Origin of the sequence: Mesorhizobium sp. M0830 (genome assembly GCF_040319965.1) — a bacterium.
GTDB lineage: Bacteria > Pseudomonadota > Alphaproteobacteria > Rhizobiales > Rhizobiaceae > Mesorhizobium.
The window spans coordinates 1-52,310 of the sequence record NZ_JAMYOR010000047.1 but is presented as its reverse complement, the minus strand read 5'-3'; the positions used below and the strand labels follow the sequence as shown (position 1 = coordinate 52,310).

Sequence of the window (52,310 nt, the reverse complement as noted above, 5' to 3'; positions counted from 1 at the left end):
CGCGTGTCGCGCCTTCGGCACCGGACCAGACCGAGACCGAAAGCAGCATGATGTTACCCGCCGCGAAGCCCGCAACAGCGACGGCCCGGATGAGCTCCGAGAGCGTCTTGTCCTTTGCATCGATCTCGGCTTCGAACAGGTGAGCCTGATAACCTAGCCGCTCCAGCACGGTGACGAAGGGTGGAACCTCGTCCCCGCGCCATCGGATCGATACGCGCTTCGTTGACAGGTTGATGCGAGCGGCCTCGACGTGATCGAGTTTCCCCAGCGCCGTCTCTATGGTCTGGATGCAGGCGCCGCAGTGAACAGTCGGTACGGAAAGGTCGGTCTGACGAAGATCATCGCCAAGAGATCGGCTCGCCAGCTTGATTTCCTGGCCGGATGGCAGGACCGAGCTGGCGCCGACCAGATCCAGCGCCATTTCGGCGCCCGGCGCACAGCAGCTCATTTCAACGCTCCATGGGAAATCATGATCCTGCGCACGTCGCGATAAGGTTCCTTCAGGCCGGCATCGGCGTCGACTTCGACGATCCAGACACCATCCTTCGGCGTGTGCAGGGCGGCGAATTCCTGACCCGAGGCGAGGGCGAGCTTGATGGCCTCATCCTCCTTCTCGTAAGCGGGATGGCGAAACAGCACCCTGACGCGATGCAAGGGAACCGGCTTGCCGGCGGCGTCGGTGAGGCTGTAGCGGACTTCGCCCCATGCGATGGTCAGCTTGCCGGTCCAGCCGAGGGCTGCCTGCGCGCGTCCTTCCTCGGCCTTCCTGTTGAATTCCTGGCTGGCCACATAGGTGTTTTCGACGACCAGGCCGGTCCAGCTCGTGTTGGCAAGGGTCGCCATCGTCAGATTGACCGCGATGACCACCCCAAAAAAGGCAAGGATAGTCGCCAACATGTGCCTGCCGGTGAATTCGCGGGATTTTGGCGTGGTGGCGTTCATCTGGCGATCTCCGGCGCGTTGAAGGTGGCGGTGTATCCGTTCGACTCGAAACTCGCTTTGTCCTCGACCTGAAGAGTAAAGGTCTGCGCTTCGCCATGGATCTGCTCAGCAGGCAAGCGGACAAAGACCTTTAACATCTTGAGCCGGTCGGGTTCGACCTGGACCGCAAAAGAGCGACCGGCGGGGAGGTCGACACCGACGATGCTCATCTCTGCGCCTGGCAAGCCTGCTATGGTGACGATGACCGTTCTTGGTTCTGGGATCATGTTCAGCAGCTTGACGGTGTAGCCATTGCGGATGGAGCCGTCGGAGAGAGTCACGAATTGCGGATTGCGATCGTGCAGGACATTGATCTCGAGCCGGTCGCGCGTCAGCAGCGAATAGAGCAGGCCCAGGCCAATCAACGACCACATGGCCATGTACACGTAGGTGCGCGGGCGAAAGATCTTGCGGATATGGAAATGAGCCACCCTGTCTGAAAACAGGCCGTCATCCGTTCTGACCAGCGACGGATTGACTGAACCGGAGCCGCCCGCAGTCGCCAACATCATGTTGGCGTTGTAGTCGGAGAGGGTTGCGTAGGAGATCAACCCGCGCTCCTTGCCGAGCTTGTCCATGACGCCGTCGCAGGCGTCGATGCAGAGCGCGCAGGTGATGCATTCGAGCTGCTGGCCATCGCGAATGTCGATCCCCATCGGGCAGACAGCGACGCAGGCATTGCAGTCGACGCAATCGCGACGCCAGCCATGACCAGAAGGCCTGCCACATAGTAGAACTCCTGCGGCCATATCTCGATGAAGAAGAAGTAGAAACGCCTGTTGGCGACATCGAGCAGCACTGCCTGGTCAGGGGCAAACGGGCCACGGTGCCATCGCAGCCACGGCGTTAGATAATAGATGCCAAGCGTGACCGCCATCACCAGCCATTTGAACTGGCGAAAATTCCCGGTGGCCCGCTTCGGAAATATCTTCTTGCGTGCTGCATACATCGGCTGTCGCACTTTGGCGGAGTTGACCGGCGTGGGTTCGATACTTTCTATTTGCGTGTTATCAAGCACGAGAAGCTCCAGTCACCAGCGACGATTTCGCCGGAAGCCGACTCATCGGTTCTGGATGATGCCGAGGCCCGGCTTGCGCCGGGCCTCGTCGCTTGGCGGGAGGGGGAGGACGAGAATAGGCTTCTGCTCCTATTCTCCGCCGCCAAGCGAATGGATGTAGACCGCCAGTTCCTTGACCTTGGTCTCGCCGAGGCGCGCGCCCCAGGCCGGCATCACGCCCTGTTTCGGCGCGGTGACCTGGGCGGCGATGGCCGCTTCGCCTGACCCGTAGAGCCAGATGGCGTCGGTCAGATCTGGAGCGCCGAGTTCCTTGTTGCCTTTTGCATTGTCGCCGTGACAGGCCACGCAATTTTCGGCGAAGACCTTGGCGCCGGGCGCGACCAACGATTGATCGCCGACAGTGCCGGACAGGCTGGCAACGTAGGTGCTGACCTGTTTGATCTGATCGGCGGTGATGATGTCGCCAAAGGCCGGCATTTCCGACAGGCGCGTAGCCGGGTCGGAGGCGAAGCGGATGCCATGCGTGATTGTCTGCTGGATTTGGTCCACCTCGCCGCCCCACAGCCAGTCGTCATCGTTGAGGTTGGGGAAGCCCTTGGACCCCTGGGCGCCGGAACCGTGGCACTGCACGCAATTGACCTTGAACGCGGCGGCGCCGGCAGCGACGGCGAATTCGCGCAGCGTGTCATCCGCAGCAATCTCCGAAACACTTTTCGACTCTATTGCGGCGACATATTTGCCCTTTGCCGCTTCGGCCGCGGACAACTCGTTCTTGACTTCGTTGCGGCTGGAATAGCCAAGTACGCCCTTTGTCGCAGAGTGCAACAGCGGCCATGCCGGGTAGGCAATTGTGTAACCGATCGCCCAGACAATGGTGATGTAGAAGGTGATGACCCACCAGCGCGGGAGCGGATTGTTCAGCTCGCGAATGCCGTCCCACTCATGACCGGTCGTCGAGATGCCGGAAACCTCGTCAATGTGATCGCTGCTCATGATCAGTCCTCCTTCAGAGGAATTTGAGCTGCTTCGCCGGCTTGCCTGCGGCTGCCGGGGCGAAGTGCAAAGGCAACGGATCCGATGAAGAAAAGAGCCATGGCAAGCAGGCCCCAGCTGTCGGCAAACTCCCGCATGAAATTGTACGTCATCGCCATTGTCCTCAGCGGTAGCCGGCGGTCTCATCGTAGTTCTTGAAATCGACAAGCGTGCCGAGCATCTGGAGATAAGAAACCAGGGCGTCCATTTCGGTGACTTGCTGCGGATCACCGTCGAAATCGCCGATCCTGGCCTTGGGGTAGCGGGCCTCGAGGCCGGACGTGTCGGCATTGGGATCGGCCTGCGCCATCAAATCGGCATTGGCGTTAGCGACCATGTCGTCGGAGTAGGGGACGCCGACGCGCCTGTTGGCAACCAGATGCGTCGAGAAATCCTTCACCGCGATCGGCGTATCCTTCAGAAAGCCATAGCTCGGCATGATGGATTCCGGCACCACGGAACGAGGGTCCGTGAGGTGCTCGACATGCCAAAGATTTGAGTAGCGATCGCCAACCCGAGCGAGGTCCGGTCCGGTGCGCTTCGATCCCCACTGGAAGGGATGATCATACATCGACTCGGCCGCCAGGCTGTAATGCCCATAGCGCTCGACCTCGTCACGGAACGGGCGGATCATCTGGCTATGGCAGAGATAGCATCCCTCGCGCACATAGATGTTGCGCCCCACGAGTTCGAGCGGCGAGTAGGGCCGCATGCCTTCGACCTTCTCGATCGTGTTGTCGAGGTAGAAGAGCGGCGCGATCTCGACGATGCCGCCGATTGTCACGACCAGCAGCGACCCGAGGAGAAGAAGTGTAGCGTTCTTCTCGATGACCGCGTGTCTGTTCATCAACCTCATTTTCTGTCTCATCATCGCGCAAGCTGGAGGGCGGGAACGGAGCCGGGCATCGGATCCTCCTCGCGCTGGTATCCAAGGATGGTCATGGCGATATTCCAGGCCATGATCAGGGCGCCGGAGAGGTACATGGCTCCACCGATTGCGCGCATCACATAGTAGGGGTGCATGGCGGCGACCGTTTCGGCGAAGGAGTAGACCAGGAAGCCCTGCTCGTCGTATTCGCGCCACATCAGGCCCTGCATGATGCCCGACACCCACATGACCGAGGCGTAGACGACGATCCCGAGTGTCGCCAGCCAGAAGTGCCAGGTGACCAGCCGCAGCGAATAGAGACGGTTACGGTTCCAGAGCTTCGGCACCATGTAATAGAGCGCGCCGAACGAGATCATGCCGACCCAGCCGAGTGCGCCCGAATGGACGTGTCCGATTGTCCAGTCGGTATAATGCGACAGCGAGTTGACCGCCTTGATCGACATCATCGGACCTTCGAAGGTCGACATTCCGTAGAAGGCAATGGCCATCACCATCATGCGGATGATCGGATCGGTGCGGAGCTTGTCCCAGGCGCCCGACAGCGTCATCAGGCCATTGATCATGCCGCCCCATGACGGCATCCACAGCATGATCGAGAACACCATGCCGAGCGTCTGCGCCCAATCGGGCAAGGCGGTGTAGTGCAAATGATGGGGTCCAGCCCAGATGTAGAGGAAGATGATTGCCCAGAAATGGACGATCGACAGCCGGTAGGAATAGACCGGCCGGTTCGCCTGCTTGGGTACGAAATAATACATCATGCCGAGAAAGCCGGCGGTCAGAAAGAAGCCCACGGCGTTGTGGCCATACCACCATTGCGTCAGAGCGTCCTGGACCCCGGAGAAAGCCGAATAGCTCTTCGAGCCCAGGAAGGAGGCGGGCATGGAGAGGTTGTTGACCACATGCAGCATCGCGATGGTGACGATGAAGGACAGGTAGAACCAGTTGGCGACGTAGATGTGGGGTTCCTTGCGCTTCAGGATCGTGCCGAGGAACAGGATGAGATAGGCGACCCAGACAATGGTCAGCCAGATGTCCACATACCATTCCGGTTCCGCGTATTCGCGGCTCTCGGTGATGCCGAGCAGGTAGCCGGTCGCTGCCATGACGATGAACAGCTGATAGCCCCAGAACACGAACCAGCCGAGATCGCCGCCGAACAGCCGGGCGCGGCAGGTGCGTTGGACGACATAGAGAGACGTGCAAAGCAGCGCGTTGCCGCCGAAGGCGAAGACGACTCCCGACGTATGCAGTGGCCGCAAACGGCCAAAGTTGAACCAGGGCTGGATGTTGAGATCGGGATAGGCAAGCTGCAGCGCGATGACCACGCCGACAAGCATGCCGATGACACCCCAGAACATGGTGGCGATGGCGCCATAGCGGATTGGCCCGTCCATGTAAGCGGACGGGTCGATCGGCGCGGCAGGCTTGAACTCAGTGTTGCGCAACAGGATCGCAGTGAAGCCAGCCAAGGCGAAGAACAAGACCCACATATGCTGGCGAAAGGGTTCATCCACCCCAGCGCCAGCGGCCACCAAAGCCGCGAATGCGAACAGGCTTAGAAGCACGATTTCTTTGCCGAATTTCATCGCAAGCCCCGATTTCCAATTCCGGCGGATGCCAAACCGCGGTGCCTTATTGCGCAGCCGTCGCCTGCTCGCCCTGATCCATGTCAGAGCCGCACCATTTTGCTTCGAGCAGCATCGAGTTCGGTGCGATCAGACTGTGTCGAATATGGAAGTGCAGCACCGGCCGCCGGTTTATGGACAGGCCGGGCGTCCCCAGTTGGGGCCCGGGTATGGAGGCGATCGCGGGCGTGTGGGGAACGCGCACCTTCTGTGACGCTGGTAAGCAGGCCGATGCCTTACCGAACGTCGATTGTTTCAATGCCTTGGAACAGCCAGCGCCAGCGTTGCGCTGCCTTCGTTACATTTATGGTTTGGACGGCGATTTTCGCCTGCGTATGAGGCATATTGACTTCGGCCAAGTGTGGATGCTTCGCCGACGAGCCGAAACGCAACTGGCGTATACGATCGGATAAAGAACGGGCTGTCGCTACGCGATGTCTTCTGAGCCCAACGCGAGCATGCCCTGCCCCGAATGAAGTATGTGGCGTGGGCCATGCAGCTTCGTGTCATTCAAACGGCTATTGCGCCTCGGCCGCCGCAGCGCCGTTCCAGCCGGCTCATGCTGTCCACGGTGACGCGGCGGTTGTTCTCGATCCGAATCACGCCGTCCATTCTCAGGCTGGTCAGCTGACGGCTCACGGTCTCGTTTGTGATTCCAAGGAAATCAGAGATGTCGGCACGCGTCATCGGCAGCTCGAAGCACGCCGACCTAGCCGCCGGGTCAACATTGGAGTCGATGTTCCGGGCAATCATGAGGAGAAAGCTCGCCACCTTCTCTGGTGCGGTCTTGCGCCCCAGAGTCACCATCCATTCGCGGGCCTCGTCAAGTTCGTTCAGCGCCTGCTTGAGCAGGCGATGCACAAATTCGGGTGACTGCTTCATCATCCGTTCGATGGCCGCTCTCGGAAACGAGCATAGCGAGACAGCTGTTGCCGCTTCCGCATTGATCGCACTTTTCATCTTGAAGGGCCGTCCCAGAAAATCCGGCGCGAACTGGAGACCGACGATCTGCTGGCGGCCGTCCGAAAGGCTCTTCGTGAGCTTCACCACGCCTGAAAGCACGTTTGAATAACAGTCGACCGCCTCGGCGTCGCCGATCAGTTCGACCCCCGGCTCGATATTGTGCCGCGACGACGTCTTGGCGAGCTGAGCCAAATCGTCTGGCTCGAGCGCGCCACAGAAACCGCGGCGCCGTGCCTCGCAAGGCAGGCAAAGAACGGGAATGCCGGAACTGTGAATATCCTGCCGTAATGTCATTCGATCGCTCTACCGGTCCAGTGCGGGCAGGATAGCAATCCACGGTAGAAAAATCCTTGCGGCAGTTTGTCCGTGCTGAAGGTTGATCGAAATCAGGGCTTAGGCTCATCCAAGCATCCACAGTTCGGGCGACGCAAACACGGTGGACCACGACATGCGACAAAACCTAGCTGCCAGACTTGGCGAGAACGTCCCGCGCTATACCAGTTATCCGACTGCGCCCCATTTCCATGCGGGCGTCGATGCCGTCGTTTACCGAGGCTGGTTGGAGGCGCTCGAAGGTGGTGACGAGATATCGCTTTACCTGCATATTCCCTATTGCGACAGGCTCTGCTGGTTCTGCGCGTGCCATACCAAACAGACGCGCCACTACGAGCCGGTGGCCGCTTATCTGCGCTCGCTGTATGCGGAGATCGCCACGGTGGGCGGCCTTGTTACCGGCAAGGGCCGAGTTCGCGCGGTTCATTTCGGCGGCGGTTCCCCGACGATGCTGGAACCTGAGGATATAGTGGCGCTGGGAAGCGTCCTGCGCAACAGCTTCGAATTTCTTCCCGACGCCAAAATCAGCGTGGAAATCGAACCCAACGATATGGACGATGCCCGCCTCGACGCGCTTGCCGAAATCGGCATGACCCGCGCGAGCCTCGGCGTCCAGGATTTCGATCCGAAGGTGCAGAAGGCAATCAACCGCGAGCAGAGCTTTTTGCAGACCAAAGCGGTAGTCGACGGTGTTCGTTCGCGCGGCGTCGAATCGGTCAATCTAGACCTGCTCTACGGCTTGCCGCACCAGACGAGGGAGAGCGTCTCCTCCACCGTCGCGCAGGCGCTGACCTTGGAACCCGACAGGATAGCGCTTTTTGGCTACGCCCATGTGCCGTGGTTCAAGAAACATCAGACCATGATTGATGAGGCCTGGTTGCCAGGGCCGGAGGAGCGGTTTGCCCAATCACAACTGGCAGCCCACGCTATTCTTGACCGAGGATACGAAGCAATCGGGCTCGATCATTTCGCCAAACCGGGCGATGCGTTGGCAGTAGCGGCTCGCGCGGGGGCTTTGCATCGCAATTTCCAGGGCTATACAGAGGATCGCTGCGAGACATTGATCGGTCTCGGTCCGTCATCCATCAGTCAGTTTCGGCAGGGCTATGCGCAGAACATGCCTTCGACCAGCGAATATCGACGCATGGTTGATGACGGCGGGCTGGCCGCCGTCCGCGGTATCGCACTTTCCGACGACGACCGCGTTCGCGGCTGGATCATCGAGCGGCTGATGTGCGACTTCGCCTTCTCGGCCATCGATCTGGTGGAACGCTTCGGCGAAGCCGGCCAGAGGCTCCTCCTTCAGTCGAGTTCCATGGCCCTACACGATCCGGTTCGATTGCTTGAACTTGATGGCGACAGATTCGTTGTGCCGGCTGAAAGTCGCCCTTTCGTCCGAAGCATCGCGGCCAGGTTCGACAAATATTTCGAAACTGGAACGGCCAGGCACTCGGCGGCAGTCTGAGCACCGCAGAGGAACGGTCATGGCTCTCACTCGATCGTGAACCGATTGCGATCGTTTTCCACTGTTGACCGGCGACCGTCGGCCGAGACGGTTCGAAGCGGACCAGACGCGTCTTGGCATGGCGACGATATCGCCCGCTCATGCCCTGCCTGTCAGATCATGGTTGTCGGCGACAGCTCCCTTCGACCTTGCAAGGAGAATGCAAGGTGCCGTGCAAGCGGCTGACAACACTTGGGCCGGTGGCAGAAGTCCGCAAGCACCCCGGCAGCGCGGTCAACGTTGAACCACCCGTTCACCCGAATATGCCGGTGCAGTTCAGGTGGAAAGGGCCTGGCCTAGACGGCTCTCTTGTTACCCCAGAGCATAACGTGCAGCTGCGGTAGCACGCGGGCTTCGAACCATTTGTCGCGGGTCACGCTGTCAACCAGCCACTCCATGCGCTTCAATATTCCGTCAAGGTCGACGGGCGCGTCATCATTTGCCGGGTGTGGCGGCGTGTGATTGCCGGGTTGCAGATAGATCGGAAGTTGCGGAAATTGCGCAGCGGCGTCTTTCGCGTAGGCGTAGTCCCTTTCGTCGAAAACAATGAGCTTGAGCACGATTTGGGGCTTGCCTTGTGCCGCCTGGAGGCACGCCTCGACAGCGGCCCAATCTGTCGTCATTTGGCTTGACGGCGGCTTTGGGCTGAGGATCAGCACGTCAAGGTGCGCAAACCAGTCCCTGGCAAGCGAACCTTGGGTTTCCAGCGCAAAACGGTAACCGTCACCATGGCCTCGGTCGATGAGCGCGCCGAGCGGCTGGATGGCCGGATTGCCGCCTGACAGCGACACCATAAGCGGGCGGCCACCGGAAAGCGCAAGCACATTTTTCCACACCGCGCCGACGGACATCATCTCCCATTCATGGCGGAATTGATTGTCCACAGCATGCAGGCTGTCGCACCAGGAACAGCGAAAGTCACACCCGCCGGTTCTGACGAAGATCGTCGGCAAACCTATGAGCACGCCCTCGCCCTGGATCGTCGGCCCGAAAATCTCGCTAACGCGGATTGCGGGATGAGTATTGGTCATGGCCGGTATTCCGCCCAGGTTTTCGGCGTTTCGCTCACCCGCACGGCCGCGGTTTCGCTCAGGCGTGCCTTGCACCAGTCGTAGAAATGTCTGGCCAGATATTCCGCCGTGACTTGCTCGTGTCCCAGCACGTCGTTGAGATGTCGGTGGTCGAAGCTCTCGTCGATGTAGCGTTTGAATGGCGCCAAATCGTGGTAGTCGCGCACGAAGCCGTGATCGTCCAGTCCATCCGCTGAAAGCTCCACTTCGACGATGTAGTTATGTCCGTGCAGGCGCGCGCATTGGTGATCGGGTGGCAATGAGGTGAGCTGATGCGAGGCTGAGAAGTGGAATTCCTTGGTGATGCGGAACATTACGCGGTGGTCCTTCGCAGCGCTCCGAGCCAGAAGTCGGAGTCCTCGTACTCGGTTGGGTCCGGGTGCCCAGCGATGTGAAACGCCTCACGCCGCTCGACGCAGGTCCCGCACCTCCCGCAATGACGCTCGGCGCCCCTGTAACAGGACCAGGTCTGCGCAAACGGCGTGCCGTATGTGGCTCCATCCCTAACAATGTCCGCCTTCGTCAGGTTCACATAGGGTGCATAAAGGCGAATCTGCGCGTAGCCGTCGAGCGCGTGGTCCTGCATCATCTGGAAAGCATCGATGAAGGCCGGACGGCAATCGGGATAGACAATATGATCCCCACCATGCACGGCCGTCGCCACCGCGTCAGCGTCTTGTGCTGCGGCGAGGCCGAAGGCAATGGCCAACATGATGGCGTTCCGGTTGGGCACCACCGTTACCTTCATCGTATCTTCGGCATAGTGCCCGTCGGGCACGTCCACATTGTCGGTCAGCGCGGAGCCGGAAAGGCCGCCGCCGATCTCGTGGATATCGATGATTCGCTGCGGGACGCCCAGGCGCTCCGCGCAAAGGGTGGCGAAGCCCAATTCCTTCCTATGCCGTTGGCCGTAATCGAACGATAGCAGGCCGGTAAGCTGGTGCTCCGCTGCCACCTTGTGAGCAAGAGTAACGGAATCCAATCCGCCGGAGCAGACGACGAGAGTCTTCATCGTTGGGTCCTTGTTTTAACCGGGTAGGCTGCGACCGGAGATTTCTCTGCGCTCCAGTACTTCAGGAAAACCATTTTGTGAAGTGAACGGAGACCAGTTTCGTGCGCTTGCGTGCGGTGCGCAAAACGCCCTCGCGGTGAGCTGCAAGGACACGGACTGGTGAGACATCACGCTTCAGCGGAATGCTCAAGCGAACGCTGCTCGCGGACAAAGTTCTCGACGAGCAGAGCCTGGCGGTTCCGAGCGCCGAGGGACGCCACTGCAACGGTTGCAGGGTACAAGGAGCCCGGATGGCTTGCCGCAAAGATGACCGGCAAACCCTGAATAACCGGTGATGAGCCGACATCTGTGAACAAGCGGTGTGGTCGATTGCAATCACCCATGTCTTGCGCACAGGTACCTTATGTCAGTGGATGAACTGAACTTGATGGTTTTACAGATGGCAGTCGAAAGCGTCCGCTCGCTCTCGTTGAGCTTCGCTGAAAAAGCCGCCGAGATAGCCACCAGGAGCCGCGGCATCCTGCTTTTCGACGTGCGGGTCGACGGTGACGCGCAGGTCCAGCGGGTCGCAGCCATCCGATATCACGGCGGCCAATTCGGCGTGCTGGCGTTGGATGTACACGGCCTAGTTACCCACTATTGCATCGTTAACGGTATGTTCTCACATTACATTGCGTCCTTGGAGAGCTGGCACAGGATGCCCTTGTCAATGCAGGCCAAGATGGATGCCAACGGCAATGCCCGTCTCTTCGTAGCCGCGTTGCGGGATGCCGGACATATGCTGGGCACCTAGCATTGGGCGAGAATGCATCTGTGAATTTTGCATGTGCGTCACTGCGATGGCGCCGGCATGATCGTCATGCTCCAAAACGGCTGCGGCCCCCGCGAAGCGGTCGCCGCGATGATGGTGATCAACGGCGTTGCATCGATGCGAGCGTTTAGACAGAGGTCTCCTCCTGGCATCGAGCGCATGCAAGGAGCTACGCAAGCGCAACTGCATCAAGTATTTTGAAGGGACGACCTCATGCATGGAGCTTGCGCTGCATACGGGCGGCGCGAGCCGCGTTGCCATCCAGCAGAGAGGGTGCTTGCGGTACTCTCAATGACCCGAGATCGCAAATGGACGTGGGTAAGCACCAGAACTGGCACCACCCATGGTGGTCCGCTGGACTCGCTGGAGGAAGCACAAGGTGTCGGCGGGCAGAGCGCAGCGAGTGCCTACCTCGATCTTTCTAGAAGCGCGCCGGCAGCCTGGGCGGGGGGGCTTGGGGTTAGACTGCCGGCGCACGCCACTCACGAAGAGCGGCCCCTTTTCGTGGTTCGAACACCCATAGTCAACCCGGAAACGTCAGGATGCCCGCCATGTTATTTTCAGAGCGGCGCGATGCCGGCCATGTTGGCCGATTCAGCCTAGGAGTAGCCACTCTCGTAGGCCGAGTTGATGCTCAAGCGCCAGCATCGCCTCGCCGAACTACCAAGAGTTCGCCGTTACAATCCTTCGTCGCGAGCCGATGCCCTCGTGCACGTTTCGTAGCACTCCGGGCGGCTATATACCTTGTTGTTCGCGAGCCCTTGTGAAGGGTTCGGTCGTGTCCCATCAGGTGGTGTAGCTCGGCGGTTATGAAGCCGCTTGCGAGCGCGCCGTTAGTAGCGCTGTAGCGAGCGAGCGGCTATGCGGTGGTCATCGGCGCTTTCCGGTAGGGTTTGGTTGTTGACGCCAACCCATTTCGGAAGGACTACCGATGACCGACGACATGATGAACCTGCGCGCGCTCGTGGAGAAGACACCCGACGCCGATCTGTTGCGTGAGATGATCGGCTTTGCCGCCGAGCGTCTGATGGAGATGGAGGTGGGCGCCGCGACGGGTGCTGCCTATGGCGAGAAGAGCCCACTTCGGACGGCCCAGCGCAACGGCTACCGCGACCGGGACTGGGAGACTCGCGCCGGCACGGTCGAGCTGCGCATCCCGAAGCTGAGGAAGGGCTCCTACTTCCCGGGCTTCCTCGAACCGAGACGCATGGCCGAGAAGGCGCTGACCGCGGTGATCCAGGAAGCCTATATCCAGGGCATCTCGACACGCTCGGTCGACGACCGGGTCAAGGCGATGGGCATGAGCGGCATCTCCAAGAGCCAGGTCTCTCGGCTGTGCGAGGAGATCGACGGCAAGGTAAAGGCCTTCCTCGACCGGACGATCGAAGGCGACTGGCCATACCTGTGGATCGATGCGACCTACCTGAAGGTGCGCCGTGGCGGCCGCATCGTCTGCGTCGCCGTCATCATCGCCGTCGGCGTCAATGCGGACGGCCGGCGCGAGGTTCTGGGCATGGAGGTCGGCACGTCTGAGGCCGAGCCGATCTGGACGGAGTTCCTGCGCAAGCTGACCCGCCGTGGCCTGCGCGGCGTCAAGCTCGTCGTCTCCGATGCCCATGAAGGCATCAAGGCGGCCGTCACCAAGGTGCTGTGCGCGACATGGCAGAGGTGCCGCGTCCACTTCATGAGGAACGTGCTGGCCCATGCCGGCAAGAGCGGGCGCCGCGTCGTCTCCGCTTTCATCGCCACCGCCTTCGCCCAGGAAACGCCCGGGGCTGCAAGCACGCAATGGCGCGCCGTCGCCGACCAGATCCGGCCGAAGGTGCCGAAGCTGGCGACAATCATGGACGACGCCGAGCCCGATGTGCTTGCCTACATGACTTTCCCCAAGGAGCATCGCGCCAAGCTGCACTCGACCAACCCGATCGAGCGCCTCAACGGCGAGATCAAGCGGCGCACCGAGGTCGTCGGCATCTTCCCGAATGATGACGCCATCGTCCGCCTGGTTGGCGCGATCCTGCTCGAACAGAACGACGAATGGGCCGTGCAGCGCGCCAGATACATGACGCTGGAAACCATCAGCCAAATGAGCGATGATCCTCTGATCAGCCTGCCAGCCGTGGCACGCTGATCAGCCCGGCCCCATGCCGGAGAGCACGGCGACCAATGCCGCCAGCTACACCACGCTACGGGACACGATCAAGGGTTCCTGCATCGGAAAGTTGACGAGATTCTCTTGGCGGTACTGCGCCAGAGGCATCCCAACGGAATCAGCGTCTACAATCAGCCGCAAGCTTCACATCACAAGAGCGGTAGTCCACCCATTGCGGATCATCCGACTGATCAGGCGGCGTCCGAAATGTGCGACTCTGCCTCAAGGATTCCCACAGGTATGGAAAGCGATCTCGCTATCCGATCGCGATATCCCTTGTTGTACCTCAGACCTCGCTCGATGTTTTGAATTTCCTCAGCGGCAAGCCCGCTCGCGACCGTCAGGTCCTCGATCGAATACCCAAGGTGCTCACGATAAGCGCGGACGATGTGGGTCCCCTGCGACATAGCCGTCAAGACTGGTTCGGGAATGCGCGAATCGTTCATAAACATCTCCAAGAACATGGGAGCTCCCTCGGGAGATACCCCCCGGCGGAGCAGACCAAGCAAATCAAAAAATGGACGTCCATTCAGCCGGACCGGCCTCATCCATGGAATGGGCCGCCTGAATTAGGAGCTGGGTCGGAATATGGCGGCTCACCTCCTTCTAATCAAGAAAGCCAACGGCGAGAATTATTCGCGAAGGATCGCAGGTCCGATGCGCTACAGCCGATCAGGCCATCTCAGGAGGGGGCCCTGGAACTCTGAACACCAACTCGAACTCCCGGTACGGACACTGCTTCCTTCGGCCAATCTCCACCGGCGGGGGAGCGAAAGACCCACTCTTGAAAGCCCCCGGCTGCGACGTCGGCTCTAGGAAGCTCGATCGCCCTGTGCCCCGATCGACCGGCCGAAAAAAGGGATTCCAAATTCCAGCAAACACTGGTCATCTGGTTTTCATCCGGATCCAGACAAAGGGTAGCTTTCCATCGAGAGCTTCGCCATCTGTACAGGTTCACAATCATTCGACCGTGACCGATTTTGCGAGATTGCGCGGCTGGTCTACATCTGTCCCCATGAAGAGCGCCGTGTGGTAGGCAAGAAGCTGTATCGGCAGCGAGAAGATCATTGGCGCGATAATCTCGTCGACTACCGGCAGCACGAGCGTGTGCATGGTGTCGAGTTTCGATGCGGCTGCCCCATTTTTATCGGTGATGAGGATAATCCGCCCTCCACGGGCAGCCACTTCCTGCATGTTGGAGACCGTCTTGTCGAAAAAGCGGTCATGGGGCGCGATGACGATCACCGGCATGTTCTTGTCTATCAATGCGATTGGCCCGTGCTTCAATTCACCCGCTGCATAGCCTTCGGCATGGATGTAGGAAATCTCCTTGAGCTTCAGCGCTCCTTCCATCGCTAGCGGGAAACTGGTGCCACGGCCGAGATACAGGACGTCACGACACTTTGACAGTTCGCGCGACAAGAACTCGATCTCCGGCTGGATGCTGTTGAGTACCTGGCCCATGACGCGCGGCAATTCGGCGAGGCTCCTGACGAGTGCCTGCAGCTCGCCTTCGGGGACGGTCCCGCGGGCTCTGGCGGCGCTGATGGCGAGTGCGGCTAGAACGGCAAGCTGGCACGTAAAAGCCTTGGTAGAGGCGACGCCGATCTCCGGTCCGGCAAGGATCGGGAAGACCGTATCGGCCTCCCGAGCGATGGTCGATTCGCAGGCATTGACGATAGCGCCAATTTTCAGCCCACGCTCCTTGCAGTACCTCAACGATGCAAGCGTATCGGCGGTTTCGCCGGACTGCGAAACGAAAAGAGCCGCCGACTGCGGCGGCAAAGGGATCTCGCGGTAACGGAATTCAGACGCAACGTCGATTTCAACCGTCAGGCGCGCATAGCGCTCGAACCAGTATTTTCCGATCAGTCCGGCGAGATAGGCGGTCCCGCAGGCAGAGATCGCCAAGCTCGGAACCTTGGCGAAATCGATGCCAGGAACCATGTCGCGACCCTCTATGATGTTGATGTAATGACGAAGAGCATGGGCGATGACCTCGGGCTGCTCGTATATTTCCTTCTCCATGAAGTGGCGATGGCTGCCCTTGTTGGCCAGATCGGCCGCGGCCGTGGAGATATGGCGCGGACGCTCGACGGGATGGCCGTCGATATCGAAGATATGGGCGCCCGAATTGCCGACAATGGCCCAGTCGCCGTCCATGAGATAGGTAATTTCATTGGTGAAGGGCGCAAGAGCGATCGCGTCGGAGCCCAGGAACATCTCGCCGTCGCCGTGACCGATCGCCAGCGGTGGTCCGTTGCGCGCCGCCGTGATGGTCGACGGTTCATCTTCGAAGAGGATGGCAAGCGCATAGGCGCCCCTAACGCGTTTCAGCATGGCACGCGTGGCCTCTTGCGGCCTCATGCCCTCGCGGCGGTATCTTGCCAAGAGATGCGCAACGACCTCGGTGTCGGTGTCGGTCTGGAACTCGGCGCCATCCGCCGCCAATTCGTCCTTCAGCTTGGTGAAATTCTCGATGATGCCGTTATGGACGACGGCGACACCGTCGGTAAAGTGCGGGTGCGCATTGCGTTCCGTCGAGGCCCCGTGGGTTGCCCAACGCGTGTGGCCGATGCCGACTTTGCCGCTCAGCGGCTCTTCCTTCAGTCGCCTCTCGAGATTGACGAGCTTGCCCTCGGCGCGCCGGCGGTGCAAGGCACCGTCGATGATCGTCGCAACGCCGGCGGAATCATAGCCGCGATATTCCAAACCCTTCAACGCGCCGATCAACCGATCCGACACCGGCTGTTGCCCAACGATGCCAACAATCCCGCACATGTTCGTCTCCGCATTTTTGCGGGCAGCATCAGCCCACGCGAGACGGATACCCATCCGGCCGCTTTAAGTGGCGGCCTTGTAGTAGGATTCCATAATATTGGTACAATTGATTGTAGTGATCACTACCATCCACCCCATGGATAGGTCGGCTGCTGTGGGGACCTAAAGTTCTATTCGCGCCTGACGCTCTTTTGAGAATCGCAGACTCACCCGCGGCAGGATCACGGCCTCAGAAAGGCCAGCAGGCCTTGGACAGTGGACGGACGACCGGCCTGCGAGCCCTAGTCAGGCAGTCCGGCATGTAGAAGCATTGTGCCGCCGACTTCGGGATCGGCGATGGTCTGTCTCGGCGACAGCCTGAGTTCGCCGCGCGGCTCGCCCAGGACCGTCGTCGTCTCGCGCGGCGCCGGTGTCAGTTGACGATGGCATAATGCCCGCCGGGGGCGAGCGCCTCGCGCACGGCACGTGCCAGCCGCGGTCGGTCCGGGACGCCATGGAAAGCGTTGGCCATGAAGACGAGGTCGACGGGGCGTGACACCAGAGTAGCGAGTTCATAGGCGTCGTCGGCGACGAATTCGCAATTGGTCACGCCGGCGCCGGTAGCGGCGCTGCGTGGCCTCCAGCTGGTCGGCGTCGATGTCTATGGCGACGACATGGCGGGCGACCGTGGCGATCGGCACAGCCGTCGCCGCAGCAGAGGTCGACCACCTCCATGCCCGGCTTCAGCCCGGTTGCCGCCAGCGCCATCTTCGCTGCGGTCCGGTTTGTCAGCGCTCTTTCCTGGCCTTGGCAAGAACACGAACTTCGGCTTCGGTCCGGAATGGCAATGTACCCCGATGGCGAAGGGCGACCCGATCTGCGTCAAGCTCATCGCCGGGGAAGAGACGAAGTGATGGGCAACCCCCCTACCGCCTGATCACCACCGGCGGCCGCCGATGTTCCCAGCCTTCGCGTTCCAAGGTGGGCATGTCGTGCTCCTCGTAGGCTAGCCGAGGCAGAAATAACCGATCAGCGTCCACTCGGGCGGCGTGTCGAGAATCTCGGCCATCTCGGTCGCATCGAGGATCGACACCCAGCCCATGCCGATGCCTTCCGCCCGCGCCGCTAGCCACTGTGTGTGCACCGCCATGACGGCCGAATAGTCGATGGTCGCCGGCATGGTTATGCGACCGAGCCCAAGGCCTTGTTCGGTCGTGCGGTCGGCGAAAACCGCGAACTGACAGGGCGCCTCGTTGAGACCGCAAGCTTCAGCCGGGCATAGAGTGCAGCGCGCTCTCCCGAAAAGCACGTGAGCGCCTCGGCATTGCAGCGTTCGAAGCAGTCTCTCACCGGCGGTGCGCCGCTCGAGGCTGTCGACCACTACGAAGCGCTAGGGCTGGCTGAGGCCAACGGAGGGCGCAATGCTGGCGAGCTCGAGCAGCCGTTCCAGCTTGCCCTTCGGCAGAGCCGTCGGCTCGAAGCGCCGCACATCCCTGCGCCAGCGCAGCAGCGTGATCAGCGCGGCGCGAAAATCGTTGGTGAAATCGGGAGGTGACGGCATGGCGGTCTCGTTCGGGGCTAGGGATTGCAGTAGGGAGTACAGTGTGGACTGCCTGCTGCCTATTGCCCAAGCTGGCTTGTTGCGTCCGACAAGCGCGCCATGCGGCCCTAACCGCAAACGATAGAAAAATGTTTCCTGGTGGGCGGCGCTATTACGATGCAATCCAGCAAGCCAGTTTGGATCAGCTCGCACGGCGGTGAATGATGTGCCAGGGCCTTTGCTAAATGCGCCATTGACACTCAGGCGCACCCGTATCGCTCACCAGGCCTCGGAATGCGGAGAACGTCGGCCTGGAACGCGGCGACGGCGACAGGCGTCTCAGCTTGCATATACTCGTTCCTGCCGCACCGCCTGTAACTCATTTTGCTTCCGACCACGTCGGCCTCGACGTCCCCGAAGATTCGCCAGGTCATTCGGCAGATACCATCGTCTGACGTCATAGCGCCGGACCAGCACCAGCTGCCCAATTTCATGGGCATTGCTGAGCTTCCAGTCGCCCGCAGTTTCGCCTTCCACCAGTGTCAGGCATCACCCAAATGGGACTCATCCCTCTCACAGTCAATTCGCGGTTGACTTATTTGTTCTCCGGCGAAGTGCGACAGCTGCTCGTATCCACCAGCGTGAGCGATAGTTGATCAAATGCTGCCAATGAGTTTTGATACTGCAATCTTTAGACAGCCGCCTACCATGAATGTGCCATCGCGTTTCGGCGATCGAAGGAGCGAAGCCGGGTGTCCAGTCGTCACTACATATTCCCGGAGAACAGCGAACCTCTGCGGCTATCGCGGCGGCTTGTAGAGGGAATGATCTTCGGAAAGGACGCTCTCCCGCAATACGCCGGCACACGCCAGCGGGTCGTCTCGGTGATAGTTGAGAACGAAGGCACCGCGCCGAATCGGATTCTAGATGCCCAAGGAGCCTATTGGGTTTTCGATGCTGCGGGCGATATCCGAAAAGGCCTCACACGGTCGACTAGCGACATTATGAGCGCCACCTTCAATGATTCCGACAACAAGGGAACGGTGGTGGCACTTCAGCCAAAGCTCTCCAAGAAGAGGGCTGAGGAGGAGCACCGCTGGGTAGTGGGCAAGGCCGAACTCGACAGGATTGCCGCAGACATCTGGCCGAAGGTGAAGTCGGACAAGATGAGATCCGCGCAGGGGGTTTCGGTGAAGCGACCGCCGCTTACCTATGATGCTCGGCACGCACTCGACGAGGCTACCGCAAATCTGTGGAAGATTTCGCACGCAGTAGCTGAACTTAAGGAGCCTAGCCTGAAGGGCTTTGCCCATGAGGCTCGTTCGAGAGGTGCCGACCGCCCGGAGCACGAACTTCTCTACCAAGCCATCGCCCAGTTGGCAGATCAGCGACTCGAAATTCTGCGACGTCGCAGGACCGGGAAAGGCGTCTGGTATGCCATAGTGGGCGTAATAAAATGGAACGGCGACCACGTAGGCCAGAGCGTAGCCAGGTTCCACGAGAAGTGCGAAGGAAAGCGTTCAGCGGTCGTCGCGGCGAGAAAGCTTCTCGCCGAACATGCCGGTGAATTCGCGGAAAATATGACTGTGGAGGCCGAAGTGCTGACTGACCTTGAATGGCAGGGCAGGCTCCCTGAAGTGGAAGATTGAGGGTCGCGCCATGGCGGGCTACTTGATTTCGGTGTCGCAGATGCGTGGCCAAAGACCGACACATGTTGCCAGGCATATGCATCTGCGGACGGGTTTGACTTTTGATATTGGGATAGGCAGGAAGGAAGGTCGCTTGCTGTACAGACGAGCTTATCGGCGAGGTCGAGAATCCTAGTACCGGTCAATGGTAGTGCATCCACAGCAGTCTGATTTCGACAGCCGTCGTCGAGCCGGAGTGCGCACCGGGGCAAAATCAAATGCTTCGGGCAAAAGCAGATGGACATCATTGGAGTGCAACACGAACGCGGCAAAGATGCGCAGGTGATCATGGGCGGGCGATGGTAGCCTTCAAGGCCGACAAGCGGCAAACGCTCTGGGATCGTGTGCAGGGCAAGGTCGGCGGCCCGGTTCCGAAGTGACGTAAGGAAGACAAGGCCGAGTGGCTGAAGCTCGACTGGTCGGCCGGGTCAAGACCCTTGGGCTAAGCGAAGCTGCGACACGCAGGCTGCTGGATTTCTGGGAGGATAACAAAGAGCGCGGCCAGTCCCGAGCATATTGTAGGATTGTTACCGAAGCGGCGGCCGGGATGGACTCTCATCATTGTGGAACTACGTTTGGGATGATGGCACAGCCCTTTGAATCCGCTCCGGTAGGCGCTTCATATCAGCTGGTCGTGGACCACTATGAGGCAGCGGTTTCACTCCAGGAGCGCATTGTGACTCGCGCTCGACAAGTCGGCTTGTCAACGAAAAGCGATGACGAATTCCTGGAGTATCTGAATGCCGTGTTAGCGCGGGCGCGCCAAACCTTGCTCGCGCCGATCAACGCAGTTAATCAAAAAAATGGGACATCCGGGGTTCGCAGGCATACAGTGTGCCATCGACGGCAACTCTAAGGGCGTCCGTCGGCTGTGAGCGATCAACATGCTTCCGCCCCAATAGGGAGAGGGAGCTATGACAGACTCCAGTTCACAAACTCACACTGCCGCGCAACGCGACACCCGCCAAAATTCCATCTATCGCAATTCGCTGCTGCTTCGAATGTGCTCGGCAGATTTGGCATTGCTGCAACCTCACTTGGAAAGCGTCTCCCTTGGACTGAAGACGCATCTCGAAGTGGCGGGGTCACCAATCAGAACCGTGTACTTCTTCGAGAGCGGTCTCGGGTCAGTGGTGGGCGAACTGCGGCCTGGTATTGAAGCTGAGATCGGAATCATTGGTTGTGAGGGCATGACCGGCTCAGCGCTTATCATGGGCGATGACCGATCAACGCACGATTGTTACGTGCAATTAGAAGCCCGCGCCTTTGTTATCGACGCGGGCCTCTTCACCAAGGCGCTTTTGACAAGCCCAACCCTGCGAACTTTTCTGCTCCGCTACGTTCACTACTTTCACCTCCAGGCAAGCTTCACCGCGCTCAGCAATGCCCGGATGAACATCGTCGATAGGCTCTCAAGATGGCTGGTGATGTGTGATGATCGCGTCGACGGAAACCGCTTGGCGATTACGCACGAGTTCTTATCAGTCATGCTCGGTGTCAGGCGGCCCGGCGTCACCATAGCGCTGCAAATGTTAGAGGGGCAAGGTCTGATACGATCGATGCGAGGAGAGGTCGTTATCCTTGATCGCACGCGTCTGATTGCGCTGGCTGACGGGTCGTATGGCAGGGCTGAAGCCGAATACGCTCGGCTAATCAGCCCACTGCCTTGGCCGCAGGCGCCTGATCGCCAATGAATGTGCTCGAACAGGGAGATGGCCGATCTCCTGCATTGAGGCCATGTCCGGGTAAGCCGCCTAAACAGAGCCTTCACCGCCGACGTTGCCGAGCATCAGATCCAAGACGAAGCTGTCATGCCGGCACCGCTGCATGCGCCGCCCGAGGAAAACCGCCCCTCGCATCCATTCAGGATTCCGAAGCACGATACGGCTGTGCACCACCTTCCGGCCGCTGCAAAGGGGACCCGAGATGACTCGGTCCGTAGAGGAGGTTTTCGAAGAGCATCTGAGGCGATATCGAGGAGGATCTTGGGGCGCACTGCCATCTAACCTCGATTAAGCAGGCATTCATGCGCTGGTTGGAGCAATGGCGAGACTCATTGCACCAGCCCAGTTCAAGGCATGTGCGGACAACCGCTTTGGGCGTCGAACAGATCGATTGGCGGCATAGCCTTATCTTGCCTCACAAGACTTGTGGTCCGGGAAGGCTGTTTCGGGACTTTTCGAAATCAGCGGATCACAGGCTCGCCATGGAAGCGGCGGCGTGATGGAGGAGAAACCCCGAAGCCAACTTCCATCATTAGCCGTGGCCTGTGCGCCGGCACGGTGCCCATATGGAACCCGAACGGATCCTCGACGAAACCGAAACCGGCCTCGCCGGTCAGCGTGACCGGGCTCTGCTTGCCGTAGACGTCCAGAATCTCTTGCGCGGGATTGCCGACGACAAGCGTAAGTTGGTGCTTGAGGGCGCGGCGATTATGGCTGCCGCGGACATAGACATGCGGACCGGTCCTCTCGTCGACAGGCACCAGATAGAAAAAGAACTTCAGCATCCGCCAATCATCCAGGTCGAAGTGGTATTTGCCGAGCGAAGCCAGGTTCTTGTCGGCGTCCGACGCCTGGCCGGTCGGGAAGCTCCACCAGACGCGCGTTGTGATCAGCGTCGCCTGGCCGCCGAGATAGTGCGCCCCGATATCCACGAGCAGCGGATCGTTTTGGATGGCAACGGCCGAGTTACAGCCCAGAATGCGCTCGAAATAATGGCCGCTGAGCAACGGACGGCCAAACCGCGCCTCAGCCTCCGCATGCTCCGCCGGCATGAATTCGAGTCGGCGATCGAAATTGCCGAAACAAGGTGTGCACCTGGCGAATGCGGCTACATCTTCACGAGGCCGGGAAAAAGCCCATCCATCCGCAGCGCGTCGACAACGTCCTGGCAATTGACACCGGCAAACATCGTGTCCTGGGCTGTTTGCGACCTTCGGACCGGCTTTGCACCACGCCAGTGCATTCTCCGTGCCGGCATGGTGCGCGCCAACATGAACATGGGCAGCCACGCCGGGTTCTCGCGAATATCCGACAGGTAGGTCGGAATGCGTACGGCTATGCGACGCAGCATGCTGCCGTTTCGCGCGATCGTTTCAAGGCTTGCCGCGCCGGCTTTGTCCGGGTTCATAACGGTCATCGGGATCCTCAAGGCATGAATGCACTCATCGACGAAGGTTGGGTCCCAGTGCTTCGCCGCGATTCGCCGCGGAAGAACTAGGCGCTTGCCACGTTTTGTGCAACGCACAATTGCAGTCAGAAATGGAGGTTGCGCGTTCGAATAAGACAATCGCAACCACCCCAATTACCTCAGGAACTGTCTGTAGCCGCCGCCCATCAGGTAGCGGCCACGTTGGATGGCGCGACGTACCTGATCGCGAAGATGGCCACCTGGATGACGCCAATCTTCTTCGACGCGGCGTGTCCCGAACAAGGCAATGGCGACCTCCTGATGAGATGCTCCCGCGAGCGAGCCATCCAAAGCCTGGAGTACGATACGCAGACGCGCTCCGCGGTGTTCCGGCGGAAAGCAAGCAGCTGACAGGCGGGCGCAACCATTGACGTGGTTCAAGAACTGAAGGGCAGCGACATGGAACTTGAGGTGCTGCGGCTGAACGATCGCGTCGACATATAGCCGCAACGGGCGGAGGACGGACGCACCGGAAACGGCGATCTGCAGACTCCGGCAGTTCTCCCTCAGCAGCACGTGCTGCACGCCCGCAGCTGTCAGCAGGATGTCCTTGCAGCATGAGAGCGAAGAAAGGTGAAGCGGTTCAAAATCGTGGTCGAGCCCAAGCGGCTCCGCGGCCGCTCGTAGAATACAGGCGCAATCGCGCGGATCCCAAAAGACCCTTGCCGATGTAGCGTCCGAAAGTGGCGCGTCGGCGAAAAAGAAGGCTCCATTGTCTTAGGAGAGCTGATCCTGTCGTCAACTCGATTATCTGCATGTCGCCTTGGGGTCCGACAATGCAGGCGGACGGTGCCATCTTGGCGTGGTCGCGCTGGAATTGTGGATTGCGCCGAAGAAACTCCCAGGCCCAGCCAGTGCGTGGCAATCGTCTGGCATAGTGGTAAGCGTCGTGGCGACGCCAGTCCGGCCAGCATACAAGGCCGACCGTCGCTTCCTTGGACAGACCAGCATCCTTCATGGCTCAGGTGTCCACTATGGCGCTATGCCGACGGGCCTAGAACCGGTTGCCACAGTACCGGTCCAATCAGACGTCCCCTGCTGCGGATGCGCAAAAGGCTCGCGTGGGAAATCTCGAGAAACCCAGCCACCGCCTCCGTTTTGCCGACGCATTTGGGTTCTCCGATGCGCGACAATGGCCACGTAGCCAGGCGGAGGATCCGCTCCATGCGCGTATCCGTCACCGTTACTATCCGGGTCAGATCCTTGGCCAAGCCGAACTCGATCATGCCCGCGAAGAGCTCGTAGGTCGCCTGGGCCAGCCCGCCCGCAGCCTTGGGCGCCGACGGAGGAAGATCGAGCGCGAAACGACTGCTCTCCCATATGTCGGTGGTCGAGGGCACGACGTCAGCACCCAGCAGCACCGGGAAGGTGTCGCGCAACATTGTGGGTCCGGTGCTGGGCAGAAGACGCACGCAACCGCGAATTCGCCAGTCGGATCCTTTGAGGAGCAGATAGACGGGCTTCAGAGCATCAAACGGATCGGATTCCATCTGGTCTTCGGTATCAACTTCCCAATCGAGCCTTTCCTTGAACACCCGAAACCTGAGCCCGTGCATCTCTTTGAGTTCGCCTGCAAACTCGTTGTAAAAGTCTGGTGTTATCAGTTGCATCATGGTCGCCTCCATGTGGGATGTGTTCCCGCCATCGAAGGGCAAAGCTGACAGCGATGCAGCCTGTAGAGGTTTACAGGTATCGTGGCTGAAGAATCAGGATCTCGTCTGGCCGGAGGCAGCCATTCGTGCAACGGCCTGGTTGATCGTTCGGACGCCGAACTTTGCCTTGGCGTTTTCCAAGTGAAAAGTCACGGTGCGCTTTGAGACGCCCAGAAGCTGGCTGATATCCCAAGCCGACTTGCCGCGCGCCGCCCATTTCAGGCACTCGAACTCCCGCGGGGTGAGCGTTACACCATCCACCACGCGATCATCGGCGAGCCTGCGCCGGACATGGATATGAAAGTTGATGGCCACCAGCTGCAATGCTTTTTCGTAACGTGCCAGTGACCGCAACAGAGGCGGACGGGACTCGTCGGAAGCAAAGGTCAGGGCAGCAAACCGGCCGAGATGATCATGCATGGACATCGTCAGGCCGCCGCAGATGCCAAACTCAGCCGCACTCTCCAGAATTTGTTGCTGCGAATTCGGCAGACAGTGTCGAGCGCGGTCCACACCCCAATCGAATGTATCCCAGCCTTGCAGCCCGCGCAGGATGACCGGATCAAGACTGTGGTACCGCTGTTGCAGATAACGTGATGTCCAGGATGAAGGATAGTTTGAAATCAATTGGGGGGCGTCGCCGGAGGCCGACGGGTAAGTGAAATAGGCGAATAGCGGGAAGTCGAAGCCGGCTGCAGCGGAGGCCATTGCCTCACAGAGATCGGCAGCATCAACACTTGCAGACAGTTGCTCGACGAAGTTCTCAAACACGCGATGCATTTGCCCTGTGCGTAACCTCCATTCGCTCAATGCCAGGCAGAGACCTTGTTTTAAACGATCCCGGACGGATACAGCGCGTGCCGAGAACGTGGCTAATCTGTTGAACCAATCCGAAATAGTCTGACGTTGTCTATGAGACGTGTGCCGCCGAGCCAGGCCGCGGCAAGCAACCGTGCCGGTCGATCAAGGCTTGTCACCGGGTGCAGATCTGCCTCTTCGCGAAGTTCCAGGTATTCGACCTCGCGATAGCCTGCAGCCAGAATTGCTGCGCGAGATTCTGCAAGCGTTGGCAGGACGGGTGAGCCGCGCCCAAGCCGCTCAGCCGTCTTGAGCAGGACCGATGATAGCTTGGGAGCAACAGCGCGTTGCGCTGGCGAGAGCCGCACATTGCGCGATGATAGCGCAAGACCGTCGGCTTCACGGACTGTCGGACAGGCAACAATGGTGATTGGAATATCCAGATCCCGGGCCATGCGCCTGACCAGGTGAATTTGCTGAAAGTCCTTTTCGCCAAAGAAGCCGAAGTCAGCGCTAGTCTGCAGGAAGAGCTTGGCGACGACGGTCGCCACGCCATCGAAATGTCCCGGCCGGAAGGCACCGCACAGGCCCTCGCTGACACCGGACACCGAAACGGTGGTGGCGAAGCCCGCCGGATACATCTCCTCTGCATCTGGCGCATAAAGCAGGTGCGCGCCAACCGGTGCCAGCTTGGCGGCATCCTCGTCCTCGGTGCGCGGATACGCGGCAAGATCGGCCTGGCTGTTGAATTGCTTCGGGTTGACGAAGAGCGTCACGATCACACGGTCTGCTTTCTTGAGTGCAGCGCGCACCAGGCTGAGATGGCCCTCATGCAGGACGCCCATGGTTGGCACCACGGCAATCCTCACGCCCTCGCGGCGCCATGCGGCGACGATTTCGCGAAGCTGGTCAACGCTCCTGACGATCGGCACGCTCACGCTGCTTCTCCGCTCTTGGTGGCGTCCGTGTCGGCGGGCTTGGGCGCATCGGCAAACACGTGCTTGGCGGCCGGAAACTGGCGCTCCTTCACCTCGTGCGCATAGGAAGCGATCGCAGCCGCAGCCGCCTCCCCCAGTTCAGCATAGCGCTTGACGAATTTGGGTCGGAAGTCGCCGAAGAGGCCCAGCATGTCGTCGACGACGAGAATCTGGCCGTCACAGGCTGCCGAGGCACCGATGCCAATGGTCGGGGCCGCCACCTCCCCGGTGATCCGGCGGGCGAGCGCTTCAGGAACCTTTTCCAGGACGACCGCAAAGGCGCCCGCTTCGCTCACCGCAATTGCGTCGCGCCTGATGCGCTCGGCATCCCCGCCCCTGCCCTGCACGCGGTAGCCACCGATGGCGTTGATGGCCTGCGGCGTCAAGCCGACATGAGCCATGACGGGCACGCCGCGTGCGGCGAGGAAGCCGATCGTCTCTGCCATCGTTTCGCCGCCTTCGAGCTTGACGGCCGTGCAGCCGGTCTCCGACATGACGCGCGCAGCATTTCGGAAAGCCTGCTCTGGGCTTTCCTCGTAGGAACCGAACGGCAGGTCGACCACCATCAGCGCCTGCTTGATGCCACGGCGCACCGCCTGGCCGTGCGTGATCATCATCTCCAGCGTGACACCGAGCGTCGAGGGCAGGCCGTGGAGAACCATGCCGACGCTGTCGCCGACGAGCACCACATCACAATGGGGATCGACAAGCCGGGCGACTGGGGTGGTGTAGGCGGTAAGGCAGACGAGCGGCGTCCCACCTTTGCGCGAACGAATATCCGGCGGTGTGATCGCCTTGGTGTCACCAAACGCGCTCAATGGATCCTCCTTCCCCTACGTTACCAACCGCGGGTGTCGCCTTTGGCACATTTTTGTGCAGGTGCGAAGAGCTAAAAATGCCCGTGCAGCTGTGGGGTGTTGACGTGCCGACAGGCGCGCTTACACTAAATCGATTAAGGTCCCCCGAGCTGGCCAAGTAATTCGCGAACATGGACGATCAGGCAATACGACTCAGGAAAGACAGAGCCGCCTTCAAGGCCGACGACGTCAAAGTGGACCTGATCGCCCTTGTCGTCGCCGTAAACGACAGTGAACCCTGTGTCCTCACCATCGGCCAGGCAGACACCTTGCCCTCCGGTCCCTTTGCGCTTGAGCACCGATCGCTGCAATCCGGCTTGAGGGGGTGGGTCGAGCAGCAGACCGGCCATCGGCTGGGGTACATTGAGCAACTTTACACGTTCGCTGATCGGGATCGCATCGGCGCCGAGCGCCAGCAGCGCGTCATCTCCATCAGCTATCTTGCATTGACCCGCAAGGAACAGGCAGCGGGCTCGCCCAAGTGCGGATGGCAGAGTTGGTATGAATATTTTCCATGGGAGGACCACCGCTCCGGCACGCCTCCGGTCGTGCTGGACGTTCTGCGACCACGCTTGATTGAATGGGCAAACGGCGTCCGCGATGCGGCCACGCGACGTGAACGCTGGCAGCGGGCGACGATAGCCTTCGGCTTCGACGACCGCCTTTGGAACGAGGAACTCACGCTTCAACGCTATGAGTTAGTCTACGAAGCAGGCCTGGTCCAAGAGGCCGTAAGAGGGCGGGACGCGGCGCCCCCTCCGCTGGTGCCCAGCAAGTCCATGGTCGCCGATCATCGCCGCATCGTGGCGACCGGCATTGCGCGGCTGCGCTCCAAGATCAAATACCGGCCGGTCGTCTTTGAGCTGATGCCGCCGGTCTTCACGCTTTTGCAGCTGCAGCGAACCGTCGAGGCGCTCGCCGGCAGGCTCATCCACAAGCCGAACTTTCGCCGACTGATCGAACAGCAGGAGCTGGTCGAGGAAACCGGAGAGGCCACCGCTGAGACCGGCGGCCGGCCAGCGAAGCTTTTCCGTTTCCGCCACGCCGTTCTCGACGATAGGCTCATCTCCGGGACAAAATTGCCGCTGGCGCGGGGTTGACATCCCTTATACTCACAGCAAGTATATGCTGGTTATTTTCAATTAGAGTATAAGCGGGAGGGGGTCGATGAGCGCCATGCTGCCTACGGCCGCGTTGCTCTACGAGCGCGTCCGACGAGTGATCCCGCCGATCGAATGGCCGGCTTTCGCCGAGGATATCGAGGCGATCCTTGCACTGAAGCGCGAGCGCAACGCCATCATCCTGGCGCACAACTATCAGACGCCCGAGATCTTCCATTGCGTGGCCGACATCGTCGGCGACAGCTTGGCATTAGCCCGCACGGCTGCGACGATCGAGGCGCAAGTCATCGTGCTGGCCGGCGTCCATTTCATGGCCGAAACGGCCAAGCTCCTTAATCCGGACAAGACCGTACTCATTCCGGATCTCAGCGCCGGTTGCTCGTTGGCGGAATCAATCACGGCAGAAGACGTGCGCTTGATGCGCCAGCGTTATCCCGGCGTTCCGATCATCACTTATGTAAACACGTCGGCCGAAGTGAAAGCCGAGTCGGATATCTGCTGTACATCCGGCAACGCCAAGGCGGTCGTCGAATCCCTTGGGGTTCTCCGGGTGATCATGCTGCCGGACGAATATCTGGCCCAGAATATCGCCGCCCAGACCGATGTGCAGATCATCGCCTGGAAAGGGCATTGCGAGGTGCATGAGCGCTTTACACGGGCCGACATCCGCGAGTTGCGCGAAAGCCATGCCGGCGTGGTCGTGCTCGCCCATCCCGAATGCCCGCCCGACGTCGTGGCTGAAGCAGATTTTTCCGGCTCGACGGCTGCCATGTCCGACTATGTCGAAAGGCAAAGGCCGCCACGTGTCGTGCTGATGACGGAATGCTCGATGAGCGACAACGTCGCGTTAGCGCACCCAGAGGTCGAGTTCATCCGGCCCTGCAACTTGTGCCCGCACATGAAGCGGATCACGCTTGCCAACATCCGCACGGCGCTCGAGCAGAACCAACATGTCGTAACCATCGAACCCGGGATCGCCGGGCGCGCGCGGCTTGCGGTCGAACGGATGCTGGCAGTTTGAGCGCCGACCTCCGCAGCTTCTTCGGGCGGCCGATCATCATCGGCGGCGGCATCGCCGGACTGATGACCGCGCTTCAACTGTCGCCGGAGCCGGTGCTTCTTCTGTCAAGGTCGCTGCTGGGAGCTGACAATTCGAGCACCTGGGCACAGGGGGGGCTGGCTGCAAGTTTCGGCGAAGACGACGATCCGGCAATGCACCTGGCCGATACGCTTGCCGCCGGGGATGGTCTCTGCGACAGAGACGTGGCGAGCCGCATCCTCCAAGCCGCGCCCAAGGCGATAGAGGGGCTTGCGGGCTTTGGGGTTCCCTTTGACCGCACGCCGAAAGGATCACTGTGCCTCGGATTGGAGGCCGCACACAGCCGACGTCGCATCGTTCATGCGCATGGGGACGGCACCGGGCGTGAGATCATGCGTGCCCTGATCGCGGCTGTGCGTTCCACTCCGTCGATAGTTGTCGTGGAGGGCGTGGAAGCGCGCCGGCTGGCCGTGCGAGAGAATGCGATCCGGGGCGTCTGGGCGAGCTGTTCGATCGGACCTTTCTTCTTCGGCTCACGGCGGGTCGTCCTCGCCACCGGTGGCATCGGGGGACTGTTTCTCGACACCACGAACCCTTGGGGCAGTTGCGGACAAGGCCTTGCACTTGCGGCCCGCGCTGGAGCTGTCCTAGCCGACCTCGAATTCATCCAGTTCCACCCGACCGCGCTTGACGGCCCAGAACGCCCTATGGCGCTGGTCAGCGAGGCTGTCCGAGGCGAAGGTGCTGCCCTGATCGATGAAACCGGCCAGGCTTTTCTTCAAAGCGTGCCAGGGGCGGAACTTGCGCCTCGCGATGTCTTGGCCCGCGCCGTTTGGAACCATCTTGCGAACGGCCACCGTGTTTTTCTCGACGCCCGACAACGGCCTGGCCCGGCATTCGCTCGACATTTCCCGACAATCGCATCAGCCTGTCGTGGAGCGGGCATCAATCCCGCGCGCGATCTCATCCCCATTCGTCCGGCCCAACACTACCACATGGGTGGCGTTGCCGTGGACAGCTTTGGCAGGACCTCCGTCGAGGGGCTGTGGGCCTGCGGCGAAGTCGCTTCGACAGGACTGCATGGCGCCAACAGGCTCGCCAGCAATTCCTTGACCGAGGCAATCGTGTGCGCCCGCTGGGTCGCTGAAAGTGTCGCCGGAACGCCTGCTCGCAGAACAAGACCTGCGTTTGCGAACGTTTACCCACCGCCCGCTCCGATACCCGTGCGTGTTTTCCTGTCGCGCGCACTCGGCATCGTCCGGGACGGTGAAGGGTTGAAAGCAGCCGCGCGTGCCTTATTGCCGCTCGCCGAAAGCAAGGATGCGGTCTCGGATCCGGCGGCTGTCGGGCTAATGATCGCGGTTGCCGCCTTGTTGCGCGAAGAAAGCCGCGGCGCTCATTACCGGACAGATTTTCCTCATCATGCGACTGCCGCCCGACGGTCCGAAATCACGCTCGAAGCCGCCTTGGCCGCTGCGCGCGAACTCGGACACTCGCCAAACTTGGAAGGGGCAAAGTGATGAGGCTCTCACCGCTTCCCACGGTCATGCTTGAGCCGCTTGTACGGGCATCGCTTCTTGAAGACCTTGGCAGAGCCGGCGACTTGACCACGGATGCCATCGTCCCGAAGGAATACCAAGCGGGAACCGTGTTGGTGGCGCGACAGTCCGGAGTTGTCGCCGGCCTCGATCTGGCGATGCTCGCTTTCCACTTGATTGATCCTGATGTCGAAATCTCGGTGGAGCGGGCAGACGGCTGCAATGTCGTGGATGGAGAGATCATTGCATCAGTGGATGGCCCGGCCCGGGCCATTCTCACAGCCGAAAGGACGGCACTCAATTTTTTGTGCCATCTGAGCGGCATCGCCACGGCAACGGCATCGATCGTCGCTGCGGTTCGTGGGTATGGCGCGAAGATCGTCTGCACCCGCAAGACGACGCCCGGATTGCGGGCAGTCGAAAAGTATGCCGTGCGCGCAGGTGGCGGGTCCAATCACCGCTTCGGTCTGGACGATGCAATTTTGATCAAGGACAACCACATCGCCATCGCAGGCGGCGTCCGCCCAGCGCTCGAGCGAGCACGAAGAGCGGCCGGTCATCTCGTCAAGATCGAAGTCGAGGTCGATACTCTGGCCCAGTTGGAGGAGGTACTTGGCTTCGATCCCGATGCGGTTCTGCTCGACAACATGTCCCTCCCCGATCTTCGCCGCGCCGTCGCAATTGTCGGTGGCCGAGCTATCACCGAGGCTTCTGGCGGGATCACGTCCCATACAGCGCGGGCGGTTGCCGCGACCGGCGTTGATCTGATTTCGGTCGGCCGACTCATCCACAGCGCGCCGATCCTGGATATCGGCCTCGACCATCGGGGCTCATGATTGTCTGAGTCAGGATTGGGTCAACTGTCCTCTCCGATCGTCAACAGTCAGATAGCAAAGACCCCGCAAGACAGACCGGAGGAACAGCATGGACATGCAAACGGCAAGTTCAACGCAGACATCGCCACAGGCTCAATCCCCTGACCCCGGAGCGTGGACCCTGGAAAAGGCTCAGGCACTTTACCATGCCCCCTTCAACAATCTCCTCTTCCTGGCGCAAACGGTGCACCGCCAGAATTTCGATCCAAACAAGGTCCAGCTCAGCCGGCTGCTCAGCATCAAGACGGGAGGATGCCCGGAGGATTGTGGCTATTGCAGCCAGTCGGCGCGTCACGAAACCGGCCTGAAGGCGTCGAAGCTGATGGAGGTCCGGCGCGTCATCGCCGAGGCGACCAAGGCGCGTGATGCCGGCGCCACGCGTTATTGCATGGGCGCGGCCTGGCGAAACCCCAAGGCGCGCGACATGGATGCGGTGGTGGCGATGGTCGAAGGCGTCAAGGCGCTGGGCATGGAGACCTGCATGACGCTCGGCATGCTCGATCTTGAGCAAGCCGCTCGACTGAAGCAAGCGGGCCTCGACTACTACAACCACAACATCGATACGTCGGAACGCTACTACAGCGAGATCATCAGCACGCGCGGCTATGCCGAGCGGCTCGACACGCTTGAGCAGGTTCGTCGATCCGGCATCAAGGTCTGCTGCGGCGGTATTGTCGGCATGGGCGAAGATCCGGTGGACCGGATCGACATGCTGGTGACGCTGGCGAACCTACCCGAGCCGCCGGAAAGCGTCCCGATCAACATGCTGATCCCGATCGCCGGCACCCCGCTTGCCGAAGCCAAGCCCATCGAGCCGATCGAATTCGTGCGCGTGATCGCCCTGGCGCGCATCATGATGCCGAAATCGCATGTGCGTCTTTCCGCCGGCCGCACCGCCATGACCGACGAGATGCAGGCGCTGTGCTTTTTTGCCGGTGCCAATTCAATCTTCGTCGGTGACACGCTGCTGACGGCGGACAATCCCGGCGAGGACAAGGATAGCCTTCTGTTCCGCCGTCTCGGCATTGAGCCGATGGAACTCGAGGCGCAATGAACGGGGCACCGCTTGCCCGCTATGACGCGACCTTGCAGGGACTGGCCCGCAAGGACCGGCTGCGGACGCTTGCGCCGCGCGCAGGTCTCGATTTCTCGTCGAACGACTATCTCGGGCTGGCCTCGTCCAGGAGACTTGGCGATGCTGTTGTGGCGGCGATTGCGCGGGGCACGCCGGTTGGCGCCACTGGGTCGCGGCTGTTGCGCGGCAATGCACCGGAACACGAGCAGCTCGAGGCAGACGCGGCGGCATTCTTTGGAGCCGACCGCGCGCTGTTCTTCGGCAGCGGCTACATCGCCAACTTCGCTCTGCTGAGCGCCCTGCCGCGGAAGGGCGATCTTTTGGTTCTCGATGAGCTCGCCCATGCCAGCATGCATGAGGGTGCGCAGGCCGGGCGCGCACAGTTCGTGCTGGCCGCGCACAACGACGCCACCGCTGTCGAGGATGCGATCACACGTTGGCGCGCCGCAGGCGGCATGGGGCGCGTCTGGATCGCGGTGGAGAGCCTTTACAGCATGGATGGCGACCGCGCGCCTTTGGAAAGCCTGGTCGCGCTTGCCGATCGGCACGAGGCATTCATCGTCATTGACGAGGCGCATTCGACCGGCGTCTGGGGACCGGACGGCCGGGGGCTTGCCGCCGCTTTCGAGGGCCGCGACAACATCGTCGCGCTCCACACCTGCGGCAAGGCGCTCGGCGCATCTGGTGGGCTCGTGACCGGGCCGAGGGCACTGTGCGAGTATCTGATCAACCGTTGCCGGCCATTCATCTACGCGACCGCGCCATCGCCACTGATGGCGGTCGTGGCGCGCGAAGCACTCGCAATGCTCGCCGACGACCCTATACGGCGTATTCAGCTGCATGAACGCGTTGACCTCGCCGGCCGCCAGCTGGCCGAGCGCTGCGGCGTGATACCCAGCGGCTCGCAGATCCAGCCCCTGGTAATCGGCGATGTCAGGCGCACCCTGGCATTGGCGGCGCGCCTGCAGGCCCGCGGCTTCGACATACGCGGTATTCGTCCTCCGACCGTGCCCGAGGGCACGTCGCGGCTGCGCATCTCACTGACGCTCAATGTCGGCGAAGCCGACATTTCCGCCATGGTCGAGGCGCTGGTCGAGGTGTTGGCCCAAACATCACCGGAGGCGGTATGACCCAACGCATCGTCATCACCGGAACCGACACGGGAGTTGGCAAGACCGTGTTTGCGGCTGGGCTCGCCGGTTTGCTCGACGGCTTTTACTGGAAACCGGTGCAATCGGGCCTCGACGGCGAGACCGACAGCGAAGTGGTCGCGCGGCTTGCCGGCTTGCCCTCAGAGCGCGTGCTGCCGGAAGCCTACCGCTTGCGGAGCCCGCTGTCGCCGCATCGTTCGGCCGAGATCGACGGCGTGGCGATCAAGGCTGCCGATCTTGCTTTTCCCGTCCTACCGACGCCGCTCGTCATCGAAGGCTCCGGCGGCCTGATGGTGCCGCTTAACCGGCGCACAAGGCTCATCGACATCTTCGCTGAATGGCGGCTGCCCGTTATTCTGTGCGCCCGCACCACGCTCGGCACCATCAACCACACCTTGCTCTCGATCGAGGCGCTCCGCGCCCGATCCATCCCGTTGGCCGGCATCGCTTTCATCGGCGATGAGATGGCCGATACGCAACGGACCATCGTGGAATTCAGCGGTGCGCCGCAGCTCGGCAGGCTGCCGCACCTCGATCTGCTGACCGGCAAGACACTGAGGGACGCAATGATTGCCGGCTTCGCCTTCGCCTCGATTACTGGAGGTGACTGATGTCGCAGTCTCATGTGTGGCATCCCTTCACCCAGCACGCGCTCGAGCCTGCGATCCCAGAAATCGTCCGGACTGAAGGCGCCTATCTCCGCAGGGCCGACGGCGCCCGCATCCTGGACGCCATCTCCTCCTGGTGGGTCGTCACACATGGCCACCGCCATCCCCGCATCATGAAGGCAGTCGAGACAACCGCGTCGAGCCTCGACCAGATTATCTTTGCGGGCTTCACGCACGAGCCGGCAGAGCGCTTGGCCAAGGCGCTTGTCGGCCTCGCTCCCGCTGGACTCGACTGGGTGTTCTATTCCGACAGTGGCTCGACCTCGGTCGAAGTTGCGCTGAAGATGGCGCTCGGTTATTTCCGCAACATCGGCGCCCCACGCTCTCGCATCGTCGTCATGGAGCACAGCTATCATGGCGACACGATCGGCACGATGAGCGTCGGTGCGCGTGGCGTGTTCAACGCCGCCTACGAACCGCTGCTGTTCGAGGTCGACATCATCCCCTTTCCGGCAGCGGGGCGCGAGCAGGAGACGCTGGATCGTTTAGAGGCTGTGACCCGCGATCGACGAGCCGCAGCCTTAATCGTCGAGCCGCTGGTGCTGGGCGCCGGCGGCATGCTGATGTATCCGGCTTCAGTTCTGGCCGAATTGAAGAAGATCACTGAGGCCTCCGGCACGCTGCTGATCGCCGACGAAGTGATGACCGGCTGGGGGCGGACCGGAACCATGTTCGCCTGCGAGCAGGCATCGATCTCTCCAGATATCCTGTGCACCTCGAAAGGCCTGACCGGCGGCGCCATCCCGCTGGCCGTAACGCTTGCCACCGATGCCATCTTCCAGGCTCATTATTCCGAGGACCGGAAGAAGACGTTTTTCCATTCGAGCTCCTACACTGCCAACCCGATTGCCTGCGCGGCAGCACTTGCCAATGTCGAGATCTGGCGGGACGAGCCGGTGGCCGAGCGCATTGCGGCCTTGAGCGCAATGCAGGCCACCGGGCTTCGACGCTTTCGCGACAACAGCTTCTTCACCGACTGCCGAGCCACGGGAACAATCGCGGCGCTCGACCTGCGAACCGGTTCCGCAGGTTATCTCGCCGAGATCGGACCGAAACTGCGCGCTTTCTTCCTCGAGCGAGGGCTACTTGTGCGCCCGCTCGGCAATGTCCTCTACCTTCTGCCACCCTATTGCATCACCGGCGACGAGCTCGAGCGACTCTATGACGCCATTGAGGAGGCGGGCGAACGCTTCGGGTCCAGGCCATGAGCAAGTCGTCGCGCATACTCGGGTTTGGCCATCATGCGCCTGGGCGAAAGGTGGCGAATGCCGAAATCGAGAGCAATCTCGGTCTTGATCAAGGCTGGATCGAAAGGCGTACCGGGATACGGTCGCGCTTCTGGGCAACCGACGAAGACACGCTGTCTGGTCTTGCTGCGCAGGCCGGCGACATGGCGCTGGCGAACGCCGGTATTGCGCGCCACGACATCGGTCTGCTGTTGCTTGCCACCTCGACACCCGACCATCTTCTGCCGCCGAGCGCGCCGCTGGTCGCACACAAGCTTGGCCTTGGCCGCGCAGGCGCGGTGGATCTGACAGGCGCCTGCGCCGGCTTCATCTATGCGCTGATGTTTGCGGACGGATTTACCCGCCTGCACGGCAAAGCGAGCCTTGTTATCGCCGCCAACATCCTCAGCCGCCGCATCAATCCAGCCGAGCGCGCAAGCTCGGTCCTGTTTGCCGATGCCGCCGGCGCCCTGGTGATCGGTCAGTGCGATGATGCTGATCGGGGCATTCTCGGTGCCTCGGTGGCTTCGGACGGCTCGCGATACGGGCTGATCCAGATTCCCGCAGGAGGAAGCAACAAGCCGTTCCACGGTGACCTCGATCTCGCGCAAACCCGAATGAGGATGACGGACGGCCGCGAAGTGTTCGCAAAGGCCGTGGAGATGATGACCGATTGCTCGACAAGCGCTCTAGCCGCTGCCGGAGTGCGGCCACACGATCTCGGCCGGTTCGTGCCGCATCAGGCCAATACTCGGATTTTCGACGCGGTCGGGAGGAACCTCGGCATCGCGGACCAAGCAATTGTCAAGACGATTGCCGAATACGGCAACTCTTCGGCCGCGACGATCCCGCTGTCGCTCTCGCTCGCCAACCAGACGGAGCCATTCCAGCCTGGAGAGAAAATCCTTCTGTCGGCGGCGGGTGCGGGTCTCAGCGGCGGCGCTCTCGTGGTTGGAATCTAGCCGGCCGGCTCACGCGCGCAGGACTGGTCATGAATGGCAATAGGGCAACAGAACCAATGCCAAAATGGCCTTCTGAAGCTCGACATGACCGAGCTGACGCAGCACGACCCCGTGCGAGCCTCTGGATGAGATCAAATGCATCACCCGTTGCATCATTCGTGCCATCTGAATAAAGCTCAAATACAAAGGGTGAGCCGCCCCATATATGTCTGATACCCGACATTGTTCACATAAAAGGCTCGATGCTTACACGCTCTTTGCTGTCTTCTCTTTGCTGTCTGCTCTTTTCTCTTTGCTCTTTGCTCTTCCGTCTTGACTAGCAGGAGCATGCGGCTTATCTCATTGCCGCGTTAGCACTCGCTTCGGCCGAGTGCTAAGCACGCTCCGGCAACGGAGAACCGTTCAACATCCGCACCAAGGAAATCCAAAAATGGCAAAGTCGAATTTCCGGCCGCTGCATGACCGCGTGGTCGTTCGCCGGGTCGAATCCGAATCCAAGACCGCCGGCGGGATCATCATCCCGGATACGGCGAAGGAAAAGCCGCAGGAAGGCGAGATCATCGCCGTCGGCTCCGGCGCTCGTGACGAAGCTGGCAAGCTGGTCCCGCTGGACGTCAAGGCCGGCGACCGCATCCTGTTCGGCAAGTGGTCGGGTACCGAAGTCAAGCTCAATGGCGAAGACCTTCTGATCATGAAGGAATCCGACATTATGGGCATCATCGGCTGACACGCTGCCGCCTTTCCTTCGCACCATCAAATCTGAATTTCGGGCGAGATGCCCAGGAGTAAAAAAATGGCTGCCAAAGACGTAAAATTCTCCCGCGATGCCCGTGAGCGCATGCTTCACGGCATCAACATCCTCGCCGACGCGGTGAAGGTCACGCTCGGCCCCAAGGGCCGCAACGTCGTCATCGACAAGTCGTTCGGCGCACCGCGCATCACCAAGGACGGGGTCACCGTCGCCAAGGAAATCGAACTTTCCGACAAGTTCGAAAACATGGGCGCGCAGATGATCCGCGAAGTTGCTTCGAAGACCAACGACATCGCCGGTGACGGCACCACGACGGCGACCGTTCTGGCGCAGTCGATCGTCCAGGAAGGCAACAAGGCCGTTGCCGCCGGCATGAACCCGATGGACCTGAAGCGCGGCATCGATCTGGCCGTGACCGAAGTCGTCGCGGCGCTCGGCAAGGCTGCCAAGAAGATCAAGACCTCCGAGGAAGTCGCCCAGGTCGGCACGATCGCCGGCAATGGCGACGAGTCGGTCGGCAAGATGATCGCCGAAGCGATGCAGAAGGTCGGCAACGAAGGCGTCATCACGGTTGAGGAAGCCAAGACCGCCGAGACCGAACTCGAAGTCGTTGAAGGCATGCAGTTCGACCGCGGCTATCTCTCGCCGTACTTCGTCACCAACGCCGACAAGATGGTTGCCGAGCTCGAGGACGTCTACATCCTCCTGCACGAGAAGAAACTCTCCAACCTGCAGGCGATGCTGCCGGTTCTCGAAGCCGTCGTGCAGACCTCGAAGCCGCTGCTCATCATCTCGGAAGACGTCGAAGGCGAGGCTCTGGCCACGCTGGTCGTCAACAAGCTGCGTGGCGGCCTGAAGATCGCCGCCGTCAAGGCGCCGGGCTTCGGTGATCGCCGCAAGGCCATGCTGGAAGACATCGCCATCCTCACCGGTGGTCAGGTCATCTCGGAAGACCTCGGCATCAAGCTCGAGAACGTCGGCCTCAACATGCTCGGCCGCGCCAAGAAGGTGTCGATCTCCAAGGAGAACACCACCATCGTCGACGGCGCCGGCAAGAAGGCCGAGATCCAGGGCCGCGTTGCCCAGATCAAGCAGCAGATCGAAGAGACCACGTCGGACTACGACAAGGAGAAGCTGCAGGAACGTCTGGCCAAGCTCGCCGGCGGCGTTGCGGTGATCCGCGTCGGCGGCGCGACGGAAGTCGAAGTCAAGGAAAAGAAGGACCGCGTCGATGACGCCCTCAACGCGACCCGCGCGGCCGTGGAAGAAGGCATCGTTGCTGGTGGTGGCGTAGCCCTGCTGCGCGCTTCGGCCGACATCAAGGTCACCGGCGTCAATGCCGACCAGGCCGCCGGCATCAACATCGTTCGTCGTGCGCTGCAGGCTCCGGCCCGCCAGATCGCGGCCAACGCCGGTGCGGAAGCATCGATCGTTGCCGGCAAGATCCTTGAGAACAAGGGCTTGACCTTCGGCTACAACGCCCAGACCGGCGAATATGGCGACATGATCGCCATGGGTATCGTCGATCCGGTCAAGGTCGTGCGCACTGCCCTCCAGGACGCGGCCTCGGTCGCCGGCCTGCTCGTCACCACCGAAGCCATGATCGCGGAGGCTCCGAAGAAGGAGTCGGCTGGCGGCGGCATGCCTGGCGGCATGGGCGGCGGCGGCATGGGCGGCATGGGCGGCATGGATTTCTAATCCAGCCCCTATCAACCTACAGCGGAAAGGGCGGCAGCAATGCCGCCCTTTCCTTGTGTGCCGAACATGATCGACAACTTGGAGTGCGTCCCGAGGATCTCGTCAGAATTAGGATCTTGTCCGATCGAGCAATTCGCGGGCTCAACCTGGTCAAACCGGCGCCCCCTACGAACTGCCCGATCCTTGAGGATTCCGCTGCGCGACAATCACGATGATTCATTCAGTTGGTAGCTATAGGCGGTGAATCATGAGGGGCATTGAGGAGCGTGGCAAGGCGCCCATCTCGGCATTTAGGATATCGAAACAGCGATCGACAGACTTGTAGGCATACCTCGCCTGTCGCTTGCCCATCATGTGGATCATCTCGATGCCGGAGAGGATAACCACGGCGCTCGCCTGCGACTTGAAGCCGATGGATGGATCGAATGCGGCGCTTGATACGCCGGTGATCCTGTTCGATCCGATTGTTGAGATACCGGCTATTGCGGATGCGGATCGGCTTCAGCGGTCGCCGCGATCGCTGCCGCAGCCGGCTTTCAGCGTCGCAGGAAAGGATCGCTTCGTAATTGGTCTGGCTGCCGTCGATGACGATGCGCTCCGGCCGGCCATGGCGCGTCAGCGCCTTGTGGAGGAAGCGTTGGGCCGCCACCAGGTCACGGTTTTCGCTGAAGAACAACTCGACCGTGTCGCCGAGGCTGTCGATGGTACATCCATGGCCGCGGACCTTGATGTACGTCTCGTCCATATGCCACTTGCTGCCGACCGCACGCTTGCGCCGGTTGAAGCGCTCCAGCAGCTGCGGCGAGAAGTGGGCGACCCAGCGATGCACGGTGGAGTGGTCGACCTTCAAGCCGCATTCGGCCATCATCTCTTCCAGATCGCGCAGGCTCAGAGTGTAGGCCAGGTACCAGCGCACGCACAGCAGGATCACCGACTGGTCGATATGGTGGCCGTTGAACATCACGTGCTCCTCCACAGCTGAGGAGTGTTTCTTGCCATGCTCCGCTTACCAAAAGGTTTGCGACAGAGCCGTTCGAACCGCATGCCGACACCATCGTCAAGGGCGGCCGCGATGTCGATTATGGCCACAAGCTCAACCTGACGACGGGCAGGCAGTCTGTTCTTTCAATTTAGACCAACTATGCGGATGCCGCCTCAGTCAATTCAAGAAGGTAACCAATGCCGCGCACGGTCGTGATCCGTGGCGTTGCACCTGACCTACTCAGGTGTCCACGTAAGCGATAGATTCCGACTTCAAGCGCGTTGGCAGATACCTCGTCGTTGAACGAATAGAGGTGATCTTCCAACTGCGCACGAGGCACGATGCGGCCTGCACGGATAAGCAGATGCTCTAAAATACATAGTTCGCGGCGTGCGATCTTCAGAGGATGACCCGAGACGGAAACCTGTCGGCCGATCGGATCGAAATTGAGATTGCCAAATACAACGATGGGGTCGGTCACCTGTGTCGACCGGCGCAGAATGGCTCTCATTCTGGCGATGAGCTCATCAAAAGAGACGGGCTTGAGCAGAAAGTCGTCCGCGCCACCGTTGAAAATTGCAATTCGCTTCTCGAGATCGTTGAAGCTACTCATAATGAGGGTTGGAACTGAATGCCCGTCGCTCCTTAGCTGTCTCAGCCAGCCCAAGCCATCGCCATCTGGCAGAGCCAACTCCAGCAGGAGAATTTCATAGGTTGCGCAACAAAATGCCCTCGACGCCTGTTCCAGGTTGCCAACTACATCAACGGCAAAACCGCTATCCCCGAGCGCAGCTCGCACGGCGCGCGTAAGATCCACATGATGATCAATGAGCAGCGTTCGCATTTCACGTCCTATCAAAGTAGGACAGGTCACCGTCCGCTGTAAGACCGGGGCGACAGCAGAAGTCGCGCAACTCTTCGTAGTGTTCGTAACGCTCTTTCCGATGGGTGATCGCGGGAGCATGCAAGTCGCACGCCTGCAATAGTCGGGGATGGAACACGTGAAGACCTGTTGACGGGCTGAAACCGTCGGTCGGCCAGCCCACAATGCCACCGACTCTGCCTGCGATTTCTCTGCGCATCGATCCTCCTATATGGGTTGCGTCGCAAACTCCAGCTGAGGTCGCAAGGGCAGGTTGCGGCTTTGTTCATCGAGAGGACCCCCTGGAGGCAATACCAGGAGGATTCCCTGTACGGCACTTCCCGATTTGCCAACCGGTCATTCCGAACACGTTCGGCGGCTTTGAACACGCTCATTGAGCGCGGCTAGGTAAATCAAGGGTACGACCTGCCGGGTGTCGATGCCGCTTTTGAAGCAGGCATCGGCACCAGCTCGGTGAGCGTCGCCCGCGCAATTCAGCGGACGCGCTCGATACACCCAGTCGAATCGTGCCGCAACTTGCCGCGCCGACAGGGCGCCCGAAGACTTCAGACTTGTGACCGAAGGTCTACGCCCAGTCCTCCTCCCATTATCCACCTCCGTCAAATCAAAGTGGACGTTCAATCCGAACAAATTACGCCATCGTATCACAAACGACTTACCGATCCCCGACGTGCTCTAGCCTTAGTGCTTGTTAAGAAGGTCGGCTACTGTCTCTCCGCGTCGCCGGGCATCGGCGGCGAGCCACACCTCCCCCACCTCATACACGTCGCCGTGGGTACTGAACGGCACAATGACGTCAATGGCAGCCGACAGCAGGTCAAGAAGCGTGTGGTCTTCCACAGCAGCTCCTTGCGGGCTGCTCTTGACGAGTGAAAAGAGCTTTTTAAAGCCTTGGACCGGATCCGCCCCATGAATCGTTGATATTGATCCCGCATGGCCGGAGACGACTTCGCTAAGGTAGGCCCAAGCAGCATCATCGCGCATCTCGCCAAGCAATATTCGATCAGGGCGCATGCGCAAGCTGGCTTGCAACAGTTGCTCGGCTGTCACCGCACCTACGCCTGCTCGGTCCTTCGGATAGAGTAACCGGACATGGTTCTCGTGCGGGATTGCAAGTTCGAGCGTGTCCTCGATACTTATCAGCCTCTCTTGCGGGGGTATAGCGTTGATCAAAGTCTTGCTCATTGTCGTTTTGCCGCTTCCAGTAGGTCCGCAAAGCAGCATCGTGAGCCGCCCGCAAACGCACGCTCGCAAAAATTGCTCCAAGTCACCATGGTCGTAGTGCTGAAGAATCGTTTCGTCCTGCCGCTCTTGGCGCTCCTTTCGTGACCGCCATTGATTCCAACGCGAGTATTCGTAGCGAGAAGAAACTTCCTTGAGTTCGGTCACACGACTTGAGGGACGCCGTATCGTCAGGCTTATTGTTCCTGAGGGAACAGCGGGCGGCAAACAGATCTGCAGCCGCTCTCCGTTCGGCAGCTCAGTCGCACAGAGGGGGCTTTGCGGTCCGACATCTTGCTTGCGCAGCGCTCCAGCGAGGATCGCGATGTCCTCCAGATCGTCATAAGATAGCGGTAGCGGATGTTTCGTGAAAACGCCGGCCTGTCGGACAAAGGCTTCCCCAGGCCGGTTGATAGCGACCTCTTCGGTCCTTGGCTCCTCAAGCCATTTCAGAACAGGGTTGAGAAGCAAACGCAATTGAGGGTCAGCCTCCGGTCGCATTGTTGTCTCTCCGGCGTTGGCGATGTTGGGGGGCTGGCGCCACGGCGATCGCTCTAAGATCGTATACATCTGAGAAATCGAGGTCCCGAGCCACAAAGATGGATACAGCATCTCCCTGGTTTTTCTTCAGAGTTGGCGGAACGTTGATCGTTGCTCTAAGGGTCGTGTCAACGGCTTGTCCGGCGTTGCTCTGGAAGCTGTTGATGCCGCTTCCTCCACCTGAGCTGCCAGCGTATTGACCGGCGGCCTGAAACGCGCCTTGAATGACGCTCATGAGCATTGCTCCGCCAAAGCGCTGCCAGAAGTGATTATCCACCGTGCCAGGCATTCCGGAGCGGCCGAGCTCGTCAGCGCCCGGCGACGCTAGCGAAACGAGGGCATGGTCAGGCGTTTCGATGCGCGTCCACAGCACGAAGACACGCGCATCCCCCTGTTGGAGACCACGCTGGATCTCGCCAATCACGGTCGTCCCGCGATCCAAAAGCACCACGTTGTTGGTGGCGCCGCGGACGTCTTTAGGTAAGACGCACTTCACATAACCCGGTAAATTTGTGTCGACTGCCGTTTGCAAAATGCAGGGAATTATCGTTCCTTGAGTAATCACGAGATCAGGGTGCGGCAAAAGTGTGGCCCGGCTTGGCTCCTGTATATCTGGCTTCAATCGCCCCGTCAGATCGCCAGCGTCTGAAATCTCATGCGAGGTCGCGGGAGCATCCCTATGGTTGTCTTCGTTCCGCTGACCGTCGTTGGGCATTTGACCGCTGCCACTGTAGGCGAAAATTGGTGATTCCTCCGGCGGCGGATCAGCTGGCGCCGGAGGCGGCGTGGATGGCGCAGGATCTCCTGCCTGCGCCGCCTGTACGGGTGCTGAAGGTTCGGGAGCAATCTTAATCGGCACGGGGCGGAATGGCTCGGCGTCGGCGACAATTGGAGGTTTTGGCTGAGTTGGCTCGTCTTGTGTGCTGGGACGACCGCCGAGCCAGATGAGCGATAGAGATGAGATGAGAACAAGAGCAGCGACGGCCAACTTCTGCAATCCCGAAACATGCCGGCGGGCCGGCTCCGAGACCATCGATCCGGAGGCATGGACATCATGTCCCGACTGTGGGCCGGTTTCATTCATCGGCCGAGCCTTTCAAAACGCGCCACACGTCGGGTGTCACTGTACCGGTCCCTGGCGCTCGTCCCACAGGGTCATAAGCCCTGTTGAAAATGGACAAGACCGTATTGCCATCTCTCAGACGCCATTCCCGGGCGACTGCGGATACTTCAACATAGTCCCCTTTGACCGTGTAATTGGCAGCGGCTTCCTTGCCGTCGGGATTGATAATGTAGAGGGAGGGTATGCGGGAATTGCTTGCGAAGCCAAATACGGTGGTAAAGCCATTATCGAAAACTTGCAGCGGCGCCAGCGATCGATCGCCCTTTGCGACGTAGTGAAAATTGCTTTCGTCCGGACTGGTAGTTGCGGCGGGCCGATTCAACAAATCCTGAACTCTCTCGTCGTGCAGCACTTTCGCCCGGGCCTGACCAAGAATCGAGCGCCTTTCTGCGTCCTTTCTCTGAGCAGCAGCCTCATCAGCAGGATAGGTGAACTGCACGCTGTAGTATAGGTCAGGTTGCTGCTCATCGAGTTTTGGCATCGCTCTCGTTGAAATACTGAAGACGTATCTCCGTGTACCGGACTCACTCTCGGCCAGCACGATGACCGGCTGCGGCGGGAGCATCCGGCTAGCCTTAAAAAAGAGATAGTTGGCGCGCGGGAGCGCAGCCAGGTCTTTGCTATTGGAAACGGCCACGGCTGCGACTGTCTCGTTGGCCGCGAATGTGACAACCAGCGTTGCCCCCACTGCGGTAGACAGGCGCACCACTTCGTCGGGACGATAAGCCAGGTAGCGCATGCGCGCATCATGCTTGCCGGCAAGTGGTGTGTCTTCCGCGGACGCTTCCATCGTTAAGAAGAGTGAACAGACCAGCGCGAGAAACGCTCTTTTTGTCATGGCTGCACATAGCCCAGGTTCGATACGCTATCTTCCGAGCCTTGATAGGAAGTGACGAGTAGACCTCCCGGATTGGTGAGCCTCGATTGCCCAGGCAGACCCGTCAAGCGCTCGTAGCGGATGGTAGCTGTCCAGGTGGTCACTATCGGCATCTGCCCATCGACAACAAGCGTACGTTTGTAACGGATCTGTTGAACGTCCGGACTGATGTCGTTTGAGGAAATATGCCCGACCTCGAGCTTGCCGCGCTTGCCGACGGTGACTTGCGGCGAGGTGGGATTCGGATAGTTGAAGAAATCTTGATATTGCTGTCGCACAGCCGGCGCGCTGAAACTGGATACGAGGTCATAGGCGTATTGGGCTGTATCTGCTGTGTACCCCTCGCGCAGGCGTACATATTCCCACAGCGAAGCATTTATGACGGCTCGGTCCTGGGTTGCCGGCAGTCGAGAGACTGACACTTCGCTGTCGACGGTCCCATCCGGCCGGACCCAGAGGAACACAGGTACGAGCTTGGCCAACGGGACCATGGCAGCGATGGTAAATGCCTGGGCAACATTTCCTAGGACCGCCGCTGCGGCAAAGGCGATCAGGGCCTTTGACAGGCGCCGCGCAGACTTCGCTCGTGACGTTTGAAACGCTTCCACCTTCTTATAGTGGGCGGCTAGCGTTTCTCTCTCCACCAGAAGGGCATGTTCAGGAAATTTCACTTTGGCTCTTCCGCGCATTCGACCTGAAGATCCTCAGGGGTGGTTTCCCATTGTCCCACGTTCAGTTGGAATGGGGCACCCGCGCACGTCGCAAGCCCATGGCTCGTCTTGCAGGCGGCCAAAGCGAGGATTGACAGAAGTAGGCAATATTTCATGTTTTTGGCACCGAGCTTGTCGATTGATTAACCACCCGCCGTTTTGGCAAAGTGGCGATTGAGGCTGTTAAGAGGTCGGTTCGCACCTCCCCAAGAGCCGCCGGCGATGCTGCTGGCGATCGTCGGAAGCGCGACGATCAGAGCGTCACCAGCTAGGAAAAGCATGTCGAGCTCGTAAAGCCCGATGATCTTGGCTGCTGTCGTGCCCGAGAATTTGATCATCAAAAGCATGGCTGCCAGCGAGACTGCTTCGGCAGCGATTACTATCGTTGCAACGATGTTGAGGAGGAGAAGCAGCAGCCCGTACGAGAGCAGTTGGCCGATCCATCTGGTGGCTATGTCTCGAGTGTGATCAAAAAGGTAGCCTACAAGGACCAGGGGGCCGATCGTCAAGAGCACCTTCGTCAGAATTCCAACGGCATCGTAGATCTCGAACGCTGTCCACAGCGCGCCGTAGAAAATCCATTGCGCTCCCTCGAAAGCAAGTATGTCCTGGCCGTTCATAGGTCCAATTTCGGAAGCAATCAGCTGAAAGACATACTGGCTTGAAGCAAACATGAGATCGAGCTTCTGGGGGATTCCGATGAAGGGCAAGTCGCTGCCACTGATGTCGTGAGCCAACCTCGGAATCGTGTCGTCGAAGAGCGCTTCAATGTACTGCTGATAGTTGGCCTGCCCTAAGATAAGGGCGACGACAATCGACACCATGATTACGCGCGAGATACCCCCGCGCGCATCGACTTGACCACGCATGACCAGACAGCCTTGGATTATTATCCAGAGCGTGACACACGCAACCAGAGGCGCACTGACCGCCGCTTGGACGTTTTCAAGCACTTTGTGCAGCCCGGACGTGAAGGCCCCATGAAAGATCGTGTGTATAGTCGTGAATGGCGCGGGAATTTTGAAATTCATGGCGTGAGCCTGATGTGTCCCTGATCAGCGCAGCTGAGCCTGATGAACTCTGTGTGGTTTACGGGAGGATGCTAAACATATTAGCGGTGTCCTGATGTTCGCGACGCTGCGTGGCGGCCTCCTCCACGGCGTGAAGGCTCCCTTGTGCAGTGGCCATTGTCAGCAGACTCGTGGCCTGGACATTTTGGATCATCGCATCGTGAATCTGCTTGAGGACCAGACCGTTGGTCACGGTGGCCTGCATAATATTTCCCGAGCGGGAAAGCTGACCAAGCGTGCCGGCGTTATCCTTAAGGCGCTTGTCCATCATGCCCAAAGTGTCGGCTGCAATAGCTGCGGCATTGGCGGCCCCGGCGATTTGTCCCTGTAACAGTTTCGCTTCTGAATCGGTGCCGTTGACTATCCGATTTGGGTCCTTCGCAATGTTACGGGCCATAATCGAAGCTGGCGCCCGAGCATCAAACATCTGCTCCTCCAGCTTATTGCCCGACGGGTAATGATTTCCTTGGTTCAGTGAGCTTAGCAGTCCCGTGACAGCGAATGACGACGTTAGCATTGTCACCATTTCGATCGTGGTAGCGAGCGTCTCGATTGACCTCTCAAGGATCGCCGCATTGGAAATCGCTGTTAAGGTCGATTGTGTTTCTGTTACAGGGTCGGTGACGATCCATTGCGACCGGGCCTGTCCGTGAAGCAGAAGGGAAGCAGCAAGGGTCGTTACTGCAAGTTTGGCAAGTTTCATGAATATTCCTCCGTCAGTCTTGAACTTCATGGTACCGGGCCATGAACTTGTCGAGCCACCCACTTGGGGCGTCTCCGTGCTGATTACGAAGCTGGTCGGCAAAGCGCACTGTGTTGGCCCGCCCCGAGAGTACGGCTACGTACTCGCGCATCTGCCCAAGATCGAATTCGCAAACAATACTCCCGCTATCGCGCTTGAGCAAAAACTTGCGGCTGCCGATTGCCATTCCCTGGCGGATTGCCTCGAACTCCTGCGCAGTGCACTTCAAGCCATCGACATACGCAGAGCGGTCCGCCGTCGGTGATGGGTAGAAAATTTTCGTCATACATTGCGCAACGAGACTAGCTCCGAGAGGCGATTCCAGAACGTGTTCAGGCTGCTGCGTTGCGAGTATCAACATGCCGTTGTTTTTGCGGACCGTGAGCAAGAACTTGTCGATAACGGCCGAGAATTGGGGGTTGAGTAGATAGAATCGAAATTCGTCGCAGCTCATGACGAACCGACGACCATCGACGATAGCGCCCACTCGATGCAGAAGGTATGCGGCGGCCGGTGCACAGACCTCCTCATATTCCAGGAGCTGCGTCATGTCGAAGCCCGTAATGGAGGCATCCAGCCTTACTTCGTCCACGTCGCCGTCAAAGGCCCATCCAAGCGCGCCCCCTCTACACCACCGCTGCAGCCGTGCTCCTGCGCCCTCGGAGGGGCTGTGCAATAGGAACTCGCGCAGGCCCGCAAGTGAGCGCATAGGGGGTTCGAACGAAAGCTGACGAACAATGCCGCGTTCCAGCCGACGACTTTCCTCCGGCGAGATCGGACCACGGCCGTCACTCTCGATCAGGGCCATCAACCACTCGCGCAGAAAGTCCCGAGAGGCGGAGGTGTTGTCCAGTCCACGCAGAGGGGCCAAGCCGCTCGGAGCGCCTCTGCGCAACGCAAGATATGTCCCTCCCGTGGCTCGCACCAGCAATTCACCACCCCGATCCTTGTCGAAGAAGACGATCGCACCATTGCGATCGACCAAGCTTTGCTCAAGCATCGCGAGGACAAAGGTCATCAGCGTCGTCTTGCCTTTGCCAACGGGCCCGAATATTGCCGTCATGCCGACGTCATTCTCATGGGGGATGTAGTCGAAAGAAGTTCCACCGTTTGTGCGAAAGCGCGCAACAGCATTGCCCCAGTGGCCGGAACTGGAACCGCTTGGGAAGTTCTCAAATGAGACGAGCCCGGCAAAATTGTGTGAGGTGATCGCCCCCGGGCGCGTGCGCCACCTGTTGTTCCCCGGAAGTTGGGACCAATATGCGGCCTCCATGCCGATGCCCTCTTGGACGATAACGGCGCCCGCGTCGGCCAGCCGTGCGCGGGCACTTGCTGCGCGATCTGCAAGGCTATTGAGGCTGTCGGCATAGACGCACAGGCTCAGATGATGCGAACCCATCACGAATTCGTTGCTTGCCAGTGCGTCCTCTGCCTCGGCAAGTTCATTGATCTGGGTGAGAGCCTTGTCGCCGGCACTCGTCATCTGGCTGGACTTAAGGCTTAGTTTGGCATGAGCTTGTGGGCGAGTGAGGAAGGAAAAGCTCTGGCTCAGGACAAGCGGGAAGTTGGCGGACAGCAAGGAATTTAGCATGCCCGGCCGCGTCGTCGCCGGATATTCACGGAACGAAAACAATGATCCGACGGAGCTATCCACGGGCCTTCGAATCTCAAGCGCCCGCTTCCCGCAGATGACCTGGTCAGTGTAGATCGAGGCGCCAAGTGAGCCGGTAACCATCGGAACCGGAAGAAACCGGCAAGTCATCATGAGCCGAAGCGCCTCGCCGATTTCCGTGAAGAGCACGTTGCCTTTCTCACGAATGCCCAACCGGCGCAGACCGTAACCGCCGAGCGCGCCAGCAGTGATGTGCCAGAGGTCTTCCAGGCTCCGCATTTGGGTGGCTAGATCGTGCTCATTCCGTCTGCGGGACTTGGCAATCCGCAAGCCGATCTTGCCGATTGCGGTGCGGGGGGACACGATCAAAGTGAGGAAGTGATCGTTGCGAAAGAGCTTTCCCGACAGCACACGACGCTCGTAGGCCTCGCTCAGACTGCCAGCGAAGGCACTTTGAAACTGGCGCGGCGCCGGCGCCGGCACATCGTTGTGTCTCACAAGATGAGCGTATATCGAGATATTGTCATCGGCGATGTTGCGCAAGAGAGTGTTGAACGCGCGGCAGCGCGAGTTGCGCATCTCAGCGTCTTCCAAATCAAAGGGCACACCGTTCACATGTGCCATGGCCATGATCGATCCGTCTTCCAGAAGGACAACCTGATCGCTTACGTGACCAACATACGGAAGGTAGATCTCGCCAGACCTCTCGGTCCGGCCGCTGGCGCCGAACATTACACCATTCCTCTTCCGCGTTTCGGCACTCTGATCGGATTGGCGCTGACGCTTGCGCCTCCCCAGACCGGCCCGTCCACGCTTCTGCCGGCCGTCTGCAAATAGAGCAGCACGACGCTTGCCGCGTTATAGTCACGCTCAACAACCAGCCGTGCTCCGAACCAGAGTGGCGCGAGAACGATTTCGTAGAGCGGGTTCTGAAGGATAATGATAACAAGCCCAGCCAACATCATGAGCAATCCGGCCAGCGTCAGCGGCACCCCCAGAAACAGTGCCGGGCGCGTCGCCGCCACATAGAGGGTGCTCACTTCCAACCGGTCGCTCATCAGCCACCGCCTATGAGCGCCTTGCCCAGGAAGCTGGCCCCGAACATGATGACGATCCCTCCAACGACACCCGCAACCAGGCCAAGTGAAGCACGACCGAACATCCAAGAGATACCGATGGCTACGAGCCCGAGCACGGCCAGTGATTGTCCAAAGGGCCCAAGTATGAACGTGCAGATATTCTGGACCATCTTGGCAGGATCCGTCCCTCCGGTCACCTGAGCCGCGGCTGGCCCGCTGTAGAAGACCGTCCACGCCGCGCCTGCAGCAGCGGCCGGTACATATTCAGCCGCCATGCGCAGCATGAAAAAAGGCGAAGGAACACGCGTTTTAAGCGCACGAAGTATCTTGAGTGGCGTCATCATTGCATCTCCATGTTTCAATCGAATACGAGTTTGTTCGGGTTCGAGGGTTCCCGTGCTTTCGCAGCCTGGCTGCCTGTCGGATCGGAGGGATCGGCCCCGGAGCGGTCTGGCTGATACGAGCCCCAGATGTCCCAAGAATCTTGGTTGGGCTGCTTCTTTCTATTGGCCTGTTGGCTCTGCTGGAGCAGAGGCGGCACGGCTTTCCGACCGGGTGCCTCAAGGTGCGGCACATCTCGAGCAGTCGGCTCCAGCGTTCTCTCAAGGAGACTTGAGATGTCCTTTGCGGCCGACTCGACCTTGCGTACATAACCGTTGGCGAAGCCATGCGTGACGTCGCCCGTGTTATAGGCCGAGATGGCACGGCGAAGCGCCAGTTGCTGTGCCACAGCAGTGGTGCCGCCGGCATACCGGCTTTCAAGCAGGTGGGCGGCAGCCGAAAGCGAGGCGCAGGGCTCGAAAGCCCTTTCCGGCGTGAGATTGAGCACGGCAAAGTTCTTGCTGTTTATCTGCATCAATCCAACATCGACAGAATGTTGTGCTTCGAGGCGTTCCTTGATGCCCCGCGTGGCTTCCAGGTGGTCTATCCAGCGAAGCTGCTCACCTGTGGTGTTGTCATGAGCCACCAGCGTTTCAAAGCCACTTTCAATCTTGGCAATCGCGGCGAGGGTGGACGGCGCAACCCAGGGGGCGCATTTGCGCGACAGGCTGCGGAACTCACGCGGAGAAAGTGGCGCGGGCTCGGCTGGGAGTGACATGGATGTCATCAGGACGATGGCCAGCGGCCAAGCTGCAATAAACATTCCCTATCACCTACCTTTCCAAGCCGCCGGACGGGTTCTGGCCCTGTCCGGCACGCGCTTATCGGGGAGGTTTGTTACTGTGTGATGTTCAAGTTCAGCTTTTCGGTTTCAATTGAAGCAAAGACCGTGTTCGTATCAGCGTGGGTGAGCATCTTGCGCATGCGTGAGTGGCGCGGGCCCGATCAGCCAGCGACATCCGGAGCATCTTGGTACAATGACTCCTGTACAGGATTGCTCGTCCCGGCCGTCCGTTGCTCCTGGAGTGTGGGCCGCGACTTTGGCGTCATGGATGGTACTTCTGTCAGCGCCAAGCCAAGGACAAAATGGGGAGCTTGGCGGGCTTGTTCAGGCTCGGGATCACCGTGGGGAATCGACTAAGGCGATAAAGCGGCCCAACTTTGCCGGTATGCTGCCGGTCGTTAAAGAGCAGCCATGCGCGGCCCTGCACACTCAGATCATTGCTTGAGACGCGAGCTCGTCCGCGAAGCTGGCTCGAGGGCGCAAATCCGCGGCGGCGAGGGTCAACTGGGAAGACGTGGCGGCGCAGCCCATCCTGGTGCGAGCCTCGTTCAGCTGTTCGGCCGCCGCCGCCAAAGGGTGGATCATGCACAGTCCCATCGGCAGATAACCGCACGTCATTGACGGAGTCCGACGGCGCAATGGACAAGCATAGTGACACGCTCAAGATGGAGGAGTTGCAGTAACTGAGAAATGTTAGCCCGGACGTTCACCGCAACCGGCGACCTGCCGGTCGCCGAACAGCATTTGAGGCCGCCGGCCACCTTGGACGAAGCCGGCTTGGCAGGAGACACACTATTTTGCACAAGGCCGCTGCAGCGAATCACGGTCTTCTTCCGCCGACCGCCTCTCCGATCAAGCCAAACGCCGCGCTGCTCAACCATGTCCGAGCTGGATCCACGAGCCGGAGGATATCGAGATGATCCAGGTCCGCAAACTCCAGGATGACCAGGATGCAAGGGCATAGCAGGAAACTTGGCATCCATGAGGTCGAACTTGAGTGATATTGGCAGGCCTGCACCAACGGGGGAGCTCGAAGCGAAAAAGCGAAGGACCACACGGCAGGGTCATGTCGGCGCTTGGACCTGTCTGGTGGCCACGGGCTGCCTTGGTGCGGTCAATTCGCTGGGGATGAAAAGAACAGGACGAGCACGGCCTCACATTGGCCGCACGCAACGGCGAGTGGTATCAAGGAGCAGCTGTTCTGGGTCGGTGCCCCAGGGTTGCTCGGCAACAGGTTTAGACAAGGGGATTCAAGATTGAAGGTGTGCCGTTGAAACATGTTCTTGTCATTGACGATGATGCCGCAATGCGGCGCCTCATCGCCGAGTATCTCACGATGCATGCC

48 protein-coding genes and 4 pseudogenes are annotated in these 52,310 nt (G+C 60.1%); 17 read left to right on the top strand and 35 right to left on the bottom strand.

Annotated features, from left to right (window positions below; genetic code table 11):
- From NKI20_RS24070 to NKI20_RS24035, 8 genes and pseudogenes are all read right to left on the bottom strand, one after another.
- The coding region (locus NKI20_RS24070; protein WP_352834966.1) for a cation transporter at positions 1 to 448 on the bottom strand (448 nt) is incomplete at its 3' end.
- Positions 445 to 942 carry a FixH family protein gene (locus NKI20_RS24065; protein ID WP_352834963.1) on the bottom strand — a complete coding sequence of 166 codons (498 nt, stop codon included), beginning with the start codon at positions 940 to 942 and terminating at the stop codon, positions 445 to 447. The genes NKI20_RS24070 and NKI20_RS24065, both read right to left, overlap by 4 nt.
- Positions 939 to 1,999: pseudogene (locus NKI20_RS24060) on the bottom strand (FixG Ig-like domain-containing protein). Before NKI20_RS24060 ends, NKI20_RS24065 begins: the two are co-directional and overlap by 4 nt.
- A gap of 129 nt (positions 2,000 to 2,128) precedes the next feature.
- Complete coding sequence (gene ccoP, locus NKI20_RS24055) at positions 2,129 to 2,992, bottom strand: cytochrome-c oxidase, cbb3-type subunit III (protein WP_352834960.1); 864 nt, start codon at positions 2,990 to 2,992, stop codon at positions 2,129 to 2,131.
- 2 nt (positions 2,993 to 2,994) lie between these two features.
- Positions 2,995 to 3,144: a CcoQ/FixQ family Cbb3-type cytochrome c oxidase assembly chaperone gene (locus NKI20_RS24050; RefSeq protein ID WP_023766610.1), complete on the bottom strand. Its 150-nt coding sequence runs from the start codon at positions 3,142 to 3,144 to the stop codon at positions 2,995 to 2,997.
- A gap of 11 nt (positions 3,145 to 3,155) precedes the next feature.
- Positions 3,156 to 3,887 (bottom strand): cytochrome-c oxidase, cbb3-type subunit II, encoded by a 732-nt coding sequence (ccoO, locus tag NKI20_RS24045; protein ID WP_023735813.1) that lies wholly within the window; start codon positions 3,885 to 3,887, stop codon positions 3,156 to 3,158.
- 11 nt (positions 3,888 to 3,898) lie between these two features.
- The gene (gene ccoN / locus NKI20_RS24040) at positions 3,899 to 5,509 is read right to left on the bottom strand and encodes a cytochrome-c oxidase, cbb3-type subunit I (protein WP_352834956.1); all 1,611 of its coding nucleotides are present in this window, start codon (positions 5,507 to 5,509) and stop codon (positions 3,899 to 3,901) included.
- A 549-nt stretch (positions 5,510 to 6,058) separates the two neighbouring features.
- Positions 6,059 to 6,805, bottom strand: a complete 747-nt coding sequence (locus tag NKI20_RS24035) for a Crp/Fnr family transcriptional regulator (RefSeq protein ID WP_352834952.1) — start codon at positions 6,803 to 6,805, stop codon at positions 6,059 to 6,061.
- A 154-nt stretch (positions 6,806 to 6,959) separates the two neighbouring features.
- Here NKI20_RS24035 and hemN point away from each other — a divergent pair, with 154 nt between their 5' ends.
- Positions 6,960 to 8,309 (top strand): oxygen-independent coproporphyrinogen III oxidase, encoded by a 1,350-nt coding sequence (gene hemN / locus NKI20_RS24030; RefSeq protein WP_352834970.1) that lies wholly within the window; start codon positions 6,960 to 6,962, stop codon positions 8,307 to 8,309.
- A gap of 335 nt (positions 8,310 to 8,644) precedes the next feature.
- Here hemN and queE read toward each other — a convergent pair whose 3' ends face one another.
- Genes queE through queC form a run of 3 tightly spaced genes read right to left on the bottom strand, consistent with a single transcriptional unit; the run spans position 8,645 to position 10,430 of the window.
- On the bottom strand, positions 8,645 to 9,379 hold the full coding sequence (queE, locus tag NKI20_RS24025) for a 7-carboxy-7-deazaguanine synthase QueE (protein ID WP_023735817.1): 735 nt from the start codon (positions 9,377 to 9,379) through the stop codon (positions 8,645 to 8,647).
- Positions 9,376 to 9,732, bottom strand: a complete 357-nt coding sequence (gene queD, locus NKI20_RS24020; RefSeq protein ID WP_023673552.1) for a 6-carboxytetrahydropterin synthase QueD — start codon at positions 9,730 to 9,732, stop codon at positions 9,376 to 9,378. The genes queE and queD overlap by 4 nt, the downstream gene beginning before the upstream one ends.
- Positions 9,732 to 10,430, bottom strand: coding sequence for a 7-cyano-7-deazaguanine synthase QueC (gene queC / locus NKI20_RS24015; RefSeq protein WP_023809316.1), 699 nt, complete (start codon positions 10,428 to 10,430; stop codon positions 9,732 to 9,734). The genes queD and queC overlap by 1 nt, the downstream gene beginning before the upstream one ends.
- Positions 10,431 to 10,833: 403 nt before the next feature.
- On the opposite strand from queC, the gene NKI20_RS24010 reads away from it, so the two are divergent.
- Positions 10,834 to 11,223 carry a hypothetical protein gene (locus tag NKI20_RS24010; protein WP_352834948.1) on the top strand — a complete coding sequence of 130 codons (390 nt, stop codon included), beginning with the start codon at positions 10,834 to 10,836 and terminating at the stop codon, positions 11,221 to 11,223.
- Between the two features lie 949 nt (positions 11,224 to 12,172).
- Positions 12,173 to 13,372: an IS256 family transposase gene (locus tag NKI20_RS24005; protein WP_352834945.1), complete on the top strand. Its 1,200-nt coding sequence runs from the start codon at positions 12,173 to 12,175 to the stop codon at positions 13,370 to 13,372.
- Positions 13,373 to 13,584: 212 nt separating this feature from the next.
- Here NKI20_RS24005 and NKI20_RS24000 read toward each other — a convergent pair whose 3' ends face one another.
- The 4 genes and pseudogenes from NKI20_RS24000 to bluB all read right to left on the bottom strand — a co-directional run bounded on the left by NKI20_RS24000 (position 13,585) and on the right by bluB (position 17,714).
- The gene (locus NKI20_RS24000) at positions 13,585 to 13,839 is read right to left on the bottom strand and encodes a helix-turn-helix domain-containing protein (RefSeq protein WP_023735822.1); all 255 of its coding nucleotides are present in this window, start codon (positions 13,837 to 13,839) and stop codon (positions 13,585 to 13,587) included.
- Between the two features lie 514 nt (positions 13,840 to 14,353).
- Complete coding sequence (gene glmS / locus NKI20_RS23995; protein WP_352834941.1) at positions 14,354 to 16,174, bottom strand: glutamine--fructose-6-phosphate transaminase (isomerizing); 1,821 nt, start codon at positions 16,172 to 16,174, stop codon at positions 14,354 to 14,356.
- 412 nt (positions 16,175 to 16,586) lie between these two features.
- Positions 16,587 to 16,763 (bottom strand): methyltransferase domain-containing protein, encoded by a 177-nt coding sequence (locus NKI20_RS23990; RefSeq protein WP_352834938.1) that lies wholly within the window; start codon positions 16,761 to 16,763, stop codon positions 16,587 to 16,589.
- A gap of 396 nt (positions 16,764 to 17,159) precedes the next feature.
- Positions 17,160 to 17,714: pseudogene (bluB, locus tag NKI20_RS23985) on the bottom strand (5,6-dimethylbenzimidazole synthase).
- 731 nt (positions 17,715 to 18,445) lie between these two features.
- Here bluB and NKI20_RS23980 point away from each other — a divergent pair.
- The gene (locus NKI20_RS23980; protein WP_352611434.1) at positions 18,446 to 19,342 is read left to right on the top strand and encodes a hypothetical protein; all 897 of its coding nucleotides are present in this window, start codon (positions 18,446 to 18,448) and stop codon (positions 19,340 to 19,342) included.
- A 953-nt stretch (positions 19,343 to 20,295) separates the two neighbouring features.
- On the top strand, positions 20,296 to 21,075 hold the full coding sequence (locus NKI20_RS23975) for a Crp/Fnr family transcriptional regulator (RefSeq protein ID WP_352834934.1): 780 nt from the start codon (positions 20,296 to 20,298) through the stop codon (positions 21,073 to 21,075).
- A 491-nt stretch (positions 21,076 to 21,566) separates the two neighbouring features.
- Here NKI20_RS23975 and NKI20_RS23970 read toward each other — a convergent pair.
- The 7 genes and pseudogenes from NKI20_RS23970 to panB all read right to left on the bottom strand — a co-directional run bounded on the left by NKI20_RS23970 (position 21,567) and on the right by panB (position 26,818).
- Positions 21,567 to 22,522: pseudogene (locus tag NKI20_RS23970) on the bottom strand (hypothetical protein).
- A gap of 165 nt (positions 22,523 to 22,687) precedes the next feature.
- The gene (locus NKI20_RS23965) at positions 22,688 to 23,089 is read right to left on the bottom strand and encodes a DUF2285 domain-containing protein (protein WP_245264243.1); all 402 of its coding nucleotides are present in this window, start codon (positions 23,087 to 23,089) and stop codon (positions 22,688 to 22,690) included.
- Positions 23,090 to 23,156: 67 nt separating this feature from the next.
- Complete coding sequence (locus NKI20_RS23960; RefSeq protein ID WP_352487474.1) at positions 23,157 to 23,531, bottom strand: transcriptional regulator domain-containing protein; 375 nt, start codon at positions 23,529 to 23,531, stop codon at positions 23,157 to 23,159.
- A 22-nt stretch (positions 23,532 to 23,553) separates the two neighbouring features.
- Positions 23,554 to 24,186: an acyl-homoserine-lactone synthase gene (locus NKI20_RS23955; RefSeq protein ID WP_352834931.1), complete on the bottom strand. Its 633-nt coding sequence runs from the start codon at positions 24,184 to 24,186 to the stop codon at positions 23,554 to 23,556.
- Positions 24,187 to 24,279: 93 nt separating this feature from the next.
- On the bottom strand, positions 24,280 to 25,005 hold the full coding sequence (locus tag NKI20_RS23950; protein ID WP_023776416.1) for a LuxR family transcriptional regulator: 726 nt from the start codon (positions 25,003 to 25,005) through the stop codon (positions 24,280 to 24,282).
- A 92-nt stretch (positions 25,006 to 25,097) separates the two neighbouring features.
- Positions 25,098 to 25,961, bottom strand: a complete 864-nt coding sequence (panC, locus tag NKI20_RS23945; RefSeq protein ID WP_352834927.1) for a pantoate--beta-alanine ligase — start codon at positions 25,959 to 25,961, stop codon at positions 25,098 to 25,100.
- The gene (gene panB / locus NKI20_RS23940; RefSeq protein ID WP_352487472.1) at positions 25,958 to 26,818 is read right to left on the bottom strand and encodes a 3-methyl-2-oxobutanoate hydroxymethyltransferase; all 861 of its coding nucleotides are present in this window, start codon (positions 26,816 to 26,818) and stop codon (positions 25,958 to 25,960) included. Before panB ends, panC begins: the two co-directional genes overlap by 4 nt.
- Positions 26,819 to 26,988: 170 nt before the next feature.
- Here panB and NKI20_RS23935 point away from each other — a divergent pair, with 170 nt between their 5' ends.
- The 11 genes from NKI20_RS23935 to groL all read left to right on the top strand — a co-directional run bounded on the left by NKI20_RS23935 (position 26,989) and on the right by groL (position 38,961).
- Positions 26,989 to 27,957: an NUDIX hydrolase gene (locus NKI20_RS23935; RefSeq protein WP_023762816.1), complete on the top strand. Its 969-nt coding sequence runs from the start codon at positions 26,989 to 26,991 to the stop codon at positions 27,955 to 27,957.
- Between the two features lie 67 nt (positions 27,958 to 28,024).
- Positions 28,025 to 28,999 (top strand): quinolinate synthase NadA, encoded by a 975-nt coding sequence (nadA, locus tag NKI20_RS23930; RefSeq protein ID WP_023762817.1) that lies wholly within the window; start codon positions 28,025 to 28,027, stop codon positions 28,997 to 28,999.
- Entirely contained in the window at positions 28,996 to 30,537 is a 1,542-nt protein-coding gene (locus NKI20_RS23925; RefSeq protein ID WP_352834923.1) for an L-aspartate oxidase, read from the top strand. The genes nadA and NKI20_RS23925 overlap by 4 nt, the downstream gene beginning before the upstream one ends.
- Positions 30,537 to 31,391: a carboxylating nicotinate-nucleotide diphosphorylase gene (gene nadC / locus NKI20_RS23920; protein WP_352834920.1), complete on the top strand. Its 855-nt coding sequence runs from the start codon at positions 30,537 to 30,539 to the stop codon at positions 31,389 to 31,391. The genes NKI20_RS23925 and nadC overlap by 1 nt, the downstream gene beginning before the upstream one ends.
- A gap of 94 nt (positions 31,392 to 31,485) precedes the next feature.
- Complete coding sequence (gene bioB / locus NKI20_RS23915; RefSeq protein WP_352794791.1) at positions 31,486 to 32,484, top strand: biotin synthase BioB; 999 nt, start codon at positions 31,486 to 31,488, stop codon at positions 32,482 to 32,484.
- Positions 32,481 to 33,635, top strand: coding sequence for an 8-amino-7-oxononanoate synthase (locus NKI20_RS23910; RefSeq protein WP_023776409.1), 1,155 nt, complete (start codon positions 32,481 to 32,483; stop codon positions 33,633 to 33,635). The genes bioB and NKI20_RS23910 overlap by 4 nt, the downstream gene beginning before the upstream one ends.
- A complete protein-coding gene (gene bioD / locus NKI20_RS23905; protein WP_023735844.1) occupies positions 33,632 to 34,267 on the top strand; it encodes a dethiobiotin synthase in 636 nt (211 codons plus the stop codon). Before NKI20_RS23910 ends, bioD begins: the two co-directional genes overlap by 4 nt.
- A complete protein-coding gene (locus NKI20_RS23900) occupies positions 34,267 to 35,532 on the top strand; it encodes an adenosylmethionine--8-amino-7-oxononanoate transaminase (RefSeq protein WP_352834915.1) in 1,266 nt (421 codons plus the stop codon). The genes bioD and NKI20_RS23900 overlap by 1 nt, the downstream gene beginning before the upstream one ends.
- Positions 35,529 to 36,512, top strand: a complete 984-nt coding sequence (bioZ, locus tag NKI20_RS23895) for a 3-oxopimeloyl-[acyl-carrier-protein] synthase BioZ (RefSeq protein WP_352834912.1) — start codon at positions 35,529 to 35,531, stop codon at positions 36,510 to 36,512. The genes NKI20_RS23900 and bioZ overlap by 4 nt, the downstream gene beginning before the upstream one ends.
- A 430-nt stretch (positions 36,513 to 36,942) precedes the next feature.
- Complete coding sequence (gene groES, locus NKI20_RS23890; RefSeq protein ID WP_019863563.1) at positions 36,943 to 37,239, top strand: co-chaperone GroES; 297 nt, start codon at positions 36,943 to 36,945, stop codon at positions 37,237 to 37,239.
- A gap of 66 nt (positions 37,240 to 37,305) precedes the next feature.
- A complete protein-coding gene (gene groL, locus NKI20_RS23885; protein WP_352707998.1) occupies positions 37,306 to 38,961 on the top strand; it encodes a chaperonin GroEL in 1,656 nt (551 codons plus the stop codon).
- 231 nt (positions 38,962 to 39,192) lie between these two features.
- Here groL and NKI20_RS23880 read toward each other — a convergent pair.
- From NKI20_RS23880 to NKI20_RS23820, 13 genes are all read right to left on the bottom strand, one after another.
- Positions 39,193 to 39,922 (bottom strand): IS6 family transposase gene (locus tag NKI20_RS23880; protein WP_352834909.1). Its coding sequence is split into 2 segments (ribosomal slippage): positions 39,193 to 39,381 and positions 39,383 to 39,922, totalling 729 coding nucleotides; the frame shifts between segments, so codons are not numbered across the junction.
- A 178-nt stretch (positions 39,923 to 40,100) separates the two neighbouring features.
- Positions 40,101 to 40,787, bottom strand: a complete 687-nt coding sequence (locus NKI20_RS23875; protein WP_352834906.1) for a response regulator — start codon at positions 40,785 to 40,787, stop codon at positions 40,101 to 40,103.
- Between the two features lie 720 nt (positions 40,788 to 41,507).
- On the bottom strand, positions 41,508 to 42,548 hold the full coding sequence (gene virB11, locus NKI20_RS23870; RefSeq protein ID WP_023779307.1) for a P-type DNA transfer ATPase VirB11: 1,041 nt from the start codon (positions 42,546 to 42,548) through the stop codon (positions 41,508 to 41,510).
- The gene (virB10, locus tag NKI20_RS23865) at positions 42,532 to 43,671 is read right to left on the bottom strand and encodes a type IV secretion system protein VirB10 (protein WP_031250280.1); all 1,140 of its coding nucleotides are present in this window, start codon (positions 43,669 to 43,671) and stop codon (positions 42,532 to 42,534) included. The genes virB11 and virB10 overlap by 17 nt, the downstream gene beginning before the upstream one ends.
- Positions 43,664 to 44,548, bottom strand: coding sequence for a TrbG/VirB9 family P-type conjugative transfer protein (locus NKI20_RS23860; RefSeq protein WP_031250279.1), 885 nt, complete (start codon positions 44,546 to 44,548; stop codon positions 43,664 to 43,666). The genes virB10 and NKI20_RS23860 overlap by 8 nt, the downstream gene beginning before the upstream one ends.
- Positions 44,545 to 45,258 carry a type IV secretion system protein VirB8 gene (locus NKI20_RS23855; RefSeq protein WP_023785251.1) on the bottom strand — a complete coding sequence of 238 codons (714 nt, stop codon included), beginning with the start codon at positions 45,256 to 45,258 and terminating at the stop codon, positions 44,545 to 44,547. Before NKI20_RS23855 ends, NKI20_RS23860 begins: the two co-directional genes overlap by 4 nt.
- Entirely contained in the window at positions 45,255 to 45,413 is a 159-nt protein-coding gene (locus NKI20_RS23850) for a type IV secretion system lipoprotein VirB7 (protein ID WP_081731114.1), read from the bottom strand. Before NKI20_RS23850 ends, NKI20_RS23855 begins: the two co-directional genes overlap by 4 nt.
- A gap of 27 nt (positions 45,414 to 45,440) precedes the next feature.
- On the bottom strand, positions 45,441 to 46,328 hold the full coding sequence (locus NKI20_RS23845) for a type IV secretion system protein (RefSeq protein WP_023762840.1): 888 nt from the start codon (positions 46,326 to 46,328) through the stop codon (positions 45,441 to 45,443).
- A gap of 58 nt (positions 46,329 to 46,386) precedes the next feature.
- A complete protein-coding gene (locus NKI20_RS23840; RefSeq protein ID WP_023785252.1) occupies positions 46,387 to 47,070 on the bottom strand; it encodes a TrbJ/VirB5 family protein in 684 nt (227 codons plus the stop codon).
- 13 nt (positions 47,071 to 47,083) lie between these two features.
- Positions 47,084 to 49,453, bottom strand: a complete 2,370-nt coding sequence (gene virB4, locus NKI20_RS23835) for a type IV secretion/conjugal transfer ATPase VirB4 (RefSeq protein ID WP_023775347.1) — start codon at positions 49,451 to 49,453, stop codon at positions 47,084 to 47,086.
- Positions 49,453 to 49,779, bottom strand: a complete 327-nt coding sequence (locus NKI20_RS23830; protein ID WP_023679584.1) for a type IV secretion system protein VirB3 — start codon at positions 49,777 to 49,779, stop codon at positions 49,453 to 49,455. The genes virB4 and NKI20_RS23830 overlap by 1 nt, the downstream gene beginning before the upstream one ends.
- The gene (virB2, locus tag NKI20_RS23825; RefSeq protein WP_031257862.1) at positions 49,779 to 50,144 is read right to left on the bottom strand and encodes a pilin major subunit VirB2; all 366 of its coding nucleotides are present in this window, start codon (positions 50,142 to 50,144) and stop codon (positions 49,779 to 49,781) included. The genes NKI20_RS23830 and virB2 overlap by 1 nt, the downstream gene beginning before the upstream one ends.
- A gap of 14 nt (positions 50,145 to 50,158) precedes the next feature.
- On the bottom strand, positions 50,159 to 50,944 hold the full coding sequence (locus tag NKI20_RS23820; protein WP_023766572.1) for a type IV secretion system lytic transglycosylase VirB1: 786 nt from the start codon (positions 50,942 to 50,944) through the stop codon (positions 50,159 to 50,161).
- 1,291 nt (positions 50,945 to 52,235) lie between these two features.
- Between NKI20_RS23820 and NKI20_RS23815 the strand changes: the two are divergent.
- Positions 52,236 to 52,310, top strand: a pseudogene (locus tag NKI20_RS23815) (DNA-binding response regulator); the annotation flags it as partial.

What these genes read in the sequence shown, in the direction of transcription:
- NKI20_RS24065 (WP_352834963.1), bottom strand. Translation starts at nt 942, where the DNA reads ATGAACGCCACCACGCCAAAATCCCGCGAATTCACCGGCAGGCACATG.
- ccoP (WP_352834960.1), bottom strand. Translation starts at nt 2,992, where the DNA reads ATGAGCAGCGATCACATTGACGAGGTTTCCGGCATCTCGACGACCGGT.
- NKI20_RS24050 (WP_023766610.1), bottom strand. Translation starts at nt 3,144, where the DNA reads ATGACGTACAATTTCATGCGGGAGTTTGCCGACAGCTGGGGCCTGCTT.
- ccoO (WP_023735813.1), bottom strand. Translation starts at nt 3,887, where the DNA reads ATGAGGTTGATGAACAGACACGCGGTCATCGAGAAGAACGCTACACTT.
- ccoN (WP_352834956.1), bottom strand. Translation starts at nt 5,509, where the DNA reads ATGAAATTCGGCAAAGAAATCGTGCTTCTAAGCCTGTTCGCATTCGCG.
- NKI20_RS24035 (WP_352834952.1), bottom strand. Translation starts at nt 6,805, where the DNA reads ATGACATTACGGCAGGATATTCACAGTTCCGGCATTCCCGTTCTTTGC.
- hemN (WP_352834970.1), top strand. Translation starts at nt 6,960, where the DNA reads ATGCGACAAAACCTAGCTGCCAGACTTGGCGAGAACGTCCCGCGCTAT.
- queE (WP_023735817.1), bottom strand. Translation starts at nt 9,379, where the DNA reads ATGACCAATACTCATCCCGCAATCCGCGTTAGCGAGATTTTCGGGCCG.
- queD (WP_023673552.1), bottom strand. Translation starts at nt 9,732, where the DNA reads ATGTTCCGCATCACCAAGGAATTCCACTTCTCAGCCTCGCATCAGCTC.
- queC (WP_023809316.1), bottom strand. Translation starts at nt 10,430, where the DNA reads ATGAAGACTCTCGTCGTCTGCTCCGGCGGATTGGATTCCGTTACTCTT.
- NKI20_RS24010 (WP_352834948.1), top strand. Translation starts at nt 10,834, where the DNA reads ATGTCAGTGGATGAACTGAACTTGATGGTTTTACAGATGGCAGTCGAA.
- NKI20_RS24005 (WP_352834945.1), top strand. Translation starts at nt 12,173, where the DNA reads ATGACCGACGACATGATGAACCTGCGCGCGCTCGTGGAGAAGACACCC.
- NKI20_RS24000 (WP_023735822.1), bottom strand. Translation starts at nt 13,839, where the DNA reads ATGAACGATTCGCGCATTCCCGAACCAGTCTTGACGGCTATGTCGCAG.
- glmS (WP_352834941.1), bottom strand. Translation starts at nt 16,174, where the DNA reads ATGTGCGGGATTGTTGGCATCGTTGGGCAACAGCCGGTGTCGGATCGG.
- NKI20_RS23975 (WP_352834934.1), top strand. Translation starts at nt 20,296, where the DNA reads ATGACAGACTCCAGTTCACAAACTCACACTGCCGCGCAACGCGACACC.
- NKI20_RS23960 (WP_352487474.1), bottom strand. Translation starts at nt 23,531, where the DNA reads ATGAAGGATGCTGGTCTGTCCAAGGAAGCGACGGTCGGCCTTGTATGC.
- NKI20_RS23955 (WP_352834931.1), bottom strand. Translation starts at nt 24,186, where the DNA reads ATGATGCAACTGATAACACCAGACTTTTACAACGAGTTTGCAGGCGAA.
- NKI20_RS23950 (WP_023776416.1), bottom strand. Translation starts at nt 25,005, where the DNA reads ATGCATCGCGTGTTTGAGAACTTCGTCGAGCAACTGTCTGCAAGTGTT.
- NKI20_RS23935 (WP_023762816.1), top strand. Translation starts at nt 26,989, where the DNA reads ATGGACGATCAGGCAATACGACTCAGGAAAGACAGAGCCGCCTTCAAG.
- nadA (WP_023762817.1), top strand. Translation starts at nt 28,025, where the DNA reads ATGAGCGCCATGCTGCCTACGGCCGCGTTGCTCTACGAGCGCGTCCGA.
- nadC (WP_352834920.1), top strand. Translation starts at nt 30,537, where the DNA reads ATGAGGCTCTCACCGCTTCCCACGGTCATGCTTGAGCCGCTTGTACGG.
- bioB (WP_352794791.1), top strand. Translation starts at nt 31,486, where the DNA reads ATGCAAACGGCAAGTTCAACGCAGACATCGCCACAGGCTCAATCCCCT.
- NKI20_RS23910 (WP_023776409.1), top strand. Translation starts at nt 32,481, where the DNA reads ATGAACGGGGCACCGCTTGCCCGCTATGACGCGACCTTGCAGGGACTG.
- bioD (WP_023735844.1), top strand. Translation starts at nt 33,632, where the DNA reads ATGACCCAACGCATCGTCATCACCGGAACCGACACGGGAGTTGGCAAG.
- NKI20_RS23900 (WP_352834915.1), top strand. Translation starts at nt 34,267, where the DNA reads ATGTCGCAGTCTCATGTGTGGCATCCCTTCACCCAGCACGCGCTCGAG.
- bioZ (WP_352834912.1), top strand. Translation starts at nt 35,529, where the DNA reads ATGAGCAAGTCGTCGCGCATACTCGGGTTTGGCCATCATGCGCCTGGG.
- groES (WP_019863563.1), top strand. Translation starts at nt 36,943, where the DNA reads ATGGCAAAGTCGAATTTCCGGCCGCTGCATGACCGCGTGGTCGTTCGC.
- groL (WP_352707998.1), top strand. Translation starts at nt 37,306, where the DNA reads ATGGCTGCCAAAGACGTAAAATTCTCCCGCGATGCCCGTGAGCGCATG.
- NKI20_RS23875 (WP_352834906.1), bottom strand. Translation starts at nt 40,787, where the DNA reads ATGCGAACGCTGCTCATTGATCATCATGTGGATCTTACGCGCGCCGTG.
- virB11 (WP_023779307.1), bottom strand. Translation starts at nt 42,548, where the DNA reads ATGCGACCGGAGGCTGACCCTCAATTGCGTTTGCTTCTCAACCCTGTT.
- virB10 (WP_031250280.1), bottom strand. Translation starts at nt 43,671, where the DNA reads ATGAATGAAACCGGCCCACAGTCGGGACATGATGTCCATGCCTCCGGA.
- NKI20_RS23860 (WP_031250279.1), bottom strand. Translation starts at nt 44,548, where the DNA reads ATGACAAAAAGAGCGTTTCTCGCGCTGGTCTGTTCACTCTTCTTAACG.
- NKI20_RS23850 (WP_081731114.1), bottom strand. Translation starts at nt 45,413, where the DNA reads ATGAAATATTGCCTACTTCTGTCAATCCTCGCTTTGGCCGCCTGCAAG.
- NKI20_RS23845 (WP_023762840.1), bottom strand. Translation starts at nt 46,328, where the DNA reads ATGAATTTCAAAATTCCCGCGCCATTCACGACTATACACACGATCTTT.
- NKI20_RS23840 (WP_023785252.1), bottom strand. Translation starts at nt 47,070, where the DNA reads ATGAAACTTGCCAAACTTGCAGTAACGACCCTTGCTGCTTCCCTTCTG.
- virB4 (WP_023775347.1), bottom strand. Translation starts at nt 49,453, where the DNA reads ATGTTCGGCGCCAGCGGCCGGACCGAGAGGTCTGGCGAGATCTACCTT.
- NKI20_RS23830 (WP_023679584.1), bottom strand. Translation starts at nt 49,779, where the DNA reads ATGAGCGACCGGTTGGAAGTGAGCACCCTCTATGTGGCGGCGACGCGC.
- virB2 (WP_031257862.1), bottom strand. Translation starts at nt 50,144, where the DNA reads ATGATGACGCCACTCAAGATACTTCGTGCGCTTAAAACGCGTGTTCCT.
- NKI20_RS23820 (WP_023766572.1), bottom strand. Translation starts at nt 50,944, where the DNA reads ATGTTTATTGCAGCTTGGCCGCTGGCCATCGTCCTGATGACATCCATG.